Origin of the sequence: Sphingobacterium sp. 1.A.5, from assembly GCF_002734235.1 — a bacterium.
Lineage (GTDB): Bacteria > Bacteroidota > Bacteroidia > Sphingobacteriales > Sphingobacteriaceae > Sphingobacterium > Sphingobacterium daejeonense.
This window is the reverse complement of sequence record NZ_PEBA01000001.1, coordinates 288,358-334,303: the sequence shown is the minus strand read 5'-3', so window position 1 is coordinate 334,303 and position 45,946 is coordinate 288,358. Positions and strand designations below refer to the sequence as shown.

40 protein-coding genes (1 of these 40 cut by a window edge) are annotated in these 45,946 nt (G+C 37.7%); 15 read left to right on the top strand and 25 right to left on the bottom strand.

Translation table 11 applies throughout. The features are described 5' to 3' along the window. The 6 genes from CRT24_RS01575 to arsB all read left to right on the top strand — a co-directional run. Positions 1 to 265: transposase (locus CRT24_RS01575; RefSeq protein ID WP_144034477.1), on the top strand; the 265-nt coding region annotated here is incomplete at its 5' end. Between the two features lie 54 nt (positions 266 to 319). Beyond that, positions 320 to 793 carry an IclR family transcriptional regulator C-terminal domain-containing protein gene (locus tag CRT24_RS01570; RefSeq protein WP_099369494.1) on the top strand — a complete coding sequence of 158 codons (474 nt, stop codon included), beginning with the start codon at positions 320 to 322 and terminating at the stop codon, positions 791 to 793. 448 nt (positions 794 to 1,241) lie between these two features. After that, positions 1,242 to 1,571, top strand: a complete 330-nt coding sequence (locus tag CRT24_RS01565; RefSeq protein ID WP_099369493.1) for a helix-turn-helix transcriptional regulator — start codon at positions 1,242 to 1,244, stop codon at positions 1,569 to 1,571. 87 nt (positions 1,572 to 1,658) lie between these two features. Beyond that, positions 1,659 to 2,123 (top strand): DUF6428 family protein, encoded by a 465-nt coding sequence (locus CRT24_RS01560; RefSeq protein ID WP_099369492.1) that lies wholly within the window; start codon positions 1,659 to 1,661, stop codon positions 2,121 to 2,123. Between the two features lie 18 nt (positions 2,124 to 2,141). Next, complete coding sequence (locus CRT24_RS01555; RefSeq protein WP_099369491.1) at positions 2,142 to 2,756, top strand: protein-tyrosine-phosphatase; 615 nt, start codon at positions 2,142 to 2,144, stop codon at positions 2,754 to 2,756. 3 nt (positions 2,757 to 2,759) lie between these two features. After that, positions 2,760 to 3,791 (top strand): ACR3 family arsenite efflux transporter, encoded by a 1,032-nt coding sequence (arsB, locus tag CRT24_RS01550; RefSeq protein ID WP_099369490.1) that lies wholly within the window; start codon positions 2,760 to 2,762, stop codon positions 3,789 to 3,791. Between the two features lie 326 nt (positions 3,792 to 4,117). On the opposite strand, the gene CRT24_RS01545 is transcribed toward arsB, so the two are convergent. From CRT24_RS01545 to nagA, 11 genes are all read right to left on the bottom strand, one after another. Continuing rightward, positions 4,118 to 6,100, bottom strand: coding sequence for a putative porin (locus CRT24_RS01545; protein WP_257213921.1), 1,983 nt, complete (start codon positions 6,098 to 6,100; stop codon positions 4,118 to 4,120). Between the two features lie 57 nt (positions 6,101 to 6,157). Then, a complete protein-coding gene (locus tag CRT24_RS01540) occupies positions 6,158 to 6,973 on the bottom strand; it encodes a purine-nucleoside phosphorylase (protein ID WP_099369488.1) in 816 nt (271 codons plus the stop codon). A gap of 67 nt (positions 6,974 to 7,040) precedes the next feature. Then, positions 7,041 to 8,549 carry a sodium:solute symporter gene (locus CRT24_RS01535; RefSeq protein WP_099369487.1) on the bottom strand — a complete coding sequence of 503 codons (1,509 nt, stop codon included), beginning with the start codon at positions 8,547 to 8,549 and terminating at the stop codon, positions 7,041 to 7,043. 12 nt (positions 8,550 to 8,561) lie between these two features. Then, positions 8,562 to 9,392 (bottom strand): N-acetylmuramic acid 6-phosphate etherase, encoded by an 831-nt coding sequence (murQ, locus tag CRT24_RS01530; RefSeq protein WP_257213920.1) that lies wholly within the window; start codon positions 9,390 to 9,392, stop codon positions 8,562 to 8,564. A 70-nt stretch (positions 9,393 to 9,462) separates the two neighbouring features. Next, positions 9,463 to 11,931 (bottom strand): glycoside hydrolase family 9 protein, encoded by a 2,469-nt coding sequence (locus CRT24_RS01525; protein ID WP_099369486.1) that lies wholly within the window; start codon positions 11,929 to 11,931, stop codon positions 9,463 to 9,465. 13 nt (positions 11,932 to 11,944) lie between these two features. Further along, complete coding sequence (locus tag CRT24_RS01520) at positions 11,945 to 13,774, bottom strand: PQQ-binding-like beta-propeller repeat protein (protein WP_099369485.1); 1,830 nt, start codon at positions 13,772 to 13,774, stop codon at positions 11,945 to 11,947. Positions 13,775 to 13,836: 62 nt separating this feature from the next. Then, positions 13,837 to 15,576 carry a RagB/SusD family nutrient uptake outer membrane protein gene (locus CRT24_RS01515; protein ID WP_099369484.1) on the bottom strand — a complete coding sequence of 580 codons (1,740 nt, stop codon included), beginning with the start codon at positions 15,574 to 15,576 and terminating at the stop codon, positions 13,837 to 13,839. A 19-nt stretch (positions 15,577 to 15,595) separates the two neighbouring features. Beyond that, on the bottom strand, positions 15,596 to 18,901 hold the full coding sequence (locus tag CRT24_RS01510) for a TonB-dependent receptor (RefSeq protein WP_218962553.1): 3,306 nt from the start codon (positions 18,899 to 18,901) through the stop codon (positions 15,596 to 15,598). A 151-nt stretch (positions 18,902 to 19,052) separates the two neighbouring features. Further along, entirely contained in the window at positions 19,053 to 20,285 is a 1,233-nt protein-coding gene (locus CRT24_RS01505; protein ID WP_099369482.1) for an exo-beta-N-acetylmuramidase NamZ domain-containing protein, read from the bottom strand. Between the two features lie 353 nt (positions 20,286 to 20,638). After that, positions 20,639 to 22,282, bottom strand: a complete 1,644-nt coding sequence (locus CRT24_RS01500; protein ID WP_099369481.1) for a glycoside hydrolase family 10 protein — start codon at positions 22,280 to 22,282, stop codon at positions 20,639 to 20,641. Between the two features lie 72 nt (positions 22,283 to 22,354). Further along, a complete protein-coding gene (gene nagA / locus CRT24_RS01495; protein WP_099369480.1) occupies positions 22,355 to 23,467 on the bottom strand; it encodes an N-acetylglucosamine-6-phosphate deacetylase in 1,113 nt (370 codons plus the stop codon). A gap of 77 nt (positions 23,468 to 23,544) precedes the next feature. Here nagA and CRT24_RS01490 point away from each other — a divergent pair, with 77 nt between their 5' ends. From CRT24_RS01490 to CRT24_RS01460, 7 genes are all read left to right on the top strand, one after another. Next, the gene (locus tag CRT24_RS01490; protein WP_099369479.1) at positions 23,545 to 23,931 is read left to right on the top strand and encodes a RidA family protein; all 387 of its coding nucleotides are present in this window, start codon (positions 23,545 to 23,547) and stop codon (positions 23,929 to 23,931) included. Positions 23,932 to 24,357: 426 nt separating this feature from the next. After that, a complete protein-coding gene (locus tag CRT24_RS01485) occupies positions 24,358 to 24,747 on the top strand; it encodes a hypothetical protein (RefSeq protein WP_099369478.1) in 390 nt (129 codons plus the stop codon). A gap of 79 nt (positions 24,748 to 24,826) precedes the next feature. Further along, positions 24,827 to 26,932 carry an ATP-dependent DNA helicase RecG gene (recG, locus tag CRT24_RS01480; protein WP_099369477.1) on the top strand — a complete coding sequence of 702 codons (2,106 nt, stop codon included), beginning with the start codon at positions 24,827 to 24,829 and terminating at the stop codon, positions 26,930 to 26,932. Positions 26,933 to 27,025: 93 nt separating this feature from the next. Continuing rightward, positions 27,026 to 28,216, top strand: coding sequence for a GTPase HflX (gene hflX / locus CRT24_RS01475; protein ID WP_099369476.1), 1,191 nt, complete (start codon positions 27,026 to 27,028; stop codon positions 28,214 to 28,216). Between the two features lie 9 nt (positions 28,217 to 28,225). After that, positions 28,226 to 28,924 (top strand): lipoyl(octanoyl) transferase LipB, encoded by a 699-nt coding sequence (gene lipB / locus CRT24_RS01470; RefSeq protein ID WP_099369475.1) that lies wholly within the window; start codon positions 28,226 to 28,228, stop codon positions 28,922 to 28,924. A gap of 117 nt (positions 28,925 to 29,041) precedes the next feature. Next, entirely contained in the window at positions 29,042 to 29,917 is an 876-nt protein-coding gene (locus CRT24_RS01465; RefSeq protein ID WP_099369474.1) for a serine protease, read from the top strand. A gap of 3 nt (positions 29,918 to 29,920) precedes the next feature. After that, positions 29,921 to 30,796 carry a serine protease gene (locus CRT24_RS01460; protein ID WP_099369473.1) on the top strand — a complete coding sequence of 292 codons (876 nt, stop codon included), beginning with the start codon at positions 29,921 to 29,923 and terminating at the stop codon, positions 30,794 to 30,796. A gap of 78 nt (positions 30,797 to 30,874) precedes the next feature. Here the strand turns inward: CRT24_RS01460 and CRT24_RS01455 are convergent, their stop codons facing one another. The 6 genes from CRT24_RS01455 to CRT24_RS01430 form a co-directional block, all read right to left on the bottom strand. Then, a complete protein-coding gene (locus CRT24_RS01455; RefSeq protein WP_257213917.1) occupies positions 30,875 to 31,708 on the bottom strand; it encodes an MBL fold metallo-hydrolase in 834 nt (277 codons plus the stop codon). Between the two features lie 110 nt (positions 31,709 to 31,818). Next, on the bottom strand, positions 31,819 to 32,859 hold the full coding sequence (locus CRT24_RS01450) for a peroxiredoxin (RefSeq protein ID WP_257213916.1): 1,041 nt from the start codon (positions 32,857 to 32,859) through the stop codon (positions 31,819 to 31,821). 145 nt (positions 32,860 to 33,004) lie between these two features. Beyond that, positions 33,005 to 33,496: an RNA polymerase sigma factor gene (locus CRT24_RS01445; protein ID WP_099369472.1), complete on the bottom strand. Its 492-nt coding sequence runs from the start codon at positions 33,494 to 33,496 to the stop codon at positions 33,005 to 33,007. A 51-nt stretch (positions 33,497 to 33,547) separates the two neighbouring features. Then, positions 33,548 to 34,975, bottom strand: a complete 1,428-nt coding sequence (locus CRT24_RS01440) for an L-serine ammonia-lyase (RefSeq protein ID WP_099369471.1) — start codon at positions 34,973 to 34,975, stop codon at positions 33,548 to 33,550. Between the two features lie 95 nt (positions 34,976 to 35,070). After that, positions 35,071 to 36,777: a glycoside hydrolase family 3 protein gene (locus tag CRT24_RS01435; RefSeq protein WP_099369470.1), complete on the bottom strand. Its 1,707-nt coding sequence runs from the start codon at positions 36,775 to 36,777 to the stop codon at positions 35,071 to 35,073. 89 nt (positions 36,778 to 36,866) lie between these two features. After that, positions 36,867 to 37,406 (bottom strand): TetR/AcrR family transcriptional regulator, encoded by a 540-nt coding sequence (locus CRT24_RS01430; RefSeq protein WP_099369469.1) that lies wholly within the window; start codon positions 37,404 to 37,406, stop codon positions 36,867 to 36,869. A gap of 369 nt (positions 37,407 to 37,775) precedes the next feature. Here CRT24_RS01430 and CRT24_RS01425 point away from each other — a divergent pair, with 369 nt between their 5' ends. Beyond that, a complete protein-coding gene (locus CRT24_RS01425; RefSeq protein ID WP_099369468.1) occupies positions 37,776 to 40,514 on the top strand; it encodes an outer membrane beta-barrel protein in 2,739 nt (912 codons plus the stop codon). 23 nt (positions 40,515 to 40,537) lie between these two features. Here CRT24_RS01425 and CRT24_RS01420 read toward each other — a convergent pair whose 3' ends face one another. The 7 genes from CRT24_RS01420 to CRT24_RS01390 all read right to left on the bottom strand — a co-directional run bounded on the left by CRT24_RS01420 (position 40,538) and on the right by CRT24_RS01390 (position 44,614). After that, entirely contained in the window at positions 40,538 to 41,332 is a 795-nt protein-coding gene (locus tag CRT24_RS01420) for a M48 family metallopeptidase (RefSeq protein ID WP_099369467.1), read from the bottom strand. Continuing rightward, positions 41,329 to 41,772 (bottom strand): DUF4870 domain-containing protein, encoded by a 444-nt coding sequence (locus CRT24_RS01415; protein WP_099369466.1) that lies wholly within the window; start codon positions 41,770 to 41,772, stop codon positions 41,329 to 41,331. Before CRT24_RS01415 ends, CRT24_RS01420 begins: the two co-directional genes overlap by 4 nt. After that, a complete protein-coding gene (locus CRT24_RS01410; RefSeq protein ID WP_218962552.1) occupies positions 41,748 to 42,128 on the bottom strand; it encodes a DUF2752 domain-containing protein in 381 nt (126 codons plus the stop codon). The genes CRT24_RS01415 and CRT24_RS01410 overlap by 25 nt, the downstream gene beginning before the upstream one ends. 29 nt (positions 42,129 to 42,157) lie before the next feature. Next, entirely contained in the window at positions 42,158 to 42,499 is a 342-nt protein-coding gene (locus CRT24_RS01405) for a TM2 domain-containing protein (RefSeq protein ID WP_099369464.1), read from the bottom strand. A gap of 84 nt (positions 42,500 to 42,583) precedes the next feature. After that, positions 42,584 to 43,555 (bottom strand): rhodanese-related sulfurtransferase, encoded by a 972-nt coding sequence (locus CRT24_RS01400; protein ID WP_099369463.1) that lies wholly within the window; start codon positions 43,553 to 43,555, stop codon positions 42,584 to 42,586. An 89-nt stretch (positions 43,556 to 43,644) separates the two neighbouring features. After that, a complete protein-coding gene (locus CRT24_RS01395; protein ID WP_099369462.1) occupies positions 43,645 to 43,881 on the bottom strand; it encodes a DUF3820 family protein in 237 nt (78 codons plus the stop codon). Further along, positions 43,862 to 44,614: a glycosyltransferase family 2 protein gene (locus CRT24_RS01390; RefSeq protein ID WP_099369461.1), complete on the bottom strand. Its 753-nt coding sequence runs from the start codon at positions 44,612 to 44,614 to the stop codon at positions 43,862 to 43,864. Before CRT24_RS01390 ends, CRT24_RS01395 begins: the two co-directional genes overlap by 20 nt. 183 nt (positions 44,615 to 44,797) lie before the next feature. Here CRT24_RS01390 and CRT24_RS01385 point away from each other — a divergent pair, with 183 nt between their 5' ends. After that, positions 44,798 to 45,490: an FkbM family methyltransferase gene (locus tag CRT24_RS01385; RefSeq protein ID WP_099369460.1), complete on the top strand. Its 693-nt coding sequence runs from the start codon at positions 44,798 to 44,800 to the stop codon at positions 45,488 to 45,490. On the opposite strand, the gene CRT24_RS01380 is transcribed toward CRT24_RS01385, so the two are convergent. Further along, on the bottom strand, positions 45,487 to 45,946 hold the 3' portion of the coding sequence (locus tag CRT24_RS01380; protein ID WP_099369459.1) for a glycosyltransferase. 464 nt of this gene lie beyond the right edge of the window; the window shows 460 of its 924 coding nt (coding positions 465-924); its start codon lies beyond the right edge, outside the window; the stop codon is at positions 45,487 to 45,489. The two genes, CRT24_RS01385 and CRT24_RS01380, sit on opposite strands and share 4 nt — an antisense overlap.

The following is a 45,946-nucleotide window of genomic DNA, read 5'->3' as shown; positions in this document are numbered from 1 at the left end:
CAACAAATGCCGGGACAAAAAGGTCGCATTTACCAAACTAGGCCTGTGGCATAATCAGGTTGAGAATGCGGGCATTGCTTCCTTTGAGAGCGTAGCAAGATCCATTGCAGCTCATCATCAATACATTCTCCATTACTTCGACAACAGAAGTACTAATGCATCGGCAGAATCATTCAATGCAAAACTCAAAGCTTTCAGGAGTGTCTTCCGTGGCGTAAGGGACACAACATTCTTCCTGTACAGAGTGATGAAATTGTATGCTTAAAAGTCTTTACCCCCCAAACTTTCGGTATGATCCGTTCAAGGTCAAACTGTATTCTTGGGGGTTTGGGGAAATCGTGGACCAACCATCGTCAACAGAGTCGACGGACCATATTCACAGAAGATTTTTGACCTCCGAATAGGCAGTGTCTTACCATTGCTAACTTCTGCACAGGGCAAAAATTTCGCTGCTCACTTACCTCTGTCCTTTATTGAACCATTTATCGTCGAAGAAATCGAAAAACAAGGTAGTATCAACGGGAGACCTGTAGCACTATCAGATGTTTACGATATGCTGGACAATATCCGTGCAAATGGTGTCAGCAATTCCAGAGGGCAACTGCTGTCAGATTTCACATCCCTTTCCGTACCAATATTCGACTTTTCAAACATGATCTATGCTGGTATCACCATCATGGGAAAAATGGATGTATTCGATGACAGAATGGATGCCAAACCAGCTAAACCCCTCAAAGAAGCCGGACGAAAACTATCCGAATTAGGTGGATGGAAACCGAAAGACAATAATTAAATCTGAGATTTAGACAATATTAATATTCAATTCTATGAGGCTCCCCAATACGGAGCCTCTTTTTTCTAACTTAATTCATCCATTCTCGTTTTCTGGAATTTCCTTGCCAGTCTAATTCCTAATGATCCTATTTCCAGTTTAATCCCTCTCTCCGTCCTCTTTCATTCGGACCTCATCCACACCTCGTTCGGACCTTGTTCGGATGTGATCCGAACAAGGTCCGAACGAGGTCCGAAAAACCTGCGAATGAAAGAATAACGAGTCTCGAACAAGACCCCTATCAAAACCATAGATATTCATATAAAAGATTCTATGTTATATTCCAACTCTTTAGATTACTTTTTAATTGACTTTAAGACCTTATTTTTTGAATTTCTTGAATAAAAAATAAAAATCCTTTTATATTTGAATTCAATATCGTAATATTACGATGTAAATTTATATCGAAATGGGAGTTACAAAAACAGAAATATATAAGGATGAGCAAAATAAGCTTGCATCACTTCTAAAAGTTTTAGGGCATCCTGCCAGAATAGCAATTCTTCAATATATAATCAATCAAAAAGCATGTATTTGTAATGATCTTGTTGAGGAATTGGGATTAGCGCAGGCAACTATTTCCCAACATTTAAAAGAATTGAAAGCGATAGGAATTATTCAAGGTTCGATAGAAGGAAAATCGGTTTGTTACTGTATTGAAGAACAGGTTTGGAAGCAGTTTCAAGAAGAATTTAATTCCTTTTTCAATCAGGATGTAAAAATCAAGCAGTGCTGCTAAGGCATTTTTTTATATTTTATTATCGTTATATTGCTATATAACGTTTAAACTTTAAAATATCAATTCCTCATTTAAAAAATAAATATTATGAAATTATCAGAAATCAAAGAAATCTTGCCAACATTACAAAATGTTGAATTTCAATTAGAAAACGGAAAATTTGTACCCGAACACTTTCATGTTACAGAAGTGGGGGTTATTATAAAACGCTTTATTGATTGTGGTGGAACGATCCGAAATGAACAAGTTGTTAATTTTCAATTATGGGATGCCAACGACTTTGACCATAGATTGAAACCTAGCAAACTATTGAATATTATAAAGCTGTCTGAAGAAAAATTAGGCATTGAAGATGCTGAGATAGAGGTTGAATATCAAGGTGAAACCATTGGAAAGTTTGACTTGGATTTTAACACAAATCATTTTGTACTTAAAAACAAACAAACAGCGTGTCTTGCGCAAGATGCCTGTGGAATTCCTGTCGAAAAACAAAAAGTAAAGTTATCAGAACTGAACAATTCTTGTTGTACTCCTAATTCGGGCTGTTGCTAAACATTTAAAATTATTCTAATGTACAAAGATTTAAACAAGACAGTTGCCAAGGATCTCAATTTCGAAAGCATCCTCGAAGAACGCAAAATCTCTCTACAACCATTGGTAGATTATATACAGCAAAAAACAGATAGTGGGCAGGAGATAAATATTAATTTCATTTGTACTCATAATTCACGAAGGAGCCATCTATCTCAGGTTTGGGCACAGACTGCAAGTTCGTATTTCAATATACTAAATGTGCATTGTTACTCAGGTGGTACTGAAGAAACTGCACTATTCCCGAAAGTGGCAGAAACATTGACTAATCAGGGCTTTTGCATCTTTAAAATTGCCGACAATAATAATCCCGTGTATGCCATAAAACACAGCGATAATGCTTTGCCTATCATCGGTTTTTCAAAAAAATATGATAGCCCATTTAACCCAGTATCAGCATTCGCCGCAATAATGACTTGTTCGCAGGCAGACAGTGGCTGTCCTTTTATTGTAGGAGCAGAAAAGAGAATATCTATCACTTATGAAGATCCTAAAATATCAGATGATACACCGGAACAGTTAAAAGTATATGCGCAAAGAAGTTTACAGATAGCAACCGAAATGTTTTATGTTTTTTCAAAAATCAACCGTTAACAAATGCAGCCAAAACTAAAATTTCTTGACCGATACCTCACCTTATGGATATTTCTTGCAATGGCCTTAGGCGTTAGTTTGGGGCATTTTTTTCCTAATATCTCAAAAGTAACAGACAGCTTGTCTGTAGGTACGACAAATATTCCATTAGCAATTGGTTTGATATTGATGATGTATCCACCATTGGCAAAAATCGATTATTCAATATTGCCGAAAGCATTTAAGGACGTAAAAGTAATCGGAATATCTTTAATCTTGAATTGGGTTATTGGGACATTATTGATGTTTTGTTTAGCAGTTTTGTTTTTACGGGATCAGCCCGACTATATGGCAGGATTGATACTTATTGGTTTGGCAAGGTGTATTGCAATGGTTATTGTATGGAGTGATTTGGCAAAAGCCAATAGGGAATATACGGCATTATTGGTAGCCTTAAATAGCATATTTCAGATATTGAGCTACAGTTTCCTGGTATGGCTGTTTATCAATATACTTCCCAATAAATTAGGCCTAGCCAATTTCAACATAAATGTCTCAATGAAGGATGTAACAGAAAGCGTTCTAATATATTTGGGGATTCCTTATTTAGCAGGATTTATAAGTCGATACACATTGGTAAAATCAAAAGGTATAGAATGGTATAACAGGACATTCATACCCAAAATATCGCCCATTACTTTATATGCACTATTGTTTACAATCGTATTGATGTTCAGTCTGAAAGGCGATAAAATTGTAGAGTTGCCAATGGACGTAATAAAAGTAGCCATACCGTTAATCATATATTTTGTTTTAATGTTTTTCGCAAGCTTTTTTATCAACAAATCCTTAAATATTCCGTACGACAAAAATGCGTCAATTGCATTTACAGCCACGGGAAACAATTTTGAATTGGCAATTGCTGTAGCCATCGCTGTTTTTGGCATTCATTCGCCCCAGGCATTCGTAGGAGTAATAGGTCCACTTGTAGAAGTGCCAGTTCTGATATTATTAGTTAAGGCAAGTTTGTGGCTAAAAAGCAAGCACTACAGTTGAAAAAATCCACAACTCTAAAAGTGTTCGTTGAATAGCCACTATAGTCTTCATTTTGACACCATGTCTAGAAACTACCCTTACATTCTGTTCAGATTGCTATCGCTCTTCTTCACCTGTATTGTACAAACATTGGAGAAACAAAATCCTTAATCCCAAAATAAAACTCAGAACAAAAAAATGGCTGGTATCTCTACCAGCCATTTAAATTCTTTATTGATCATATCCCATATCTCAAATCTCACATCCTTCTAATGTCTTTTGTCTTATGTCTATTGTCTAACACAATTCCTTTCCCCTATCTCATATCTCACATCTCACATCTACTTTTAATCATAAAACTTCCAAGACACCCCGAATCTCAGGTATGCAGGAGTCATTGGATATCTTCTAACAGAGTAATATCCACGAGGATATACATGTTGATTGGCGAAGTTATAACTAATAAAAAGATTCACGCGGTCGATGTTTCCTGTAAACCAAACATCGGCAACTGGGTAGGTTGAGAACTCAATGCCAAGGTTGTCATTGTAGAATTGTCCAGAGTTAATGGAGTATGAAGGTGTACGAAATGGAGTATTGAACCTTACATCCATTCCGATCCTAAAATCCATAACATTATACAAGATATTTGCATAATATAAACTGTGCCATGTATAAAGCTCAGGCGTTGCCAAAACATCCATTTTATCGGATTTTTGATAAACTACCCTATTATCCAAATTCCACCTGCGGAACTTGAAATTCTGTTCTACTGTTAGTTTTAATAAATTCAAATTACCTTCTTGGGCAGGTTCGATTTGTTTGCTGATCAGCAGATTGTTTGTTGGATTAGGCAATTCTTTGAAATAGGTGTAGTTGTTGATCAGGAAATATTCCAATTTCCCTGAGAACCCAACTTTATTGTTTGCATATTGAAAGGAAAGATTTTGAGTCTTGATCTTGTCCAAGTTTAGGTCTTCCTCTTTCCAGGAATGATAAGCGAGATTGGCATTTTCGAATATCATTTCTGGCGACTTATTCTGCGAATAGGCACCAATCCTCAATTTCCCCAACACATCGCTCAGATGAACATCAGCGTGGGCTTCGTAAAGGAAATCGCCCATGTTACGACCAACGACAATCTGGTTGGCACTGAATTTCACATCAACCCGGTCAGAGAACTTATATCCGATGGCCCCTTTCACCATACTGTTTTGATAAAACTTGCTCAACACACTGTCAGCATACCATATTAGATCATTCTGGAACCCTAGTTCGACCTTGGCCTCATTCTTTAAACTCTTTCCGCGGAGGTAAAAACTATAGGTGAAATCATTGCTAATGGTTGTAATTTTTGTGGTATCGTCTACCCGAATCAAGTTATTGTATGGAAATGCATTGTATAGATCCGCTTGATTCTTGAAAAAGATAAACTTCTGTTGGCGAATGCTCGAATTGTGGGCTACGACATTGGTTGGATGAATCTCAGCATCCGGCCCTTGCCCGCTCACTGTATCAATTCTTCCCAAATAATATGATTGTCTCAAGAAAAATCCCAAGTCTTTCCATTTGTTATAAGGACGATTGGCTTGAATACCATCCAACCGAACTGGATATCTTGAAGGCGAGGTATTACTTGAGGTATCTCTAAAGAGGGTATCATTCCTGACAGATCCATTTTCTGTAGCATCCAACGTATTGAAAGTGAAATTTGAAAGGAGGTTATATCTTTTGCTCGGAGATTCGTACCAGGCAAATACTGCACCTTTACGATCGCTATATTGCTGATTGTTATAAAAACCATCCGTATTGGTTGCATGATATTCTGCTCCGATATTCAGGTGTGGATTTATATTTTGCGCAAGCTTAGCACGAAACACCTGGTCATCGAAGAAAAATCCTACGGCATAGAGTTCCGAATATCTTGCTCGAGCTCTATAATAAAGAATTGAATCGGGATGTACCAAGTATCTTTCCAAGGCATGGTAACCAGACTGAAAACCAATGGATTTATTAGGAGTAAACAATAAGTCACGGGTTGCCAATCCATAAGCTCCTAAGTGAATGGAAGGATTCCAAGGGAGGTTCTGTTTATTGTAATATTGAAAATTGACATGCGAAGTATCTATCTGAAAGGTTTTGGTTCCTTTCTTCATGGTTGCGAGATTAGTATAGCGCACATATTTAGCTGTAAACACTACGGAATCTTTCTTGTTGTCTTCAGCATTTCGTGCAGAATCCAATGCAGAGCTGAATTCATCTTCAGTCTGGGCGTAGAGTTTAGGAACAAGACTAAACAATATCAATACAAACAGCAACCTTCTAAGCATACTCAACAGATCGGTACAAATTTTTTATGCCCTCAAAAATAGCGCAAAAAACCAAAATTATTGCATTGCAATTAATTCTTTTAAAATACTTGTCATTTTAGGTTCTGCTTTTGAGGCTACGTCAACAATTTCTTGCAATGAAACTGGTTTTAAATCTCTGTGAAAACCTTCGTCTGTAATGACAGATATGGCAAAAACGGGAATCCCCATATGATTTGCTACAATGACCTCCGGAACGGTGCTCATTCCTACGATATCGCCACCAATGATTCGCATATACCTGTATTCGGCACGTGTTTCCAAGTTTGGTCCCGGTGCTGAAACATAGACTACTTTATGCGCCCTAACTCCAAGATTGAAGGCAATGTCCATAGCTTGGTCTACCATTTTGAAATTATAAGGTTGACTCATATCTGGGAACCTTGGACCTAAGTCATCATCATTGCTTCCGCGAAGCGGATTATCCGGCAACAGGTTGATATGGTCTTCAATAATACCGATATCACCTTTTCGGATATCCGGGTTGAGGGATCCTGAAGCATTGGATACAAATAATTTTTGGATGCCCAGACCTTTCATGACGCGTATAGGAAAGGTTATTTCCTGCATCGTATAGCCCTCATAATAATGAAGCCTTCCTTGCATGGCAACGACCTTGCGCCCATTTAATGTTCCGAAAATCAGTTTTCCTGTATGAAATTCAACGGTAGAAATTGGGAAATTTGGAATATTGGAATACATCATTTGAAATTCCACATCGATTTCCTCTACAAGTTTTCCAAGGCCAGTGCCTAAGATGATACCGAATTCTGGGGTGAAATCGCCGATTTTACGGCGTATAGATTGGATAGATTCTTCAATCATATGATACATGTGTGCAAAAAAACTATTTAATCAAACTTACTGTTATTTTTTTGCACACACAAATCAATGAAATGGCTTATTTAACTGCTGTCATTGGTTTTCTAACTTTCCCAGGGGAAGTCAACCACAACAAGATAAATGTAATCAAGCCATTATATACGATCAGTTCGAAACCGATCTTGTATGCTGTATGAGGCAATACATATTGCGTCAACAAGAAAATCAAAATTGGAGAGATCACACAGATATAAGGAACCCAATTGTCGTTCACTCGTCTTTTGGTCAAAATACCGAATGAGAACAAACCCAATAAAGGTCCATAAGTATATCCCGCGATCTTGAATATTGCAGAAACAACAGATTCATCATTGATGACATGGAACAGTAGAATAACCAAAAGCATCACCACTGAAAATGCCAAATGCACAATATTACGTTGTTTCACCAATTTTGGATCATTAGGATTTTCTTTCTTATTAAAGTTCAAGAAATCCACACAATATGAAGTTGTCAAAGCAGTCAAGGCAGAGTCCGTTGTTGCAAACGTAGCTGCAGTAAGGCCCATCATAAAGATAATACCCGGTAAGATAGATAGGTGTCTCAGTGCAATTTCTGGATACAGATAATCAGATTTACCTAGGTCAGCCACACTAATACCGTTCGCATCTGCATAGAAATACAATAAAGCACCTACACATAAGAAAAAGATATTTATAATGACAAATATACCTGTGAAAGTCATCATATTGGTTTGAGCCTCCTTAATGGTTTTCATACTCAGGTTCTTTTGCATCAAGTCTTGGTCTAGACCTGTCATTGCAATTGTTACAAAAATACCACCAATCACATGTTTCCAAATATTCCTAGGGTCGCCCAATAGGTTCTCCCAAATAAATATTTTAGAATAAGAGCTTTCTTTGACTTTTTCAAAGGCTTCGAATACCGTCAATCCAAGACCATCCGCCATAAAATAAATGGACAACAATACCGCCAATAAAAGGAAAGTGGTCTGGAGCGTATCTGTGATAATGATTGTTTTTAGTCCACCCTTGTTTGTGTAGAGCCAAATCAAAACTAAACATACCGCAACGGTCAGAATAAATGGCACTCCCCAAGCATCAAAAATATAACGCTGCAATACGATTGCAACAAGATAAAGTCTAAATGCAGAACCTATAGTCCTGGAGATCAAGAAGATCATAGCTCCGGATTTATAGGATTTATGCCCTAATCTTTCCTCTAAATAGGTATAGATCGAGGTAAGGTTCATTCTGTAATAGAGCGGCAGGAGCACATAAGCAATAATAATAAAGCCTATTGCATTCCCTAATACAAATTGGAAATAACTAAAATTATTTGGTTCTAGTCCAGCTGGAGCATTTCCTACATCTCCAGGAACGGAAATAAAAGTTACTCCAGATAAGGCGGTACCGATCATACCAAAGGCAACCATGTACCATTTGGCATTTCTGTTTGCCACAAAGAATGTGGAGTTATCTGATGATTTCTTGGATGTAAAATGTGCTACAGCCAAAAGAATCCCAAAATACACCACAATAAAGGTTAAAAGAATAATTGGTGACATAGGTAGTCGAGATTAATTATGTTTTTTAAGGTTATAGTTATCGATCGCTTTGCGGACATTTCCGAACTCTTCAATCAATGCTGTTGCAGTTTCTTCATCCGTTCCTGTTTCAGCCATTACCATACGAACACCTCTGCCGACCAACTTATGGTTAGAAAGTTGCATATCGACCATTTTGTTCCCTTTTACTCTACCCATTTGGATCATCACCGCAGTACTGATCATGTTAAGAACAAGTTTTTGTGCTGTCCCTGCCTTCATACGGGTTGAACCTGTTACGAATTCAGGACCAACGATTACCTCGATAGGAAATTGTGCTCTCGCAGCAATTGGAGAATTTCCATTGCAAACCAAACAGCCTGTAGCAATTCCCATTTCATTGGCTTTCTCCAAACCTCCGATTACATAAGGTGTAGTCCCTGATGCTGCAATGCCGATAACAAAGTCATTTTCATTGATTGCATATTCTTCAAGGTCCTTCCACGCTTGTTCAACATCGTCTTCAGCAAATTCAACAGCTTTACGGATCGCAGTGTCTCCACCAGCAATAAGACCAATAACCCAATCAAATGGAACCCCATATGTAGGTGGGCATTCTGATGCATCCAAAATCCCTAAACGGCCTGAAGTACCCGCACCGATATAAAATAATCGGCCTCCGGATTTCATCCTATCAACAACAACTTTTACCAAAGCCTCAATTTGAGGAATTACCTTCTCAACGGCTACTGGAACAGTCTTATCTTCATTATTTATATTCGCCAGGATCTCTTGAACTGACATTTTATCCAAGTCCTGATAATTGGAATCTTTCTCCGTTGTGTTGATCATAACCTTCTGCATTTGCAATACTTTTCAATAACTTTTCGTAAATATGCGACTTTTTAATAAAAAACGCAAAAACACGCATCCTTTATATTTCGTCTAAAGGGACGAATTTATAATTTTTATTCTTCAATAAATCAATTAGTCTTTCTAATTGATTAAATAATTTATCTACTCTTTTAGGATCTGTACCTAGATGTATGATAACAATATATCCATTCAGCCCATTATTAACTTCATGCTCAAGCAGTTGCTTCACAATCGCTTCTGTTGACATATATCGCTTACCCATTTCTGGAAACGTATAATCAGCAGCAGTCCTTAAGCCTGGAGTAAAATTATAGAGCTCAAGTCCTAAACCATGGCTCCACTCTGCTATCTGCTTGTTGTACCACTCATACGGTGCAACAAATTTATTGACATCCTTGATCCCTAATGCCTTCAGTTTCTGAACATTGGCCATGAGATCTGCTTCAAATTCATTCTTGCTTAACAATAAGCTATCTCTATTCTCCCAAGGCGCATATAGTAGGTGTTGATCTGAATGTGGCCCTACATAATGCCCTTTTTGGTTTAATTTTTTCAAAACCTTAGCGGCCTTTTTATCTTCTAAGAATCTGCCGGTCACGAAAAAGCTGCCAGGGATATCTGTTTTTTCCAAGGTTTGTGCAACAGTTTGCAAACCTTCCCTGAATTCATCGCCAGTAAAAATCAGGCTTATCTGCCTTTTACTGCTGTCACCACGAATAATTGCTCCTTGCGAATCAATTATTCTTTTTTTTTTTGATTCACCCTCCTTCGCGGAAAGTAAATAAATCAAGGATGCTGTCCCATCCATTGTAGGTTCATTCGTACTGTAATCCCCAAAATCATCATGATAAACTACAAGGTCACTTTGAAATTGTGCATACGTATCAGGTTTATACAGTTGTATTCCTATCAGATTATTATATATGGCAGAATAAACCGGTCCATCGACCAACCCACCGTCTATGGGATAGTTGTGTAAATATGTAAACGCTGAATGAGGCTCTGTTGGTGTGTCACCATGCTCAGGTAATCCATAAACCATGCTAGTTCCCCAAGGATTCGCACCAAACAACCAATCAATATTAGCCTGTTCTAGTTCTTCAAATTGCTTGTCACCCGATGCGTCCCTATACCATAGACATTGAATGGCAAAGGATGTTGTTAGGTTATTGCTGCACCAAATAAATGGCACACCCCGCAAAAACATATTTTCTTGGGCACGTGCATTGACTTCCTCAATTCCTTGTTTATAATATTGAAGTGCTTCTTTCTTTACCTTTCCATCGGAAGATTTTGCCAATTCAAAGTGACCAAGATTAATAAAAGGATAATATTGGTAATGATTGGCCGTATCACGTTGCATCCAAGGAGTTATTTTTTCCTGTCTAGCAAAATCCAGGGCTTTTTGGATATGATCTTTATTATTGTTTAGGTTGAACATGGTTGCTTCAGCCAATTCCATATCATCTACCCAATTGTCTTCAGCATAGATATAAGGAGATTTGACCGATACTGTTTGAGTTACTCCCGGCTTGATATAAGCATATTGATAAGCCGTACCAGCTTTTTCTTTCAGCAAATCTGCGTATTGTGAGTTCTGTTCTTTTAATAATTGATGACCTAGCCCAAAAGCACTGACAAATTTGGCCGCAGTGGAACTTGTTCCGGTAGTATTGTTCATGAATTTGCCTCTTTGCTGAGGATTTCCATCTATAAAATACACAGGTCTTTCATGACCTCTTCCATAGACGGAATCCTGTCCCGGCAATCTCATTTTTGTATGGTCACGATCATCTGCAATCTGATTGAACATGATATTGGGCTGCGGGTGCATCTTTACCAACCAGTCCAAACCCCAAATGGCTTCATCTAAAACATCGGGAATTCCATTTTTGCCGTCCAAGCCATTAGCTAACTTCTCATCCGTGAATACCGATGGGAAATCGCGATATGCCGCTAATAAATGATAAGTTGCATTTGCCGAAGTCGTAGCATATTGCAAATAATCAGAAGCATCGTGCCATCCACCGGCAACTTCTACTCTTGTGCTATCAGGCATTCCAACCGAACTGGCATACATAGTAAATCCATCATGCGTATGGCAACTGTCCTTTAAGTAGGGATTGAACAAAGTTCTTTGTTGACGCATATAGCGAAGGGCAAAATCAGCAGTACCCTTGTATACATCAGCATTGATCTTAAAGGTTGGTGATTTCGTGCCGTCATCAGCCAAAACAAAATATTCGCCATCCTGGGAGAATTTACTGAAGTCTAACCTATAGCCTTTTGTGAAAGGCCCATATTTTCCAAACTCCTTGCCAGCTTTCCCAGTAAACACAGATTTATTGGTAGCCTTATCAACGATATTGAATTTTTTGATCCCATTATTGGACTTTGTTACCCAGACCGCAACCTTTTTGTTATTTGGCAAATAACCCAATTGATTGATACGAATCCAGGAATTCTCTTGTGCAAATACTTGAAATGCACATAGAACAAAAACCATTAAGGACAATAATTTATGCATTATTAATACAGGTTTAATAGGTTAGCATTACGATTTTCCCATCCATTGTACTGACAACAACTCTGTCCTTCAGCACCAAAGGCGGATTGATCATACCATTGGATATCTTGTACTGCCAAGCTGTTTCACCAGATTTTGGATCTACGGCAGTCAACAATCCCTTATCGCTAGGTACAAATATATATTTTGAATTGCTATAAATAGCAGTCGGAGCTAATTCATATGGTAATTTTAATTTTGCCTTCCAACTAATGTCCATTTTATCAGCATTGTTAGGCACTCCAATCAACTCACCATCCATTGTTTTCGCGAGAACCAGCTTTTTATCTTTCGATAGGCCCATTGACTCTCTAACTCGGTATTCATCTTTCTTTTCGCGCCATACAGTTTTGCCTGACTTCAGGTCAATAGCCGTCATAAACCGATCTGGAGCTACAATAAATACGCTGTTGTTCACTACGACCGGATAACATGCTGCAGCTGAAAACATACGGTTGGCATGACCATTACTCCATTCCCAGATTAATTTGCCCGACTTTTGATCCAAAGCATAAAAACCATTTTGCCAACTTCCAAAAATTACTTTTCCGTCCGCAAGTGTAGGCAAAGTGGATACATATCCCTTTACCTGGTCAAAAGTCCATATAGTTTTGCCCGACTTAACATCGATAGCACGAAATATTCCATCAGAAGATCCAATATAAGCTTTGCCTTTTGCAACTGCGGGAGATCCCAATACAGCTTTATTCGCCTCTGTTTTCCAAATAAGCTCGCCTGTTTTCGCATTCAGCCCATAAATAAAATGGTCAGAAGAACCTACAATCACAACCCCGTTATGGTAAGCAGGTGTAGAATACACTTTCCCTCCTGTTTTAAATGACCAATTCTTTTGACCCGATCTTAAGTCCAAGGCATAAACTTCGCCAACCGTATTCGCGGTGAACATGGATCTGCCATCTGTACTTATTCCTGCGCCGATATCGCCATGGTCTTCATATTCCCAAACCACCTTCGCCAGACTGTTTTTATTAAGGTCATAATTTGGTCTTTTGACATTCTCGAAAGCATTCGGATTGATTTTTTGCAGCGGCAATTTCAACCAATAGTTTTCAGTAGCGACTTGCGGTTTTCTAACTTGAAAGAACACAGAATCTGGAGAAATTGTAATGATATTATAGCCTCCAACTTCTTCTTTAGCACGAAGGTTCGATCGAGACATTACGCCCGGAATACCTTCCCAATCATACAGATGGTTGTTGTGCCCGTGTCCACACAAAGCCAATTGTACATTCCGAGTTTTGATACGGTTGATATTTTCATACCAATTGTTGAGTGAAGAATCTAGGGGGTAATGGTTGATGGCAATCAATGGCTTTTTTTGGTCAGGGTTTGCCTTAAACACAGAATCCATCCAGACGAGATTTTCCCGAGGTACTTGGCCCGGACTCATCCGCATATTGGGGCCTGAGGTGGTTCCTATAAATTGTATTCCTTTATGTTCAAAAAAGAACGTTTCAGCTCCGAAAACCTTCCTGAAACTATTCGCCCCACTTTCCGACCAGTTGCTGTCGTGATTTCCTGGAATCACATATAGCGGCAAGTTCAAACTATCCAAGATCTGTTTGGCCAATGCCAGCTCCTCGTCAGATCCGAACTCAGTAACATCTCCGGAGAGAATCACAAAGTCAATGCCCTGCTGTTGATTTAAGTCCAGAACGGTTCTGCGTAAATCATCAGCTCCTGTAGCACCGCCCACATGGGTATCGGTTACCTGAGCAAACTTGAAGTTTTGAGAAAATAAGGTAAAAGGTAATAGGAACAGCAAAAATAGAATTCTTTTCATAACAGCTTAAATGGTGATAAATAAAAGGCTAGAATTGCTCTAGCCTTTTATTTTATTAATAATTATTCAGTTTCCCAACCTGGGTTCTGTTTCAAATCTACACCTTGATCTTTATAAAGCCTAATTTGATCTTTTGGAAGAGGATTCAAATAAACTTTTTCTCCAGTGAAAATTCTTTGAGTTTCTGGTTTGAAAGCTGGTTTAATGTATCCGATTCTATTTGTTGGACCATTTACAACTGTTAGATTTTCAACCAACAATTTACCATTTGCATCTTTATAATGATCTTTATTGATCCATGCTCCTAAGTTAATTTTAGGATTATTATTGGTATCCATTGTTGGAAGTTTTTTCCATCTTCTTAAGTCATTATAACGGAAGCCTTCCATCATTAACTCTACTCTTCTTTCTCTTCTTATTTCCCAAAGAATGGCAGAAACCGTAGGATCACGTTCAGGATCATTAATCGCTACACCACCTACTAAAGCCGATTGTCCAGACACCTCTAATTTTGGCATATTCACACCTGCTCTATTTCTAAGCACATTAATAGACATATCTAGATCGCTTTGAGAAATATTACCTAATTCAGCAGCAGCTTCAGCATAGTTCACCAAAACCTCTCCTAATCGTATCACTGGCGCATCAGTTTGATTCAAACTTCCTGAACCTTCTGGTTCATTCTTTACAGTTTCATTTAAGAATTTTAATACCGCATATCCAGAAGTACTTGCATTAGAGTTCACACCAGTTAATCGGATATCAGGAGTTACGGTTTGGCTTAAGCGAGGATCCCTATCAGTCATTACATCAGCAATTGAATGATCACCTTTGTATAAAGGAGATTGATCAACAGGAAGACCGTCTTTAGCTAAGTAACTTCTAACCGCATCGCGAGAAATACCGGTTTGAGGCTCTCTATTATTGTAGGACATTAGAGAGTGGGTTAACAACCCAGTCACATAGCGTCTGTACATAATCATTTCAGGATTTCCTGTTAAGCTTAATGAAGTAAATAGATCTCTATAATTGTTGCCTAAGGAATACCTCTTAGAATTAATTAATTCAGCAGCTGCCCATTTTGCAGCCTCTAAATAAGTTTTAGCTCTTGCTTGATCATTCGTATGATATTTTAACCAAGTTCCTTGGAACAACATTATTCTAGACATATATGCTAACACAACATCTTTGTTTACATGTAAGCCTTTTTCACCGACATCAGTCACTCTTACGTTTTCAGCTGCATATTGCAAATCAGCCAACATCTTATCAACCACTACACCTCTTGGGTCTCTAGGTTTGTATAAAGTTTCGATGTCAGTTTCAGAAATAACATTTTCATACCAAGGCACATCACCAAAGCGGCTAACCAAGTCATGGTATTCCATTGCACGGAAGAACCTACCTACACCAGTCCAATGAGCAATTGCTTCCTCCTCCATTGGTACAGTTTTAATCCTTTCGATAAATACATTTGCCTTTCTGACCCATGTAAAACTCCAACCACCACCAGATTCTGGAACTATTTTAGTGAATTCACCAGGACTTGAACTTGCAAAATCATCATTAAAGGCTTGACCTGAAAAATAATTTCCCCAAGAGTAACCAGAACCATATCCACTAAAAAATCCTGTATAAAAACCGTAGGAAAATGTTCTTACATTTTCTTCTTTGGTCCAAAAATCTTCATCAGTCATAGTATCTTGAGGATATTTCTCCAAAAAGTCTTTACTACAAGATGAAAATACTGCTGTTGCACCTAAAAAGCTGATAGCTACAACGATCTTATTGATTAATTTCATAATATTGAATCAATTTGAATTATAAACCTACCTGAACACCAAATGAATACGATCTCTTGAATGGATAAACTCTACCAAAAGAGTTACCATCATTAAGACCCCAAGAAGTATAGTCTGTTTCAGGGTCAATAGGAATATTTGTATTCTTTTTCTCGAACAAGTTCTCTCCACTGAAAAATACGCGTAGTCTACTTAATTTAGCTTTCTCTACAATATGTTTAGGTAAAGAATAACCAAACGTTAAGTTTTTCAGACGTAAATAAGACATATCCATCAAATATTTAGTTTGAGGCATGAAGTTTCGTATGCTATTACTTTGACCTTGGTCTGTTGGACGAGGATAGAAAGCATTAGGATTTTCTTCTGTCCAATAATCCAATTGGTGTTGGTACCATGCTTCTCCTGGTCTGAAACCTGGAATAAACACTGTTCCACTTGCCCATTGTTCACGTCTTCCGACTCCTTGGAAAAATACACCTAAATCAAAGCCTTTGTATTCCATATCCAATCTAAAGCCATATTGCCATCTTGGATTAGAATTACCGATAATTTTTCTATCGCCAGGATTTTCAACAGAACCATCTCCAGTTGAGATCTTTCCGTCACCATTCAAATCTTTGTATTTAATGTCACCAGGACCATAGAAAAACCATCCACTTTCAAATTCAGTTTGATCAGCAATTCCTTCATTTAAGATCCATTTTCCAGCATCATCTTTAAGAAGTTGACCACTAGCATCTTGTTGGAAATCATCATTAGTGAAGAAACGATCTGTTTCGTATCCCCAAATCTCACCAATTACACGGCCTTCATAATTTGAAGAAATCAATCTTGTAGCATTATTGAATTTGGTAATTCGTTCTGTGAAATCACTTAACTGACCACCAATACTGAAGAACAGACCATTATCAAACGCATGTCTAAATTTAACTTCTGTTTCCCATCCTTTGGTTTCCATTGCACCATAGTTTACACGTGGAGGTGTAGCTCCAAATGAGGAAGGCAAAGTGGCACCACTACTTAGCATATCGCTCGTAGTTCTTTTAAACCAATCAAATGTAACATTCAGTTGATCATTGAAGAAGCCTGCATCAGCACCAATATCTAAATCCGTAACCTTTTCCCAAGTTAATATCGGGGAAACAACATTTGGTGTTGCTACAGTATAAAGAAATGCATCACCTACTAACCATCCTGAAGATGAACTAGGCATAGTAGAAATAAATGCATTTGCACCTACATTTTGGTTACCTATCATACCATATGAACCTCTAAATTTCAAGAATGAAAGGTATGGTTTCAAATCTTGCATAAAGTTCTCTTCGGTTACCACCCAACCTGCAGAAACTGCTGGGAAGAATGCCCATCTATTTGATGAAGGGAATCTAGATGATCCATCTTGACGACCACTAACTTGTAAAAGGTATTTATTTTTATAAGCATAGTTCACGCGTCCGATGTATCCCAAAGTTGCCCAGTTACCTAGTGTACTACCTGCTGTTTGAACACCTGTAGCTAATGCTAATTCTCCTTTATCAGGATCCATTAACAATGTTTTTTGCGAATAATGATCTCCACCTTCATACATTTCCATGTTCATACCAACAGTGAATTTCAAGTCATGGTCTCCAAAAGCCTTGTTATAATTGAAGAAACCATTAAACACTTGTCGATCTTGGTAATAAGAAGTATAATTTACACGATCATGAGAAGCTGAAGTAAATGTGCGATAAGGCATTTCTCCTCCGCCTGCCCAAAAGTCAACACCTTTAACAGAACCACCAACGATATGGTCTCTAGCTCCCCAGTTGGTGTATGTGTAGTCTGCATCGAAAGTTAGACCTTCAATAATATTTACTGTTGCACCTAAATTAATACGAGTCATGCCCATTTTATACTCATTCATTTTAGCTTGTTCAACCTCTGTGATTGAGTTACGCATTGGATTTCCATCGATCGTACCGTATGGGAATACTTTTTGCCATCTATATAGATAGAACCAAGGATCGTAAGTACCACCACCAAAAGAATATGGAGCAGTTTTCAATGTGTTAGAATACATGAATTTACTTCGTGCAGAAATCCATTTATTGATTTTTGCATCAACAGCTCCATTGACGTTATAGCGAGTAAACTTATCTGGATTTACTTTTAAAACCCCACCCTGATTAATGTAACCTAATCCAAGGTTATATGAAATAGTACTACTACCACCATTCATATTAATATTATGAGTTTGTTGAGGTGCATAATCTTTCATATACATTCCTGGTGCATCCCAAGGCCTGTAAAAGAACAATCTACCACCACGAACTTCCCAGTCTCTTCCTTCTACCATTTCAGGGCCTAAATCTTGACCACCGTATTGGCTCTCCCATTCACGCATTTTATCGATAGCAAGTTGGTCATAGTAAACTCCAACTGCACCAAAAACATCTGTGTTTGGGTTAGTACGTTGCAATGCTTTTAAAGCAACTTCTGCACCATCAGCAGCATCCGCAATATCTAATACTTCAGTAGGTCTTTGCCAAGCAAAGTTATTAGAATAGGATAGTTGATTGGGAGAATCTTTTCTACCAGTTTTGGTTGTAATCAAAATCACCCCCCACGCAGCACGAGTACCATAAACTGAAGTTGATGCAGCATCCTTTAAAACAGAAACACTAGCTATATCTTCAGGGTTTACCATTTGAAGATTCGGTACTTCTACGTTATCCACTAAAATTAATGGAGAAGCAGATCCTGCATTCAATGATCCAGTCACCCCTCTCAACCTGATGGTTGGGTTTGTACCCAAGTCCCCACTTGGAGTTGTGATTGTTAACCCTGGAACCGAGCCTTGCAGCGCTTTACCAACATCAGTAATCGGTCTAGTTTTAAATGTTTTTTCAACATCAACAGAACTAACTGCCCCTGTTACGTTAGAACGTTTTTGCGTACCATAACCAACTACAACAACCTCATCAATGATGTCTTCACCAGATTCTAGTGCTACATTGACAGTATTACCTGTCACTGACACTTCTTTGGTTTGGAACCCTACAAATGATACCCTAAGTTTCGAACCAACATCAGCAGTAATGGTATATTTACCATTGTCATCTGTTACAGTTGTAACAGATGAACCCACTACTGAAACAGTCGCACCTTTGATAGGTCCGTCCGGTCCGCTTACAGTACCCGTTACGGTATTTTGCAGCACCGATGAAGCCTTTGTCCAGCCAGCATGGTTTCCTAGTGCAACAACGCCTTTGTTTGCGTTAAAAGACGCATAAGTCGGCATTGTTAAGCCTAGAGCGATAGAAAAGAGTAGAAGTCTTCGCATTGCTTTAATAGTTAATAATTTATAATTTTTGTTATCATAATTCGGTTTTACACCCTTACTGATGGCTACCGGTTTTATTCATTTTAGGATCTATGAGACATCGTTAATGCGAATAGGCTCAATTAATATTGAGCCCTCACATGCTTGTTTTTCATTCGAAATCTGGGTAGATCAAATATTGTTTTCTCATTTTCTTGTACTCATCCAATTCAGGTTTCCAGCTTTCGCGGATTTGATCTTCGGTTTTTCCTGCAAGGATCTGTTTTCTCAGCTCATCAGTTCCAGCAAGTTTATCGAAGAATTCTGCTCTTGCAAAAAACTTAGACTTATCAGGCATTTTGTTATAGAAATCGAGCACGTATTTTAAAGTGAATTTTTGTTTGTCAGCATCTAGGCCACGAAGGTCCAAGCCATAGTTTACAGCTCCTTTTCCTTCCACATGTTTTGCCATACCGGCTTTTTCTGTTGGAGTAAAAGTAAAATCTCCATAAACTGGATTCGTGTATCCTACTACTTGAAAAGGCCAATCAGTACCACGACCAACAGAAATATCTGTACCTTCAAATAAACATAAAGATGAATACAAACGGACAGAAAGGTGGTTTGGCAAGCTTGGGGATGGAATTACAGGTAGCTCATACATACTAGAATGTGTATAGTTCTGAACTGGAATAACGGTTAGTTTACATTGTTTACCTTGTTCCAACCATTTTTCACCATTAATCATTTTTGCCAATTCGCCGACCGTAAGTCCGTGGACCATGGCGATTTTATGGTAAGAAACATTGGATTTAAATTTATCGTCTTTGCGCACGGGGCCATCAACTTGGTCACCGCAAGGGTTTGGTCTATCCAACACGATCAATTCTTTATTGTGTTTTACACAAAGCTCCATCACGCGATGCAAAGAAGTGATATACGTATAGAAACGCGCTCCCACATCTTGGAGGTCAAAAATCATGACATCGATGGATTGTACTATAGAATCTTGTTTTTCATTGCCGCCATACAGGGTGAACAATGGAAGTCCGGTTTTAGAATCAACATCGTTGCTTACCTTTTCTCCTCTTTCGATATCGCCACGGAAACCGTGTTCTGGCGCGAAACCAAATTTCAGGTCAACTTTCTCTCTTAATAAAACATCAACTAGGTGTTCATTCTGTTTACCTACAACAGAAGTTTGATTGCCCATCAATCCTACTTTTTTGCCTTTTAGCAAAGGTAAATAGGCAGAAAGTTGGTCCGCAGCTGGAACAATCGTCTGTTGCTGAATAGAATCAACAGTTTGGCTTTGAGCAGTACCTGCATTTCTGTTTTTGTTGGCACCACAACTGCTGGTTAACAAAAGACCTAATACGGCAGAATATAAGAGTATGTTTCCCATTAATTAATTGCTTGGTTCATTTAGTTTGGCTATAAAACCTGCATAAAATTAAAATAAATACCGCATAATAAAGCAAACTGAATAGCAAATTCTGTCAGACTTGGCAAAAATACGCATGAAACACGCATAAATCAGAATAGAAAATGTTCAGGTCAAGAGAATAAATTTCCTTAGAATCGTTGAAATTTAGCTGATTAATGGGTTTAGCTCCGCAACCGATTGCACGTAAATGTGTATAAAATACACTTATAAGTAACATTTATGTGACTTTTCGTTGGTTTGTATCGAGTGTAAAAAAAATCGGCAGAATGATATTCTCATCCTGCCGATTCACAATATTCAAATTATATCTTTTATTCAATCGCTTCACCTGCATAGTCACCTTCGTTACCTAATCTGTCGATTGGTTTTACGGCCACTGCATTCAATTTATGTCCATCTTTGTTTTTAGGCAAACTTAATTCAGACTGAGGTCCATCCAGAATCTGGATATCCCAAGAATCACCATAACGAGCATATGCCACCCACTTAAATACTTGTTCTGGTTGCTTATGGAGCCATTTCACAAAAACGCTGCTTGGCTGATTCGTCAATAATAGCGTTGGCTTCAGAATTGGATTTGAAGACAACCATGGCGAAGCTGGCACTAATGCTTTTTGAGAATATGGTCCATCATGCAATGCTTTTAATAAGGCCGGGTTTTTTGTCAAGCCTGCAATACTCCAGTGAACTGCACCCACGCTATTCGGGATAACTTCCCTAGTTACTGCAATCTGTCTTTTAATTTCATCAACCCTATTCGCTGCTCTTACTTCTACAGTGTTTAATCCTGGCCAAAGATGACGGTTATGTTTATTTTCTGATTGCCACCATTTCAATAAGCTTGTAAAACTTTGTCTTGGAGGGTCAATAGGCCAATATAGTTGCGGTGTAAAATAGTCTATCCAGCCTTCATTCAACCATAATTTGGCATCTGCATAAAGTTCGTCGTATTGAGAAGACCCTGTTACTCCGGAAGGATATCCAGGTTTCCAGATCCCGAATGGGCTCAACCCAAACTTAACAGCAGGTTTTTCTTTTTTGATTTCAGTATATACTCTTTTGATGAATTTGTTGACATTATCTCTTCTCCAGTCTGGTCTTGAAAGATTTCCGCCTGATTTTTTATAGGCAAACCAAGTTTTGTCATCAGGAAAATCAGCACCCCCATTATAGGTTGCATATGGATAGAAGTAGTCATCAAAATGAACACCATCAATATCGTATCTTTTTACGATATCCATAACTACTGCTGCAGCATGGTTTTGAGTTTCTTGGCTCGCAGGGTCAAACCAATACATTCCATTTCTCAGGCGAACGACATTATCAGGAGATTTACGGACCAAAGACTCACTAGTTACTGTTCCGCCATTGCTGTGGTGTGCGCGATATGGGTTTAGCCATACGTGCAGTTCTAGGCCACGCTTATGTGCTTCTTCCACCCAAAATTCCAATGGATCGTAATATGGATTAGGAGCTTTCCCTGTTGTCCCGGTCAAAAAATAAGACCAAGGTTCTAGGCTTGACTTATACAATGCATCTGCAGATGGTCTAACTTGAAATATAACTGCATTAAAATTGTTGTTCTTCAATAGATCCAACAATCTGATCGCTTCTATTTTCTGTTGTTCAGTGGTCAGGTTGTTTTTACTTGGCCAGTTTATATTAGCAACAGTTGCTACCCACGCTGCTCTAAACTCTCTTGGAACATTTGGAAGGTTAGCTTTGAAAACTGGTTTTTCAACGGGTTTTTTCTCGGCTACTTTTTCAGCATGCTGTTTGGTATTTGTTTTATTCGCTACAGGTCTTTCAACAGGTTTTGGAGTTTCTGCAGGTACATCTTTGTTAACAGCAGTTGTTGGCTGTTGCAATACTTTCCCTCTTTTTCTGGAACTACATGACAGCACTACCGCCACCATCAGCACAAAAAGGCAAAGATTAATAAATCTTCTCATCATAAATTCGTTCTTAACCCACAAAACTAAGGTTTTTGTGAGGTTTCCCACTAATTGTAACTTATTCTTTATAAATTAAATAATCATTTCCCCTTGAAAAACAACGCTTTGCACTTTAAAATCATGATCAAACACAAGGACATTTGCCACAGAACCAGAGTTCAAATTGCCCAAATCATTCCTTTTGATTAATCTTGAAGGATATAGAGTTGCCATTCTAAGGCTTTCATCAAGGCTGATTCCTACTTTTTTGACACAGTTTTCTACGGCTTTCAACATACTAAGCGCAGATCCTGACAATGTTCCGTCGGGCATGGTATAATGGTCTTCATTGAACACATGCTGATAAATCCCTTTATCACATTTTGCAACCGCATCTGTAATGAGAAACAAGCGTTCCTTCATCATTTCTTTTGAAATTTTCACCGCTTCAAAATCTACATGGATTCCATCTACAATAATGGATGCACATACCTCATCATGGTTAAATGCTGCTCCAGGCAGCCCAATATCACGATGATGAAGTGGAGACATCGCATTCCATAAATGAGTTACTGCAGGAATTCCATTGTCGAATGCTTCTGTTGCTTCCTTAAAAGTAGCTGCACTATGTCCCGCAGTAACTAAAACGTTGTTTTCATTTAAATAGTCTATACAATCTTGTGAAGTTAGTTCAGGGGCAACGGTCATCATCCTCACGATATGCTCATTCCCTTCCACGACTGATTTCAACAGGTCTACGGTTGCTCTTTGGATCAGCTCCGCTGGATGGGCACCTCTTTTCGCTGCGTTTAAGAAAGGTCCTTCAAGGTGCAATCCCAATGCGACCTTAGGATTCGCTTTTCCAAAAACTTGAATAGCATCCTTAAACAGTTCGAGTGTATTGGTTGCTAAACATAATACAAAAGATGTACATCCTTGTTTCAACAGGTTCTGTTCAATTCTATGGATTGATTCAACTGTAAGCTCCGCTGAGAATAGATCATCAGCAGTACCATAAATCTGTAGGTCTATCAATCCTGGACATATATTCGCTCCCTGTACATCGATCACCTGAAAATTGCCTGGGGCATCATTTTGTGGAACAATTCCTGCAATTTTATCAGCATCTATTAGAAGTGCATGTTGATCATAAATTTGATACTCGTTATAAATCTTACCATTTACAAGGGCTATTTTCTGTTTCATACTGCAAGTTAGTTATTGTTCCCTTTTGTTGAAAATCCAATTGTCTAATCGTATATTAGACCATCAATATTTTCAATATGGCACAAAAAGAAATCTTAAACACTGACAAAGCACCGGCGGCGATTGGCCCTTATAATCAAGCAATCAAAACTGATAAAACCTTATATGTATCTGGCCAAATCCCTTTGATTCCTGAATCGATGGAATTAATAACAACAGGTGTCGCAGACGAAGCACATCAAGTATTAAAAAATGTTGGGGCAATCTTAAAAAATGCAGGCTATGATTATTCAGATGTAGTAAAGACTTCAATTTTCTTGAGCAGCATGGATTATTTCGCAACTGTAAATGAAGTATATGCTGAATACTTTAAAGACAATCAACCAGCAAGAGAATGCGTAGCAGTTAAGACTCTTCCCAAAGAGGTTAATGTTGAAATCTCTGTAATTGCTTGGAAAGCATAATCAAGACCTTATTTCAAACAGTCGAAATTTTTTTTAAACTATTTTTAATTTCGACTGTTCATTCAATAATTTAATCAACTTTTCGCCCTTAATTCAAAATTTTTTTAAAAAAGGTAACAAAAGTCACTTTTTAAATGGATAAATAATTGAATATTTATCCAATATTTAATTTTGCCCTACATCTACCTAAAATAAACATGCGAACAAGGTCTCTATGAAGAGTCCTTTCGTTTTCTTAGTCAAAAAACCATTTTTCATTTTTAAACTACTTCTCATATTTTCCAACCTAAAACAGGTTCGTAGTTTATAAATTTCAACGAAATGGGAATATGAATTGTTCTCCTTGTGATTACTGTAAGTAGCGCAACACTTATTATTCACGTTATAATTCCATACACTGACGTAAATCTTTAAACATTTTACTTTATGAGAACGACATTTTTTTTATTGATTACCCTACTTATTGGATTCACTTCGTGCGAAAAAAACACTGATGACGATAGAGCTCAAGACGAACTTGAATTGAGAAAAATGTTTGACGAAATCACGGATTTGGCAAACTCCGTTCCTTGTACAGATTCCAATGATTGGGAATTTATTCCATACGGTTCCAAAGCGTGTGGAGGTCCGCAAGGCTACATCGCTTATTCAAATTCCATTGATGTAGATAAGTTCAAGGATATGGTGGAAGATTATTCTGAGGCAGAAGAAGAATTTAACATAAAATACAAAATCGTATCTGACTGTTCTGTTGTTCAAGCACCTAATGGAGTTATCTGCAAAGACGGTAAACCGGAGTTTGTTTACAACAATTAGACAAGCCTAAGACAGCGAAAATAAATCTGTCATGCTAGAGAATTCCAAATTTTATTAATTTAGTGGGATTATCTATCCCATGGCAGATTTATCTTTAATTACTCCTATCGAATATCTGAAAGGCGTAGGTCCACAAAAGGCCGATGTGCTGAAGAAAGAACTTCAAATCTTTACGATTGGAGATTTGCTTCAGGACTATCCCTTTCGATATATTGACCGGACCAAGTATCACAAAATCCGTGAGTTGCATCCCGACATGGTTGGAGCTCAGGTTTTGGGAAGATTGATGAGTCTTCAAGAAATTGGCGAGAAGCGTGGAAAACGTTTGGTAGCTCAGTTCAAGGATGATACTGGAATGATGGAATTGGTATGGTTCCAATCCTTGGCATGGTTGAAGAAAGGATTAAAAGTTGGTGCTGCATATATTATTTATGGTAAACCGACAGAATTTAACGGCACAATTTCCATCACTCACCCGGAAATGGAGCTATATAATCAGCAGGCAAAAAAAGTTGGCAACATGACCATGCAGCCTGTTTATTCATCAACTGAAAAATTGAAGAAATTCAATCTCGACAGTAAGGGAATTCAAAAACTTCAACAAACGGCCCTGGAGACTACTTTAAGAACAGTTGTTGAGACACTCCCTCCTTACATTCTTGAGAAATACACTTTAATGCCTTTGCAACAGGCCTTGCTGAGCATTCATTTTCCTCAAAATGAACAGCTGATGAAAGCAGCGGAAAGAAGGCTTAAGTTTGAAGAGTTGTTTTTCATCCAACTGAGGCTGCTTAAAAACAAACAACTTAACACACAAAGATACAAAGGCCATGTTTTTAATGAAGTAGGTGACAAATTCAATACATTTTTCAATGAAAGATTGCCTTTTCCATTAACAAATGCACAAAAACGTGTTGTCAGAGAAATACGGCTTGACTGTAATACTGGTGCTCAAATGAACAGGTTGGTACAAGGGGATGTAGGATCTGGAAAAACAGTAGTTGCTTTGATGAGCATGTTAATAGCTTTGGACAATGGTTTTCAAGCTTGTATGATGGCGCCTACCGAAATATTAGCCAACCAACATTACAATGGTCTAAAATCTCTTTTGGGAGATGATATTTGCAATGTTAGGCTGTTGACAGGGTCGACTCCCGCAAAACAGAGACGCATCATACATCAAGAACTAGAGGACGGAACTTTAGATATATTAATAGGAACGCATGCATTAATCGAGGATAAGGTAAAATTCAAGAACATCGGCTTTGTTGTTATCGATGAGCAACATCGATTTGGTGTTGAACAAAGGGCCAAGCTTTGGCGAAAGAACACTATCCCACCTCATATGTTGGTGATGACTGCCACACCTATCCCAAGAACATTGGCAATGACGATGTACGGTGACCTGGATATTTCCGTAATCGATGAACTCCCAGCGGGAAGAAAGCCCATCAAGACGGTTCATTTCTTTGAAAACCAACGTCTGCGGGTGTTTGGATTTATGCGGGAAGAGATCGCTAAAGGCAGGCAGGTCTACATTGTTTACCCATTGATTAAGGAAAGCGAGAAAATGGATCTTCTATATCTGGAAGCAGGTCTTGAAGGATTGATGCGAGAGTTTCCGCTTCCGGATTTCCGAATCAGTATCGTTCATGGAAAGATGCCGGTGAAGGATAAAGATTTCGAGATGCAACGATTTATCAAGGGCGAAACCCAGATTATGGTGGCTACGACTGTAATTGAAGTAGGTGTGAATGTGCCAAATGCTTCGGTAATGGTTATTGAAAATTCCGAACGTTTTGGTCTTTCTCAGTTGCATCAGCTTCGGGGTCGTGTTGGGCGTGGCGCAGAACAATCGTTCTGTATTTTGATGTCCAGCAACAAATTGAGCAAAGAAGGTAGAACTCGGCTTGAAACCATGGTCAGGACGAACGACGGATTTGAAATTGCCGAAGTTGACCTTCAGCTGCGAGGACCTGGCGATTTATCAGGAACCCAGCAGTCTGGCGTATTGGAGATGAAAATTGCCGATCTTGCAAAAGATCAAGCCATTCTTTCAGAGGCTAGGCAATTGGTGATTCAGATTTTTAACGAGGATCCAAATCTTAAAGAACCCCAGCATCAATTATTGGCTCAGTATCTTAACCGAAGTGCGCCAGCTATTTCTTGGGACAAAATCTCCTAAATTCCGTACCTTTGTAAACTTATTTCCTCTGAAATAAGCTTAAAACGAGTATGAACCATTTCAAATCATACTTGTTATATCATAAAACAATAAATGGCAAGATTTAAAATACATGACACGGCAGTAAAGCCAGAAACAGCAGTATTGGTAAGTGTTATCACTCCTGATGTTTCTGATGAAACCGCTAAAGAATATTTAGAAGAATTAGAGTTTTTGGTTACCACCGCAGGTGGTATAACCAAGGGCGTCTTTACACAGAAATTGGCTTTTCCAGACCGCGCAACATTTGTAGGGTCAGGGAAATTAGATGAAATCAAGGAATATATTAAGGCTGAGGAAATTGACATGGTGGTATTCGACGATGAGCTGTCGCCATCTCAATTAAGAAATATTGAAAAGTATTTTGAGATTAAAGTGCTAGACAGATCCAACCTTATCCTTGACATCTTCGCAAAACATGCAAAGACTGCACAGGCGAAAACTCAGGTAGAATTGGCACAGCTTCAATACTTGTTACCTCGTTTGACAAGAATGTGGACTCACTTGGAACGTCAGCGAGGTGGTATTGGTATGCGTGGACCTGGTGAGAGTCAAATCGAAAGTGACAGACGGATGATCTTAAACAAGATTTCCTTGTTAAAAGACCGTTTAAAAACGATTGACAAGCAAAATGAAACCCAACGTAAGAATAGAGGAGAGATGATTCGTGTTGCTTTGGTCGGATATACCAATGTTGGTAAATCAACGATCATGAATATGATTTCCAAATCGGATGTGTTGATTGAGAACAAATTGTTCGCTACACTTGACACTACGGTAAGGAAAGTCGTGATCGACAATCTCCCTTTTTTATTGTCTGATACGGTTGGATTTATCCGCAAATTACCGCATCACTTGGTAGAATGTTTTAAGTCTACTTTGGACGAAGTCCGAGAAGCAGATGTTTTGATTCATGTTGTGGATATTTCACACCCTTATTTTGAAGACCATATCCATGCCGTTAATGAAACTCTAAAGGACATTGGCGCTGTTGACAAACCCGTTATTACTGTTTTCAATAAAATTGACGCTTACAAACCGCCGATTGAAGTAGATGAGGATGGTGAAGAGATCAAAGTTACCTTGGATGATTTCAGGAATTCGTGGATGGCAAAAAATGCAGACCCTGCAATTTTCATTTCCGCGACCGACAAGATTAATGTGGAAGAATTCAAGGAAAAGGTTTATGAAGTAGTTGTGAAAATGCACAACGCCAGATATCCGTATAACAACCTATTGTATTAGGATTTTAAAATGCAAAACAAAGAAGTAGAATTTATTGACTGGGGATTGTTGGATTATCAGGAAGCGTGGGACAAGCAAGAAGAGATTTTTGCAAAAACCCTTGCTATCAAACATGACAATCGAGTAAATAACGAACAGAATCCAACTCCAAACTATTTAATTTTTACGGAGCATCCGCATGTTTACACTTTGGGTAAAAGTGGACATCTCGAGTATCTCTTATTGGATGAGGAAGGTTTGAAAGAGAAAGAAGCCACATTCTATAAGATTAATAGAGGGGGTGACATTACTTACCATGGTCCTGGGCAGATAGTAGGATATCCAATTTTAGATTTGGACAATTTCTTTACTGACATCCATTTATACCTTCGCACTTTGGAGGAAGCAATCATCTTGACCTTAGCAGAATATGGGATTGAGGCAGGCAGATACCCTGGTTATACTGGTGTCTGGTTGGATCCTGACAACGATAGGGCTAGAAAGATATGTGCCATGGGCGTCAGGGCATCAAGGTGGGTTACCATGCACGGATTTGCTTTTAACGTAAATGCAGATTTGAATTATTTTGGGAATATAGTTCCCTGTGGTATAGACGACAAGGATGTCACTTCCATAGAGCGGGAATTAGGTTATAAAGTTGATATTGAAGAAGTAAAACAAAAACTAAAGAGGCATTTGGCAGATCTTTTTAAAATGAATTTGCATTAGCCTATCCACAAAATAAGGAAGCCATAAGACAAAATCTTATGGCTTTTTTTATGATTTGAATTTCTTTCGGGACAATCTATTAATCTGTGCGTCTTCTATTGTATTTACGGATAAATTATGAGAAGTACCCTTTTACTTATATTTTCATTTCTTATTGTTTCGAGCTCCTATGGTCAAGAGTATATTGATGAGGAGGCTTTATTTATGAAACTAGTCAATCAAGTTAGATCTCCCGATTTTAAATTGGAAGAACTGACAAAAGTCTACGAAACTGTTCATTTAGACAAAAAGAATAAAATCGTTGATGTAAAGACCATCTCTCCTCGCAAGAAAAAGCTCAGTAAAAAAGAAGTCTTTAAAACCAACAAGGCAAATGTTTATCGTTTTGTAAAGATTTTCCTGAATGAAAATACTGGAGCTAGGACTATTGACAATGCAGCTACTGCGTTTCCTATTTCTGAAGATGGCTACTTCTGTGTAAATCATCATCATATGGTTGATATATGGAATGCAGGATCTGGAGATCCAGAGGCTGTAGACCGAAGCGTTTATTATTTTTTGGCTGATTTCGAAGGCAACATTTTACCGATTGATTCAGTATGTAGCTATAATGAGCAAGCCGATGTTGCTATCATAAAAGCCAATACAAAGGGCAAGAAAATCGAAGCTTTTCCTTTGGGCAATGAATTAGAAACTGGGGATGATGTTTTTATCATAGCTCATCCGAAGTCCTATTTATATTATTTCAGTGCTGGCATCGTGAACCGGATGACCCAAAACAAAGACAATATCTTTTCACGTAAAATGGAGATATCGGCAGATTTCGCAGCTGGTTCTAGTGGAGGTCCAATTTTCGATGAGTTTGGCAACATTGCAGGCATAGTATCCTTAACGCGATCCCTTTATTACCACCAACAAAAACAGCAGAGTTTACAAATGGTCGTGAGACACACTGCACCAGTTTCTGTGATAAAAGCTTTAATTAAAAAATAGGCTATGAAATTAAAAGTATTATTTGGGATTTGTGTTTTCATCTTGATGAGCTTCACCACCTTTTCTCAAGAATATATCAATAGTGGCAAATTGATACAGAAGCTTGAACAGGAGGTAAATGACCCATCATTTGACATGAAGAAGGTGAACATGTTTTACAATACATTTCATATTGACCGTGAGGACCACAAGATTGACCTTCATCCTTCCACGGCGGAAAAAAAGGTATTGTACCCGGAAGAAATCTACGAAAAGAGGCTTCCGAATGTTTATTTATTTTTACAGGTTTATGGGTCCAATAAATCTAACAAGCTAAAAATCAATGGTGCTGGCACTGCATTTTCGATTTCTGAATATGGTCATTTTTTGATCAATCTTCATATGATTGATGATTTGGGTGTTGGTTCGGGTGATCCGAGTAATGTTGACACTTCGATTCACTTGATTTTAGCCGATTACAGAGGTACTATTCTAACTATAGATTCGGTGGTCACTTATAACAGGGCCGCCGATATCGCCATATTGAAAGCAAACACCAACGGCAAAAAGATCGCTTCAAACCCGTTAGGGCAAGATCTTAAGGCTGGCATGGATGTCTTTGCGATTACACATCCACGGTCTTACTATTACTATTTCAGTACTGGTAGGGTTGCCAGGATGATTGAAAATGACATGGGTGTCATGAGCAGAAAAATGGAAATTACTGCTGATTATGCAGCAGGATCAAGCGGTGGGCCAATCTTTGACAACAAAGGCAATATCGCTGGTATCGTGTCATTAACAAAATCATTCTATTATGACCAATCCGAGCAGAAAAACCTGCAGATGGTTATCAAAGAAGCAGTTCCAGTCAGTACGATTTGGAACCTTATCAACTAGTCTATCCTTCCCTTTAAATTAAAACGGCTATACTACTTACTCCACATCAAACCCCCTCGATGCTGGAGTAAGTTTTTTTTATGGCTGGTAATTTATTACTTGAATAGATTGGTAGGAATAATGTTCAACATGAATCTCTGCCTGTACTTGTTTAGCAATTTGAAACAAAGCTGTTGACTCGGTTCTTTTTGCTACTGAGAGCTTAATTTCTGTACAATGAGGTAAAAATAAATTTTCTACCAGGTCAACAGTATTATTTTCTCCTGATAGATGCCCCAAGATTAGATGTTTAAGGCGTTCGGATCTATGGTCGAGAAAAGCCCCTAACGACAAATCATTGGAAATATGGCCCCAACCACCTTTAATTCTATTTTTTAGGTGGTAAGGATATCTTCCTGTCAGCAGCATTTGCTCGTCATAATTCGCTTCTAGAAACAATATGTCTGCTATTCGGATAGCTTTCTTGACATTGTCACAAATCCTTCCCAAATCCGTGAGTACCGAAATATTGATATGCCCATCGGACACCAAAAAACTACATGGCTCTTGTGCATCGTGATATTTAGGTATCCCGTAAACCGAGAGGTCTTCCAGGTTGACGACAGAATTAGACTTTATGAAATTGACCAAATAGTCTGGGAGCTGTAACCTTGATGATTCATAAGTCCCTTGTGTCAGGTAGATTGGGATTTGATAACGCTTGGCAAAGACTGAAAGTCCACAAATATGATCTGTATGTTCGTGTGTTACGAAGATTGCACTGATGGATGCAGGATTTATTCCCAATGCCGCCATTCGAAGATGAAGGTGCTTGTTATTGATTCCGGCATCTATCAAAACGGCCGTATTACCTTTAGCAATATAGTAGCTATTCCCATTACTTCCAGAAGCCAGCGCAGCATAACGAATCATAATGCAAAGATAGAAAAATGAGACAAAAAAAGAGGCCATTATCGGGCGATAATGACCTCATCTACTTATAAACAACAAACAAGGGAGTAGGAATCATTACTCCAAATATTTTATAATTTCTCGGCTAGGAATTTTTCCAAATCAGCACCGCGAAGATCTTTAGCTATAATTTTTCCCTCAGGAGAAATCAAGTAATTTGTCGGAACAGCTTTAATAGCATATAATTCGCCAACTTCGTTTTTCCAACCTTTTAGGTCAGATACATTTGTCCAAGTCAACCCATCGTCTTTGATTGCTTTTAACCAGTTTTTCTTATCGCTATCCAAAGACACTCCCAATATTTCAAAGTTTTTGTCTTTATATGCTTGATAAGCTTTTACGACATTTGGATTCTCTTGACGACAAGGCTTACACCATGATGCCCAAAAATCAATAAGCACATATTTACCTTTGAAATCAGAAAGTTTAACAGGTTTGCCATTAACATCATTTTGTTCAAAGTCATAAGCGTCAGCACCTACTACAAGTGCTCTTGCTCTCAAAGTATTCAGGAGGCGTTCAGCTCTTTTAGACGTTTTGATTTCCTCTGACAGATTAGCAAACATACCCTTGATATCGTATTCTGGATTGTTCGTATTCGCTAGATTTTCCAGATATACTAAGCTCATTGTGTTTTCAGGGTGTTTCTTAATGAATTCCAATCTGTTTTTAGCAACGGTATTGTTCCATGTTGATTCTACCTTTAGTTTATCAAGTTCCAATTCTGTATTATCTTCAAAGACAATTATTGAATTTTCACCAGTTGGAGCTGCTATATCCGCCAATTGAGGTTCTTGATTTCTGAATTGCTGAAAGAATAAGATTCCAAAAACTAATAAAATAGCAGCAGCAGAAGCTACCATAGACAAAATAGGGAACCTCTTAATCTTTTTAGGTTCTTCTGAATAATCATCTATAGCTAATGGTTCCTCTTGATTTCCTGTTACAGGTTGGATCCGATGGTCTATTCGAGCGACTATTTTTTCAATCCTTTCCGTATCGATAGAATCATCATCGCCTAGTTGAGCAAACCAAGTCTCAACTAATTGCTTTTCCTCGGCACTGCAAGTGCCCAGAAAATAACGGTCCAAAATGTTTTGATCAATATTCATCGAATTACGGTTTATCACGAGGATAAAATATGGTTAAAACAATAGAAAGACGATTGTCAAAACCTTATGTCCCTAGAAAAAAATAAAAAATAGTAAGAATCTTCAATTTACCACCTGAAGCCTTGATAATTAAGCTATATTTATTTCAGATAGTCTTTTCTGACAATCCCAAATGGTCAGCAATTTCTGTATTTGTATATCCATCCATACGCATTTTAAGTATAATTTTATCTTGCGGCGGATATTTATCCATGAGCCTATCTAGTTCTACTAGGAACTGTTTTTCCCTAATATGAAAGTCAGCACTATCTACAAAAGTTTCTCCGAAATGTCTTAATGAATCTAGGTATTTCCGTTCATGCAATTGATGTGCGAAGTAATCTAGGATTTTATTCCGCAGGGCGCGGTATATATAGGATTTAAATTGTTGATTGATTTGAATGTTTTCTCTATTGGTCCATAATTTTATAAACAAATCATGTACAATATCTTCAACAGCATCATCATCATCCAATTTTAATGCAAGACCAACCATAGGCTTTTTATACCTATTATAGAGTTCATTGAATGCCAACTGTTGATCCTGCTTGATTAAATCAAACAGCTCCTCATCAGTCAATATGAAATAGTTATGCATTCTTTAGGTTGTCTTTCAGAATGCAAAATAATAGTTTTTTTATTTATTTACCTAACATTCTGGCAAGCTAAGTGGTACTTTTATTGCTAATCCACCGTCTGCGGTCTCTTTATACTTGATATTCATATCCTGTGCAGTATCCCACATTGTGCTTACTACGGCGTCTAAACTAACTTTTGCTTTGTCTGGATTTGACTGAAGTGCGAGTTGCGCAGCAGTAATTGCTTTAATTGCTCCCATGGTATTTCTTTCGATGCATGGTATCTGCACCAAACCACCGATTGGGTCGCAAGTCAATCCCAAATGATGCTCCATAGCGATCTCTGCAGCCATCAATACTTGTCTTTGCGATCCTCCGAGGCACTCGGTCAAAGCACCGGCAGCCATTGCTGAAGATACACCGATCTCTGCTTGGCACCCTCCCATGGCAGCAGATATCGTCGCCCCTTTCTTGAAAATCGACCCTATTTCAGATGCTGTAGCAATAAATTGGATGATTTTATCCTCCTTATAGCAATCGTGAAAAACAATATAATATTGAAGAACAGCAGGAATTACTCCTGCAGCACCATTGGTCGGAGCAGTAACAACCCTACCAAAAGATGCATTTTCCTCATTAACGGCAAGTGCAAAACAACTTACACAATCCAAAATGTATCCAAAATCCTTACCCCCAGCACGAATGGCCTCAACCCAGGAATCAAAATCACTGTAGGATCTGCCTTTCAACATTCTTTTGTTAAGTTTTGATGCCCTGCGTTCAACATGAAGCCCACCGGGTAGCACACCTTCAGTATGACATCCTTTGTAAATACATTCTTTTATGGTTTGAAATATTTTTTGAACACCCTCTTTTGTTTCTTGTTCTGGCCTCCAAGAGCATTCATTTTCCAATACGAGTTCAGATATTTTTAATCCTGTCCGCATGCAGGAAACCATTAATTCCTGTGCTGTATCAATTGGGAAAGGAAGGTCAATTTCAGAAAGGACACTTTCAGTGTCATTCTCTTGAACCACAAATCCACCACCAATGGAATAATATGTTTCTGAAACCGCTGTTTCATTGTCCAGGAATGCCTGAAAAGTTACAGCGTTCGGGTGAAAAGGAAGGCTTTGGTCGTAAAGGAAAAGTAAATCATCCTGATAGGAGAAGTCAATATCTTTCTTCCCCCCGATACTCATTTTCTTATTGGCTTTAATTCGCTCGACCTTAGGTACGACATCACTGACATCGAATGTTACAGGATCGTCTCCACTAAGCCCTAATAACACGGCGATGTCCGTACCATGGCCAACTCCAGTTTTTGCTAAGGAGCCGTACAGCAGTATTTTCACTTCCTTGATATGATTTAGTAAGTCTCTCTTTTCCAAAGTTTCCACAAATCGCTGTGCCGCACGCCAAGGACCTAAAGTATGGGAACTGGAGGGTCCAATTCCTATTTTAAACATATCGAATATTGAAATCTGCTCTTTTGCCATATTACTCAATCTACTCAACAAAATTAGTCTTTCTTTTGAATAAAAAAAGCCAGTAAAACTTACTGGCTCTTTATTTTTATGTTAACAGATTGGAATTAGATTCCATCTCCATTCTTTAAATTCTCTGAAATAGTTACTGGAAGCTTTCCTTCAGGTTTTATTTGTTTTAACAATGCCTTTAAAACCGCTTTTTGCATAAAGAAATCATTTTGATAGCCCAGTAAAACAGATGAACTACGCATCACATCAACTGAATTTAATGCATACGGATTTGTCAACATAATCGATATGGTTCTTCTACCGGCAATCTTGTCAATAAATTCTTTGGTAGCATCATTCAATTCCAGTTCACTGCGTGGTCTACTGCGATTATCATGAATAACTAAGATAATTTGACGATTGTCTTTTGATTCTTTCATTAACTCTTTCAGTTGTTCTTCGGTTTCATTCCCTTTTATAAAGAACTGTTCGAAGTCACTCAATTGAAGGGCAAGTCCTTTTTCAAAATCTTGAGCTTTATCAATGCCTACACTCACGATGGATGTAGATCTTTTTGGATCAAATCTTTTAAGACCACGTTCAGATTTCAATAAAGTTACCGCCGCATCAGCGATACGTTGAACAAGACTTTGAGCACTTGGGGTATTTAAATCCTGATAAAGGTTATTTTTATTAACTACTTTTGGTTGATTTAATCCTAGCCATAATTTTGCAGCCAATACTTTCTTTACACGAGCATCAACAGATGCTTGAGAAATTCTTCCAGATTTGATTGCTTTTTCTATAAGATCAATTGCACGGCCGCTATTTTCAGAAACTTCCAAAAGATCATGTCCGGCTTCGATAGCCATGACATCAGCTTCTCCTCGAGGAAAGTATTTTTTCACGCCGTTCATATCCATTGCATCCGTTACCGTCAAACCTTGAAAACCTAATTCCTTACGCAAAAGGTCAGTAACAACCTTCTTCGAGATCGATGATGGAATATTTGGGGTAGCGTCTAATGCAGGAATATTCATGTGAGCAACCATAACTGATGGAGCTCCATCCTTTATTAATTCTCGGAATGGATATAACTCTAAGCTGTCTAGTCTAGTTTTGTCAAATTTTAACTGTGGCAGGTCATGGTGGGAGTCAACATCTGTGTCTCCATGACCTGGAAAATGTTTCAAAGATGCCAAAATGCCGCCTTGAACCATACCATCCATATAGGCTTTAGCCTTGGCAGTTACTTTATATTTATCATCTCCAAAAGAACGGAAATTGATTACTGGGTTTTTAGAATTGTTATTGATGTCAACAACTGGCGCAAAGTTGAAATGCATGCCAATTCTTTGGAAATCGCGAGCAACTTGGCGCCCCATCTCATACAACATATTGTTGTTTTGGATTGCTCCCAATGTCATTTGGTAAGGGTAAGAAATTGTAGAATCCGGCATACGCATTCCTAATCCCCATTCACCATCAAATGTTATCAACAAAGGAACTTTACTGACTTTTTGATATTGATTGAACATATTTGCATGTCTAACCGGTCCCCCTTGAAAAACTACTAAGCCACCTAACTGCTCTTTTTCAATAACTTGTTTTACAGAATCAATATATTTTTGACCAAGATTGGTATGTGCTCTAACTAAAAAAAGCTGCGCAATACGTTGTTTTGGAGTCAAGGTATTAAATACAGAATCGACCCAGGTATGCTTTTGGTTGATAAAATTTATGAAATTGGGCTTATTTTGGGCAAATCCCGCAGAAATAAGCATAATGGACAGCAATCCGATACAGAATAGTTTCTTAATCATCACAATATAGTTTATACGAAATACGGGAATTTTAGTTAGTTTTTAAAATATTTTGCATTTTTAAAACACAACACGCACAAAACCGCAGTCTAGAGATTGTATTTTGCCTCTACCAATTTTGCCAATTCCGCAGCATTGTCTAATTCACCACATGCTTCTTTTTTCCAAAGCATATCAATTATCAACAATAAGAATTGTGTTTCCAAATCCGGATTTTCATACCTGAGTTCCTGGAATGCTTTGAGTACAATTGGCTGTACGGGTTTTATAAAAAGTTCATGTTGGGACTTTGAGAAGCTATGATGTGAAAGTCTCTCCTGCAATTTCCAAAACTGTGGGTCATCAGCAACAAGCTTGCTTGGAAATTGAACCATGTTTTTCAAAAAGTCTTTGGCACCTTTATAAGTCATCATTCCTTTATGATGCAAAAGAACTTTCCGATACCCAGATTTAACAATATGTGCCAAAAGCGCATCTTTATTTCCAAAATGTTTAAAGATAAGCGCTTCAGAAACTCCAGCCTTTGCAGCAATCTCCTTGGTAGAGGTATCAAGATAACCTTTACTGGCAAATAGCTGCAAAGCAGTTTGCAATATCTTTTCCTTTCTACTGAGCGTTGTTTCTTTCATTGACTTATGGAGCAAATATATCCATTTTTTTCGAGGGTACTGAAAAAGTCTTCTTAAAAATTTAGAGGTTTCAAAATGCTTGAAAACCATGTGTTAAACCCTTTGAGAATCGAGTATTTGCGACTTAAAATATAGAAGCATTCAAATAGAAAAAAGATAAGGGCTTATGAACATAAAAATTCATAAGCCCTTTTTTAATGGATAGTTTTTCAGTGCCCTCTTTTTTTCTGAATGTCTTTTTTCTGTGGCACTACAATGATAAGTGATTTAGAATACGATTGTTAGAACATCTTGTATCTTTTTTGTGATTATAAAGTTGCTCTCATTTAAAAGCTATATTATTGAAAAAAATTTACCAGCGGCCTAACCATGAAATGCCTTTTGCCATTTTTATTGATCATCGTATTTAGTCATTCTATCAGTCAAGCACAGAGCATTGTTTCTGGGAAAGTGCAGGACAAAACTAAAGCCAATCCCTTACAAGATGCCAGCATACAGCTTTTGAACTTAAAAGACTCAACGGTGAGATCTGCAAAGTCCAATGACAAGGGAGCATTTTCCTTTGAGCGAGTAAACCCTGGAAGATATCAGTTATCTGGAACTCTCTTGGGGTTCAAAAAGTTTGAGCAACAGCTGGATGTTAATAAAGCAACACAATCTGTTGTGGTAGAATTGGAACCGGGGGAAATTATAATTGAGGAGATTACTATTGCACCGGCACCCAATGTTGCTGTTCGTGGTGATACACTAGAATTCAATTCCCGGAATTTTGCGACACGCGAATATGCTGACGCAGATGAGATGGTCGCTCAAGTACCCGGAGTAACAATCGATGAAGATGGAAAGGTTTCAGCTCATGGTGAAGAAGTAACTAAAATTATGGTAGACGGCAAGGAATTCTTTAGCACAGACCCTAAAGTTGCACTCAAGACACTTCCTGCTGATATAATCGACAAACTACAGATCATCGATGAGAAAAGTGAGCAATCAAAGTTCTCAGGATTTGATGACGGGAAGAGGTCTAAAGTGATCAATATTGTAACTAAACCCGATAAGAAAAAGGGCCTGTTTGGAAAATTTAATGCTGGCAAAGGAGATGAGGATAAATTCAGCTTAAATACTGGAGTGAATGCTTTCCGAGGTGATGAAAAGGTTTCCATCAACATAATGGCAAACAACATCAATGAAACTGATTTCTCTGAGCAAGGAAGAGGTGGGTTCAGGAGAGGAAACAACAATACAGATAGAGGTCTTTCTGACACCTACGCTGCTGCCGCAAATTATACAAACACCTTCTTGGACAAAAAATTGGAAGTAAATGGAAATTATAGGTTCCGTAGCAGCAATACCATTACCAATACGCTTTCCGACGTTGAATATACAACAGGAACTCGGGCAAACCAATTTCAAAAACAACAACAAGAAGGGGAGAACGGAAATTCAGAGCATAATCTTCGAGGTAGATTGAAATGGGATATCGACAGCATGAACAGATTGGATATAAATCCGAACTTATCTTATACAAACCGAGATATTTTCAATTCTTCGGTTAGTAATATGATGAAAGAAGGTTCGGAACCGCTGAATAATTCTGATCGCAAATTCAACAACAATAACAGTAATTTCAGTTTTGGGGGCTCATTGACATATATGCACAGATTAAGGAAATCTGGCCAAACAATATCGTTGAACCTTGATGGGAATAAGAGCAGCAATGAAGCCTTGGGCAGGACATTATCTTTTAATCAATACTACAAAGATGCGATGCTCGACCGAATTGATACCAACAATAGAGAAAGTATTACCAATGGATATGGTAGTGGCTATAACGGCAGGCTCTCATACACCTATAATTTATCTAAGATTTCAAGATTTCAGGCAAATTATGGATTTCGAAATACCAGTAACTACTCCGATAGGAAAACCATGGAGTTCTTGGCAGAAACGGGGCAATTCGATGAATTAAACGAAAGGCTGTCTAATGAGTTCCGAAATGATTTCAATCATCATAGTGCCGGTATATCATATGCTTACAACAAACAAGACACTTTCAGATTTCAAATCGGAATCAATTATGAAAGAGGGATAAGAACTAATGACCGAACCTTTCCTATAGATCTAAAAACCACAGCTGACTTTGGTGCCTTTCTACCGGAAATGACTGTGGTCTATTTCTTCACTAAAGAGCGGAACTTAGAATTCAACTACAACAAACAAACCAATACCCCGTCCATTGAACAGCTTCAGGATTATATTGATAATTCCAACGAACTTTTCCTCCGAAACGGTAATCCAAACCTAAATCAAGAACAATCGCACCGATTAAGGTTTCAATATCGCGATGTGAATAGAAAAAACGGCCGAAGCTTTACAAGCAACATAAACTTTGATTATATCAACGATAAAATCATTATGAACACGATGACCACAGACAGCACAATAACGCTGTTTGATGATATTATATTAGGTGCAGGAGGTCAATATGCGGTACCAGAAAACATAAATGGTGTATTTCAATTAAGAGCCAACAATAATTATGGATTGCCATTAAAGAAGCTAGGGTTCAATCTGAATTTAAACAATAACTTATTTTACAATAGAAATTATGCCATCCTCAACAAAGAATTGATGCCCAACCATAGCTATGGCTTCAGTCAACATGTTGGGATATACACCAATTTTAGTAAAAAGATCATCATTGGCTTTAACTATAACCTGAACATGAATTTCACCAACAACCCTATGAGTGAAATCTCACATTATCAGATAACAAATCATAGGGTCAGCAATACTTTTATTTTAGAGTTCTTTAAGAATATGACGATGAGCTACAATTATTCTTACCTGTACAATGGTGGAGTAATGGGTGCAGAAGGAATTTCCACCAACTTATTAAATGCTTCCATCGGCTACAAAGTATTTAAAAAGAAAAATGCCGAGATATCACTAAAGGCATTCGATTTATTCAATAATGCGAAAAACATAAATAGAAGAGTTTCTGAAATTTCTATCTCAAATATCACCTCTAATACCCTTACGAGATACTTTTTGCTGAGTGTAAGCTATAATTTGAGAAATTTCGGAGGAAGAGGTTCTCGAGAAGATTAACTATAAAATTATTCGTCGAACAATTAATGTTCATTATCCAATGCTGCGACTTTATTTTGGAATCCTGTCCAAGTTTTAGTATGAATGGGGTTTTTATACAATTGATCTTCAGTATTCAATCTATTTATTTTCTGTAAGAGGTATTTTTTCCGGTCTGCGGGTGCTGGGTGGGAAGATATCCAGCTTACAACATCATCAGAAGTTAAGTATACATCAAACAATTCCATCACTTGAGCCATGCTATGGGAATTTATTTTAGCTTGTTCAAGATAATCAACAGCAAGTTCATCAGCTTCCTTTTCTAATTTTCTTGAATAAGCTTGGCCAGTAACAAAATTGGTAATTTCACCAGTTCCAGAGCCAGATAGTAACAAATCCAAGCCAAAATTAGTTATCAAGGCCCTCATCACATGATTTTTTTCACAATGTGCAATTTCATGCGCCAGAATTGCAGATAGATAATTTGAACTATCCAAAAAATTGATCAAACCAGTAGTTACAATAATTTTGTCATCCGGCAAAGCAAAAGCATTGACCTCTTCACTTTTTATGAGGTATAAATCGTAATTTTTAGCTGAAATATAATTTTCCTTTAAAATAGGTATGAATATCGAGTCCAAAGTAGAATTCAGTTGCTCATCATCAATAACCTCATAAGTCTCTTTTACATGATCAAGGACCAATTTCCCTAGTTTTGCTTCAAGACGATCATGATTCTTTTCGATTTCAAACACAGCTTTCCAATTCACCTGAATTAAAAGGAAATAGAAAATGGATATCCCACAAATTAAAAGGAGTAATTTTCCAAAAATCTTCATTTCTCAATGATTTTATCTGTTAAATCCGAAAAGAAGAACCAACGAACATGAATCCCTTTTCTGGTTTGAATTGAGGTGTAAATTGTTGAAATAATCTCGATGGTATTTAAAACTAATACCAAGATTATATAAGATATATAATAATTGGTTACTTCTTTATGGTTAAAAATAATAGATATAGTCCACCAAAAAGCAGCAGAATTAAAGAAGAAAATTGCGAATTGTGAAATTAAAGCTTGAGTACAATGCCATTTAACAAATTTAGGTCTCTTTCTATTTCCCAAATAAAAAATAATGGTTGCAATAAGGTTAAATATGGGTAGTGGCAAACCTACGAATAATGCAAATAGAGACATCAAATAGCTGTTTGATGCATATTCACGCTCATCTTCAGAAATTTCTTTTGGATTGAAGTTTATAGACCCTTGGATATGTTCCATGCCCAGTTTATAATAACCAATATAATTAATCCAGCACTTACTATTTTATGTTTTTGCAAGTACAATTCTATCTTTCTATAGGTCTTGTAATAATAATCTTTTTTTGTTGTTAAATCTAACATCAATAAAATCAGAACACCTATTATAATCGCTACAGAAATGATCCCGAATGGGTTAATCATGAATGCTTCGCCGATATGCCCATGCATTAATGCTTGAATAGACCTTGTGGTTCCACAAGATGGGCAAGGATAACCACTCACTAATTTTACAGGACAAACTGTTATTTCTGCCCAACTGATATAATCAATCAATAGCCATAGAATGGCAAAGAAACAAACTATCCCTGTTATCAAATACAGTCTGTTTCTTTGATTGACCACAACTAATAACTTAGTGCAGTTACTAATTTTTCAAAATTCTTGGATTTAGTAGCCCCCATAATTAAGAACCAATCGATGATTGTCCAAATTCCGAAACCACCACAGGTCAACAGTTTGGCAATTCCAAGGCCTGTATCACCAATCATAAACCGATCAATTCCAAAAGTCCCACCTAACAATGAAACAATCAAAACTGTTGTTGGGTCTTTATACTGTTGTATCTGAACATTCGTCAGCTTGCTGTCGTCAACTTTTGTCAACAAATCCTTGATTTCCATCAATTGATAAGATTCAAAAAACTTGTTGTTAGTGATTAAGAACATGTCAACTTTTTGACTATCCATTTTTCATATTTATTTAGTGTGTAAAAAAAATCCATTTACCTATTTGAAAGATAAATGGATTTTTTGAAATATTTTAATAAACAATTAATTTTTAATCAACTTTTTATGTTTTCTTTTTGAGATTTTCTCGATGTTAACCGGTTGAGGTACTTTTACATAATATCCAGTACCATCATATTCACGCTTCCTAGGATGTGTTTGGCATTCATTGGAACAGCAACCATCCAATTCCCATCCACATTCATCACATTGGGTGAAGTGTTCATTACATTCCGGATTTGCGCAGTTAATCATTTTCTGTGTAACTTTCCCACAGGTTCTACATGTTGATACGATCGATGGGTTTACAGAATTCACTGGAACTGTAACACGGTTGTCGAAAACATAACATTCTCCTTCAAAATCCTCACCACCAGCTTCCTTACCATATTTAATTATTCCGCCATGTAATTGATAAACATCTTCAAAACCTTCTTTTAACAATAAGGCTGACGCTTTTTCACATTTAATTCCTCCAGTACAGTAAGTTAATATCTTCTTGCCTTTTAAATGTTCAAGTTCTTTAACTTTCTCAGGGAATTCGCGGAAATTCTCAATATCCAATGTTACGGCATTTTTAAATCGCCCCACATTATGCTCATAGTTTGAACGAACGTCAAGAATAACAACATCTTCCTGATCCTTCATAGCCAAAAATTCCTTAGGCTCAAGATGTACACCAGTTTGTTTATTAGGATCTATTTCTGATGGATTACGCAACCCTGAATGCACAATTTCTTCCTTATAACGGCAGTGCATTTTTATAAACGAGAGCTCCTCGACATCATCGATTTTAAATTCTGTCTTTGCGAACCTTGGATCTGCATGTACATGCTCCATATAAGATTTAACAGCAACAGGAGTTCCAGAGACAGTTCCGTTTAGACCTTCATCGGCTACGATAATACGTCCGACAAGTCCAAGTGATTTACAAAAGTCTAAGTGATCTTCAGCGAATTTTTCCGCGTTCTCGATAGGGCTGTAACAATAGTACAGCAATGTTTGATATTGTGCCATATATTCATTGATACCGCTGCAAACGGCGTTTAATGTTTAAAATTATGATGCAAAGATAAAAAAATTGAACAATCAAAAATTGACATTCATCACTTTTTGATCAAAGGAGTCAATAAATAGGTCAGGCCATTGAGCTTAATTTCATATAAAGTCTCCAACATAACCCCCATTTTACCGGGTGGAAAACCTTTTTGTTTGAACCAGGCTAAATAAGCTTCTGGTAAATGAACCATTAAATATCCCTGATATTTTCCGAATGGCATTTTTGTGTTTGCCAATTCAACCAAGAGATTAGGGTCGAAAAAATTAGTCTCTTGTTTTGCCATTCCTCAGTCTATGTAACAATAAGCGGCCAGCAATGACAGCATGGTTAATCAAGTTAGGAACAAAGCCGTAATACTTCTTGAAAATTTCATACCTTTCTTTTAAGCTCTGTTTATGCCTTTGTTGAGACATGCCTCCAACCAAATATTTAGCAACATAGTCTTTAACATTGACTATTTTTTCTGCTTTTTTTGTCGCCCTGATAACCCAATCAATATCCGAACTCAATTTATATTGCAAATCGTAAGGTGTGGTCAGGCTTCTTTTGATATAGATAGCTTGGTGACATACATTCATCCCATATTTGAAAGATTGCCAATCAAAGTGCTCGGGCGTTTTATGCCTTCGATCTCCCAAAATTTCACGGTCTTCATTGATTAACTTTGTCTCTCCATAGTAAATATCAGCGTTATCTTCATTTCCAAAGACCTTCTCTAAAGTATTTGAGGAATATAGCTCATCGCCAGAATTCAAGAACAGCACATAATCACCAGTTGCCATGGACAAGCCTTTGTTCATCGCATCATAAATTCCGTTGTCCTTCTCAGAAACCAATTTGCTAATGGTGTCTTTATACTGTTCAATGACCTCCAAAGTCCCATCATTTGACTTACCATCCACCACAATATATTCAATGTTGGGATAAGTCTGCTGATCTACCGATGAAAGCGTATAGCCAATATCTCGAACGTTATTGTAGACAATGGTAATAATAGAAACTTTAGGATAAGCCATGCTTATGGGTATTATTAATATGAGTTAACCCTACAAAAATAAGGAAATGAAAAATAACAAAAGAAGAAATCAAAACGCATAAAATGTAAAAAGGTCTTAAATTTTTGGATGAGACCATTCAGCTATTTAAAATTAATTGTACTTTAACTGCTGAATATTAACAATTGTATAAACTTAAGCCGAATGTCAAAACTAAAGCAGGCGATTTTAAAAAACTTCCCGATTCATAAATTCTTTCATGCTCGATCTTTTTCTCAAGAAGGGGAAGATATGGTAATCCGCGGCTTCTATGAAGGGAGAAAAAATTATAAGGGCTTTTTTGTAGATGTTGGTGCACACCATCCTTACCGCTTTTCCAATACGATGTATTTCTATAAAAAAGGGTGGCGAGGAATAAATATTGAACCTTCTCCCGAAGCCATGAAATGGTTCAAATGGTTCCGCAGCAAGGACATAAACTTGAATATAGGTATTAGTGAAAGCCCTCAGGAATTGACTTATTATTGTTTTAATGAGCCCGCACTCAATGGATTTTCAAAGGAGGTTTCAGAAAAAAGAGATGGGTTAAATTCCAAATATCATCTTGTTAAAACCATCCCAGTTCCAACCCTTCCACTAAAAGATGTACTCCATAAATATGTTCCCAAAGGAAAGAAAATAGATTTTCTATCGGTTGATGCCGAAGGTTTTGATCTTATTGTTTTAAACAGCAATGATTGGGAAACTTATAGACCAACATTTGTGTTGGTTGAAGAAGAGCTTGCTATTGCTGAATTAGAAAAATCTGAGGTCTATCAACTGATGTTACAGAAAAAGTATGCACTTGTGGCCAAGACCAAAAGAACATTATTCTTTAAGAATCTAGAGAAAAACTAATGTTTCACCTTACGCATTCTGCGTTCTAACAATTTCTTTTCAAGGAATTTGGCCAATCTTTCAAAAAAGGTGCCTTTTCTATTCTTGTAGAAATGTTTGATGGCATCATAAGCCAATGGATCTTCTTCAATGATGACAGGAAACTTACGGACAGGTTTTTTGGACAATTCTACTCGATAAACTTTATCCACATCAGAATGAGTACCGGAGCCGTCTGTCCCTGTATTCTGGATAAAAGAATATCTAGGGTATAATGCCAATCCGCCTTGATTATAAACAGAAAGGTTCCACCGAATGGCCCAAGAATTTATCTTTCCAGCTTTAAATTGTTTGACTTGTTTCCAAAAATTTTCCGAACCGTCAACACTGAATGCCTTCTTGTCTTTTCTGGTGAATCCTTTTGTCAATTCTTCTATATCAGGGTTGAAATGCTTCCATGCTCTATCCCATGTTGCC

Excerpts from the sequence above, each read along its gene's own strand:
- CRT24_RS01450 (WP_257213916.1), bottom strand. The coding sequence starts at position 32,859 with ATGAATATTGATCAAAACATTTTGGACCGTTATTTTCTGGGCACTTGC.
- CRT24_RS01500 (WP_099369481.1), bottom strand. The coding sequence starts at position 22,282 with ATGATGAGAAGATTTATTAATCTTTGCCTTTTTGTGCTGATGGTGGCG.
- arsB (WP_099369490.1), top strand. The coding sequence starts at position 2,760 with ATGCAGCCAAAACTAAAATTTCTTGACCGATACCTCACCTTATGGATA.
- CRT24_RS01565 (WP_099369493.1), top strand. The coding sequence starts at position 1,242 with ATGGGAGTTACAAAAACAGAAATATATAAGGATGAGCAAAATAAGCTT.
- CRT24_RS01455 (WP_257213917.1), bottom strand. The coding sequence starts at position 31,708 with ATGATTCGTTATGCTGCGCTGGCTTCTGGAAGTAATGGGAATAGCTAC.
- CRT24_RS01395 (WP_099369462.1), bottom strand. The coding sequence starts at position 43,881 with ATGGCAAAACAAGAGACTAATTTTTTCGACCCTAATCTCTTGGTTGAA.
- CRT24_RS01485 (WP_099369478.1), top strand. The coding sequence starts at position 24,358 with ATGAGAACGACATTTTTTTTATTGATTACCCTACTTATTGGATTCACT.
- CRT24_RS01430 (WP_099369469.1), bottom strand. The coding sequence starts at position 37,406 with ATGAAAGAAACAACGCTCAGTAGAAAGGAAAAGATATTGCAAACTGCT.
- CRT24_RS01390 (WP_099369461.1), bottom strand. The coding sequence starts at position 44,614 with ATGGCTTATCCTAAAGTTTCTATTATTACCATTGTCTACAATAACGTT.
- CRT24_RS01420 (WP_099369467.1), bottom strand. The coding sequence starts at position 41,332 with ATGAAGATTTTTGGAAAATTACTCCTTTTAATTTGTGGGATATCCATT.
- CRT24_RS01415 (WP_099369466.1), bottom strand. The coding sequence starts at position 41,772 with ATGGAACATATCCAAGGGTCTATAAACTTCAATCCAAAAGAAATTTCT.
- CRT24_RS01545 (WP_257213921.1), bottom strand. The coding sequence starts at position 6,100 with ATGCTTAGAAGGTTGCTGTTTGTATTGATATTGTTTAGTCTTGTTCCT.
- CRT24_RS01440 (WP_099369471.1), bottom strand. The coding sequence starts at position 34,975 with ATGGCAAAAGAGCAGATTTCAATATTCGATATGTTTAAAATAGGAATT.
- CRT24_RS01425 (WP_099369468.1), top strand. The coding sequence starts at position 37,776 with ATGAAATGCCTTTTGCCATTTTTATTGATCATCGTATTTAGTCATTCT.
- CRT24_RS01510 (WP_218962553.1), bottom strand. The coding sequence starts at position 18,901 with ATGCGAAGACTTCTACTCTTTTCTATCGCTCTAGGCTTAACAATGCCG.
- CRT24_RS01540 (WP_099369488.1), bottom strand. The coding sequence starts at position 6,973 with ATGTATCATATGATTGAAGAATCTATCCAATCTATACGCCGTAAAATC.
- CRT24_RS01520 (WP_099369485.1), bottom strand. The coding sequence starts at position 13,774 with ATGAAAAGAATTCTATTTTTGCTGTTCCTATTACCTTTTACCTTATTT.
- murQ (WP_257213920.1), bottom strand. The coding sequence starts at position 9,392 with ATGCAGAAGGTTATGATCAACACAACGGAGAAAGATTCCAATTATCAG.
- lipB (WP_099369475.1), top strand. The coding sequence starts at position 28,226 with ATGCAAAACAAAGAAGTAGAATTTATTGACTGGGGATTGTTGGATTAT.
- CRT24_RS01385 (WP_099369460.1), top strand. The coding sequence starts at position 44,798 with ATGTCAAAACTAAAGCAGGCGATTTTAAAAAACTTCCCGATTCATAAA.
- hflX (WP_099369476.1), top strand. The coding sequence starts at position 27,026 with ATGGCAAGATTTAAAATACATGACACGGCAGTAAAGCCAGAAACAGCA.
- nagA (WP_099369480.1), bottom strand. The coding sequence starts at position 23,467 with ATGAAACAGAAAATAGCCCTTGTAAATGGTAAGATTTATAACGAGTAT.
- CRT24_RS01460 (WP_099369473.1), top strand. The coding sequence starts at position 29,921 with ATGAAATTAAAAGTATTATTTGGGATTTGTGTTTTCATCTTGATGAGC.
- CRT24_RS01525 (WP_099369486.1), bottom strand. The coding sequence starts at position 11,931 with ATGCATAAATTATTGTCCTTAATGGTTTTTGTTCTATGTGCATTTCAA.
- CRT24_RS01400 (WP_099369463.1), bottom strand. The coding sequence starts at position 43,555 with ATGGCACAATATCAAACATTGCTGTACTATTGTTACAGCCCTATCGAG.
- recG (WP_099369477.1), top strand. The coding sequence starts at position 24,827 with ATGGCAGATTTATCTTTAATTACTCCTATCGAATATCTGAAAGGCGTA.
- CRT24_RS01405 (WP_099369464.1), bottom strand. The coding sequence starts at position 42,499 with ATGGATAGTCAAAAAGTTGACATGTTCTTAATCACTAACAACAAGTTT.
- CRT24_RS01535 (WP_099369487.1), bottom strand. The coding sequence starts at position 8,549 with ATGTCACCAATTATTCTTTTAACCTTTATTGTGGTGTATTTTGGGATT.
- CRT24_RS01505 (WP_099369482.1), bottom strand. The coding sequence starts at position 20,285 with ATGGGAAACATACTCTTATATTCTGCCGTATTAGGTCTTTTGTTAACC.
- CRT24_RS01445 (WP_099369472.1), bottom strand. The coding sequence starts at position 33,496 with ATGCATAACTATTTCATATTGACTGATGAGGAGCTGTTTGATTTAATC.
- CRT24_RS01435 (WP_099369470.1), bottom strand. The coding sequence starts at position 36,777 with ATGATTAAGAAACTATTCTGTATCGGATTGCTGTCCATTATGCTTATT.
- CRT24_RS01490 (WP_099369479.1), top strand. The coding sequence starts at position 23,545 with ATGGCACAAAAAGAAATCTTAAACACTGACAAAGCACCGGCGGCGATT.
- CRT24_RS01515 (WP_099369484.1), bottom strand. The coding sequence starts at position 15,576 with ATGAAATTAATCAATAAGATCGTTGTAGCTATCAGCTTTTTAGGTGCA.
- CRT24_RS01560 (WP_099369492.1), top strand. The coding sequence starts at position 1,659 with ATGAAATTATCAGAAATCAAAGAAATCTTGCCAACATTACAAAATGTT.
- CRT24_RS01555 (WP_099369491.1), top strand. The coding sequence starts at position 2,142 with ATGTACAAAGATTTAAACAAGACAGTTGCCAAGGATCTCAATTTCGAA.
- CRT24_RS01465 (WP_099369474.1), top strand. The coding sequence starts at position 29,042 with ATGAGAAGTACCCTTTTACTTATATTTTCATTTCTTATTGTTTCGAGC.